Source organism: Dulcicalothrix desertica PCC 7102 (genome assembly GCF_003991905.1).
GTDB lineage: Bacteria > Cyanobacteriota > Cyanobacteriia > Cyanobacteriales > Nostocaceae > Dulcicalothrix > Dulcicalothrix desertica.
On sequence record NZ_RSCL01000003.1, the window covers coordinates 706 to 58,376 of the forward strand.

At 38.2% G+C, this 57,671-nt stretch carries 58 protein-coding genes (1 of these 58 running past the window's edge); 30 read left to right on the top strand and 28 right to left on the bottom strand.

Features of this window, described 5'->3' with window-relative positions; genetic code table 11:
* The 3 genes from DSM106972_RS06625 to DSM106972_RS06635 all read right to left on the bottom strand — a co-directional run.
* A partial coding sequence (locus DSM106972_RS06625; protein WP_201800693.1) for a hypothetical protein occupies positions 1-972 on the bottom strand: 972 nt, incomplete at its 3' end.
* Positions 973-1,002: 30 nt separating this feature from the next.
* A complete protein-coding gene (locus DSM106972_RS06630) occupies positions 1,003-1,518 on the bottom strand; it encodes a phage tail protein (RefSeq protein ID WP_127079979.1) in 516 nt (171 codons plus the stop codon).
* Positions 1,518-1,808 carry a hypothetical protein gene (locus DSM106972_RS06635; RefSeq protein ID WP_233787718.1) on the bottom strand — a complete coding sequence of 97 codons (291 nt, stop codon included), beginning with the start codon at positions 1,806-1,808 and terminating at the stop codon, positions 1,518-1,520. The genes DSM106972_RS06630 and DSM106972_RS06635 overlap by 1 nt, the downstream gene beginning before the upstream one ends.
* 383 nt (positions 1,809-2,191) lie before the next feature.
* Between DSM106972_RS06635 and DSM106972_RS06640 the strand changes: the two genes are divergently transcribed.
* Positions 2,192-3,238 carry an SGNH/GDSL hydrolase family protein gene (locus DSM106972_RS06640; protein WP_127079980.1) on the top strand — a complete coding sequence of 349 codons (1,047 nt, stop codon included), beginning with the start codon at positions 2,192-2,194 and terminating at the stop codon, positions 3,236-3,238.
* Between the two features lie 94 nt (positions 3,239-3,332).
* Here DSM106972_RS06640 and DSM106972_RS06645 read toward each other — a convergent pair whose 3' ends face one another.
* The 6 genes from DSM106972_RS06645 to DSM106972_RS06670 all read right to left on the bottom strand — a co-directional run bounded on the left by DSM106972_RS06645 (position 3,333) and on the right by DSM106972_RS06670 (position 10,207).
* On the bottom strand, positions 3,333-4,838 hold the full coding sequence (locus DSM106972_RS06645; RefSeq protein WP_170213558.1) for a hypothetical protein: 1,506 nt from the start codon (positions 4,836-4,838) through the stop codon (positions 3,333-3,335).
* Positions 4,839-4,874: 36 nt separating this feature from the next.
* Positions 4,875-5,495: an IS607 family transposase gene (locus DSM106972_RS06650; RefSeq protein ID WP_127079981.1), complete on the bottom strand. Its 621-nt coding sequence runs from the start codon at positions 5,493-5,495 to the stop codon at positions 4,875-4,877.
* Between the two features lie 103 nt (positions 5,496-5,598).
* A complete protein-coding gene (locus DSM106972_RS06655) occupies positions 5,599-6,228 on the bottom strand; it encodes an FHA domain-containing protein (protein WP_127079982.1) in 630 nt (209 codons plus the stop codon).
* Entirely contained in the window at positions 6,200-8,296 is a 2,097-nt protein-coding gene (locus DSM106972_RS06660; protein ID WP_233787719.1) for a substrate-binding domain-containing protein, read from the bottom strand. Before DSM106972_RS06660 ends, DSM106972_RS06655 begins: the two co-directional genes overlap by 29 nt.
* Before the next feature lie 79 nt (positions 8,297-8,375).
* Positions 8,376-9,050 (bottom strand): response regulator, encoded by a 675-nt coding sequence (locus tag DSM106972_RS06665; protein ID WP_127079984.1) that lies wholly within the window; start codon positions 9,048-9,050, stop codon positions 8,376-8,378.
* 29 nt (positions 9,051-9,079) lie between these two features.
* Positions 9,080-10,207 (bottom strand): sensor histidine kinase, encoded by a 1,128-nt coding sequence (locus DSM106972_RS06670; RefSeq protein ID WP_127079985.1) that lies wholly within the window; start codon positions 10,205-10,207, stop codon positions 9,080-9,082.
* A 418-nt stretch (positions 10,208-10,625) separates the two neighbouring features.
* Here DSM106972_RS06670 and DSM106972_RS06675 point away from each other — a divergent pair, with 418 nt between their 5' ends.
* From DSM106972_RS06675 to DSM106972_RS06745, 17 genes are all read left to right on the top strand, one after another.
* Positions 10,626-11,498: a Pvc16 family protein gene (locus tag DSM106972_RS06675; protein ID WP_127079986.1), complete on the top strand. Its 873-nt coding sequence runs from the start codon at positions 10,626-10,628 to the stop codon at positions 11,496-11,498.
* Between the two features lie 96 nt (positions 11,499-11,594).
* Positions 11,595-13,259 carry a phage tail sheath family protein gene (locus DSM106972_RS06680; protein ID WP_127079987.1) on the top strand — a complete coding sequence of 555 codons (1,665 nt, stop codon included), beginning with the start codon at positions 11,595-11,597 and terminating at the stop codon, positions 13,257-13,259.
* A gap of 72 nt (positions 13,260-13,331) precedes the next feature.
* Positions 13,332-13,787, top strand: a complete 456-nt coding sequence (locus DSM106972_RS06685) for a phage tail protein (protein ID WP_127079988.1) — start codon at positions 13,332-13,334, stop codon at positions 13,785-13,787.
* Between the two features lie 37 nt (positions 13,788-13,824).
* Positions 13,825-14,316, top strand: coding sequence for a phage tail protein (locus DSM106972_RS06690; protein ID WP_127079989.1), 492 nt, complete (start codon positions 13,825-13,827; stop codon positions 14,314-14,316).
* Positions 14,317-14,336: 20 nt separating this feature from the next.
* Positions 14,337-14,675 carry a hypothetical protein gene (locus DSM106972_RS06695; protein ID WP_127079990.1) on the top strand — a complete coding sequence of 113 codons (339 nt, stop codon included), beginning with the start codon at positions 14,337-14,339 and terminating at the stop codon, positions 14,673-14,675.
* Between the two features lie 23 nt (positions 14,676-14,698).
* Positions 14,699-15,073 (top strand): phage tail assembly protein, encoded by a 375-nt coding sequence (locus DSM106972_RS06700; protein ID WP_127079991.1) that lies wholly within the window; start codon positions 14,699-14,701, stop codon positions 15,071-15,073.
* A complete protein-coding gene (locus DSM106972_RS52130; RefSeq protein ID WP_170213559.1) occupies positions 15,073-15,225 on the top strand; it encodes a DUF6760 family protein in 153 nt (50 codons plus the stop codon). Before DSM106972_RS06700 ends, DSM106972_RS52130 begins: the two co-directional genes overlap by 1 nt.
* 18 nt (positions 15,226-15,243) lie before the next feature.
* Positions 15,244-16,926, top strand: a complete 1,683-nt coding sequence (locus DSM106972_RS06705; protein ID WP_127079992.1) for an FHA domain-containing protein — start codon at positions 15,244-15,246, stop codon at positions 16,924-16,926.
* Positions 16,927-16,998: 72 nt separating this feature from the next.
* On the top strand, positions 16,999-19,251 hold the full coding sequence (locus DSM106972_RS06710) for a WD40 repeat domain-containing protein (RefSeq protein WP_127079993.1): 2,253 nt from the start codon (positions 16,999-17,001) through the stop codon (positions 19,249-19,251).
* Between the two features lie 21 nt (positions 19,252-19,272).
* Positions 19,273-21,591, top strand: a complete 2,319-nt coding sequence (locus DSM106972_RS06715) for a COG1470 family protein (protein WP_127079994.1) — start codon at positions 19,273-19,275, stop codon at positions 21,589-21,591.
* A 336-nt stretch (positions 21,592-21,927) separates the two neighbouring features.
* On the top strand, positions 21,928-22,182 hold the full coding sequence (locus DSM106972_RS06720) for a hypothetical protein (RefSeq protein ID WP_127079995.1): 255 nt from the start codon (positions 21,928-21,930) through the stop codon (positions 22,180-22,182).
* Positions 22,183-22,446: 264 nt separating this feature from the next.
* Positions 22,447-23,136: a deoxyribonuclease V gene (gene nfi, locus DSM106972_RS06725; RefSeq protein WP_127079996.1), complete on the top strand. Its 690-nt coding sequence runs from the start codon at positions 22,447-22,449 to the stop codon at positions 23,134-23,136.
* Between the two features lie 50 nt (positions 23,137-23,186).
* Complete coding sequence (locus tag DSM106972_RS06730; RefSeq protein WP_127079997.1) at positions 23,187-23,756, top strand: FHA domain-containing protein; 570 nt, start codon at positions 23,187-23,189, stop codon at positions 23,754-23,756.
* 79 nt (positions 23,757-23,835) lie between these two features.
* A complete protein-coding gene (locus DSM106972_RS06735; RefSeq protein WP_127079998.1) occupies positions 23,836-25,794 on the top strand; it encodes an FHA domain-containing protein in 1,959 nt (652 codons plus the stop codon).
* A gap of 80 nt (positions 25,795-25,874) precedes the next feature.
* Complete coding sequence (locus tag DSM106972_RS06740; RefSeq protein ID WP_127079999.1) at positions 25,875-26,492, top strand: DUF4058 family protein; 618 nt, start codon at positions 25,875-25,877, stop codon at positions 26,490-26,492.
* 317 nt (positions 26,493-26,809) lie between these two features.
* Positions 26,810-26,968: a hypothetical protein gene (locus tag DSM106972_RS51230; RefSeq protein WP_158632774.1), complete on the top strand. Its 159-nt coding sequence runs from the start codon at positions 26,810-26,812 to the stop codon at positions 26,966-26,968.
* Positions 26,969-27,261: 293 nt separating this feature from the next.
* Positions 27,262-29,862 (top strand): sensor histidine kinase, encoded by a 2,601-nt coding sequence (locus tag DSM106972_RS06745; protein ID WP_233787720.1) that lies wholly within the window; start codon positions 27,262-27,264, stop codon positions 29,860-29,862.
* 162 nt (positions 29,863-30,024) lie between these two features.
* Here DSM106972_RS06745 and DSM106972_RS06750 read toward each other — a convergent pair whose 3' ends face one another.
* Positions 30,025-30,915, bottom strand: coding sequence for a LysR family transcriptional regulator (locus DSM106972_RS06750; RefSeq protein ID WP_127080000.1), 891 nt, complete (start codon positions 30,913-30,915; stop codon positions 30,025-30,027).
* A 90-nt stretch (positions 30,916-31,005) separates the two neighbouring features.
* Between DSM106972_RS06750 and DSM106972_RS06755 the strand changes: the two genes are divergently transcribed.
* From DSM106972_RS06755 to DSM106972_RS06775, 5 genes are all read left to right on the top strand, one after another.
* On the top strand, positions 31,006-31,746 hold the full coding sequence (locus DSM106972_RS06755; RefSeq protein WP_127080001.1) for an SDR family oxidoreductase: 741 nt from the start codon (positions 31,006-31,008) through the stop codon (positions 31,744-31,746).
* Positions 31,747-31,843: 97 nt separating this feature from the next.
* The gene (locus DSM106972_RS06760; RefSeq protein WP_127080002.1) at positions 31,844-32,470 is read left to right on the top strand and encodes an FMN-dependent NADH-azoreductase; all 627 of its coding nucleotides are present in this window, start codon (positions 31,844-31,846) and stop codon (positions 32,468-32,470) included.
* Complete coding sequence (locus DSM106972_RS06765; protein WP_127080003.1) at positions 32,470-34,035, top strand: iron uptake porin; 1,566 nt, start codon at positions 32,470-32,472, stop codon at positions 34,033-34,035. The genes DSM106972_RS06760 and DSM106972_RS06765 overlap by 1 nt, the downstream gene beginning before the upstream one ends.
* Before the next feature lie 90 nt (positions 34,036-34,125).
* Complete coding sequence (locus DSM106972_RS06770; RefSeq protein WP_127080004.1) at positions 34,126-35,304, top strand: MFS transporter; 1,179 nt, start codon at positions 34,126-34,128, stop codon at positions 35,302-35,304.
* A 237-nt stretch (positions 35,305-35,541) separates the two neighbouring features.
* On the top strand, positions 35,542-36,888 hold the full coding sequence (locus DSM106972_RS06775) for an NAD(P)/FAD-dependent oxidoreductase (protein ID WP_127080005.1): 1,347 nt from the start codon (positions 35,542-35,544) through the stop codon (positions 36,886-36,888).
* Here the strand turns inward: DSM106972_RS06775 and DSM106972_RS06780 are convergent.
* The gene (locus tag DSM106972_RS06780; protein ID WP_127080006.1) at positions 36,885-38,177 is read right to left on the bottom strand and encodes a glycosyltransferase; all 1,293 of its coding nucleotides are present in this window, start codon (positions 38,175-38,177) and stop codon (positions 36,885-36,887) included. The two genes, DSM106972_RS06775 and DSM106972_RS06780, sit on opposite strands and share 4 nt — an antisense overlap.
* A 67-nt stretch (positions 38,178-38,244) precedes the next feature.
* On the opposite strand from DSM106972_RS06780, the gene DSM106972_RS06785 reads away from it, so the two are divergent.
* The gene (locus tag DSM106972_RS06785; RefSeq protein WP_233787721.1) at positions 38,245-38,940 is read left to right on the top strand and encodes a TetR/AcrR family transcriptional regulator; all 696 of its coding nucleotides are present in this window, start codon (positions 38,245-38,247) and stop codon (positions 38,938-38,940) included.
* 408 nt (positions 38,941-39,348) lie between these two features.
* Here DSM106972_RS06785 and DSM106972_RS06790 read toward each other — a convergent pair whose 3' ends face one another.
* Together DSM106972_RS06790 and DSM106972_RS52490 are read right to left on the bottom strand one after the other, a co-directional pair.
* The gene (locus DSM106972_RS06790; protein WP_127080007.1) at positions 39,349-39,906 is read right to left on the bottom strand and encodes a hypothetical protein; all 558 of its coding nucleotides are present in this window, start codon (positions 39,904-39,906) and stop codon (positions 39,349-39,351) included.
* Positions 39,907-39,918: 12 nt separating this feature from the next.
* Positions 39,919-41,013, bottom strand: coding sequence for a coiled-coil domain-containing protein (locus DSM106972_RS52490; RefSeq protein ID WP_201800694.1), 1,095 nt, complete (start codon positions 41,011-41,013; stop codon positions 39,919-39,921).
* Between the two features lie 444 nt (positions 41,014-41,457).
* On the opposite strand from DSM106972_RS52490, the gene DSM106972_RS53180 reads away from it, so the two are divergent.
* Positions 41,458-41,682, top strand: coding sequence for a hypothetical protein (locus tag DSM106972_RS53180; RefSeq protein ID WP_222596634.1), 225 nt, complete (start codon positions 41,458-41,460; stop codon positions 41,680-41,682).
* Positions 41,683-41,848: 166 nt separating this feature from the next.
* Here DSM106972_RS53180 and DSM106972_RS06810 read toward each other — a convergent pair whose 3' ends face one another.
* The gene (locus DSM106972_RS06810; RefSeq protein ID WP_127080008.1) at positions 41,849-42,142 is read right to left on the bottom strand and encodes a type II toxin-antitoxin system RelE/ParE family toxin; all 294 of its coding nucleotides are present in this window, start codon (positions 42,140-42,142) and stop codon (positions 41,849-41,851) included.
* Positions 42,135-42,380, bottom strand: a complete 246-nt coding sequence (locus DSM106972_RS06815) for a ribbon-helix-helix domain-containing protein (RefSeq protein ID WP_127080009.1) — start codon at positions 42,378-42,380, stop codon at positions 42,135-42,137. Before DSM106972_RS06815 ends, DSM106972_RS06810 begins: the two co-directional genes overlap by 8 nt.
* Before the next feature lie 296 nt (positions 42,381-42,676).
* Here DSM106972_RS06815 and DSM106972_RS06820 point away from each other — a divergent pair, with 296 nt between their 5' ends.
* Positions 42,677-43,081: a hypothetical protein gene (locus DSM106972_RS06820; protein ID WP_127080010.1), complete on the top strand. Its 405-nt coding sequence runs from the start codon at positions 42,677-42,679 to the stop codon at positions 43,079-43,081.
* Positions 43,082-43,263: 182 nt separating this feature from the next.
* Here DSM106972_RS06820 and DSM106972_RS06825 read toward each other — a convergent pair whose 3' ends face one another.
* The gene (locus tag DSM106972_RS06825; RefSeq protein ID WP_127080011.1) at positions 43,264-44,064 is read right to left on the bottom strand and encodes a hypothetical protein; all 801 of its coding nucleotides are present in this window, start codon (positions 44,062-44,064) and stop codon (positions 43,264-43,266) included.
* Positions 44,065-44,285: 221 nt separating this feature from the next.
* Entirely contained in the window at positions 44,286-44,714 is a 429-nt protein-coding gene (locus DSM106972_RS06830; protein WP_127080012.1) for a sterol desaturase family protein, read from the bottom strand.
* A 282-nt stretch (positions 44,715-44,996) separates the two neighbouring features.
* On the opposite strand from DSM106972_RS06830, the gene DSM106972_RS06835 reads away from it, so the two are divergent.
* Positions 44,997-45,329 carry an AbrB/MazE/SpoVT family DNA-binding domain-containing protein gene (locus tag DSM106972_RS06835; RefSeq protein ID WP_127080013.1) on the top strand — a complete coding sequence of 111 codons (333 nt, stop codon included), beginning with the start codon at positions 44,997-44,999 and terminating at the stop codon, positions 45,327-45,329.
* Positions 45,326-45,775, top strand: a complete 450-nt coding sequence (locus DSM106972_RS06840; RefSeq protein WP_127080014.1) for a type II toxin-antitoxin system YhaV family toxin — start codon at positions 45,326-45,328, stop codon at positions 45,773-45,775. The genes DSM106972_RS06835 and DSM106972_RS06840 overlap by 4 nt, the downstream gene beginning before the upstream one ends.
* Before the next feature lie 122 nt (positions 45,776-45,897).
* Here the strand turns inward: DSM106972_RS06840 and ileS are convergent, their stop codons facing one another.
* Entirely contained in the window at positions 45,898-48,765 is a 2,868-nt protein-coding gene (ileS, locus tag DSM106972_RS06845; protein ID WP_127080015.1) for an isoleucine--tRNA ligase, read from the bottom strand.
* A 408-nt stretch (positions 48,766-49,173) separates the two neighbouring features.
* On the opposite strand from ileS, the gene DSM106972_RS06850 reads away from it, so the two are divergent.
* Positions 49,174-49,620, top strand: a complete 447-nt coding sequence (locus tag DSM106972_RS06850) for a nuclease A inhibitor family protein (protein ID WP_127080016.1) — start codon at positions 49,174-49,176, stop codon at positions 49,618-49,620.
* A 698-nt stretch (positions 49,621-50,318) separates the two neighbouring features.
* Here the strand turns inward: DSM106972_RS06850 and DSM106972_RS06855 are convergent.
* The 7 genes from DSM106972_RS06855 to DSM106972_RS06885 all read right to left on the bottom strand — a co-directional run bounded on the left by DSM106972_RS06855 (position 50,319) and on the right by DSM106972_RS06885 (position 53,955).
* A complete protein-coding gene (locus tag DSM106972_RS06855) occupies positions 50,319-50,516 on the bottom strand; it encodes a DUF4926 domain-containing protein (protein ID WP_127080017.1) in 198 nt (65 codons plus the stop codon).
* Entirely contained in the window at positions 50,500-50,859 is a 360-nt protein-coding gene (locus DSM106972_RS06860; protein WP_127080018.1) for a DUF6883 domain-containing protein, read from the bottom strand. The genes DSM106972_RS06855 and DSM106972_RS06860 overlap by 17 nt, the downstream gene beginning before the upstream one ends.
* A 149-nt stretch (positions 50,860-51,008) precedes the next feature.
* Positions 51,009-51,209 (bottom strand): DUF2283 domain-containing protein, encoded by a 201-nt coding sequence (locus tag DSM106972_RS06865; protein WP_127080019.1) that lies wholly within the window; start codon positions 51,207-51,209, stop codon positions 51,009-51,011.
* A 103-nt stretch (positions 51,210-51,312) separates the two neighbouring features.
* Positions 51,313-51,744: a hypothetical protein gene (locus tag DSM106972_RS06870; RefSeq protein WP_127080020.1), complete on the bottom strand. Its 432-nt coding sequence runs from the start codon at positions 51,742-51,744 to the stop codon at positions 51,313-51,315.
* Between the two features lie 447 nt (positions 51,745-52,191).
* Positions 52,192-52,962 (bottom strand): dynamin family protein, encoded by a 771-nt coding sequence (locus tag DSM106972_RS06875; protein WP_127080021.1) that lies wholly within the window; start codon positions 52,960-52,962, stop codon positions 52,192-52,194.
* Positions 52,963-53,157: 195 nt separating this feature from the next.
* Positions 53,158-53,589 carry an HNH endonuclease gene (locus DSM106972_RS06880; protein WP_127080022.1) on the bottom strand — a complete coding sequence of 144 codons (432 nt, stop codon included), beginning with the start codon at positions 53,587-53,589 and terminating at the stop codon, positions 53,158-53,160.
* 3 nt (positions 53,590-53,592) lie between these two features.
* Positions 53,593-53,955: a hypothetical protein gene (locus DSM106972_RS06885; RefSeq protein WP_127080023.1), complete on the bottom strand. Its 363-nt coding sequence runs from the start codon at positions 53,953-53,955 to the stop codon at positions 53,593-53,595.
* Positions 53,956-54,282: 327 nt separating this feature from the next.
* Here DSM106972_RS06885 and DSM106972_RS06895 point away from each other — a divergent pair, with 327 nt between their 5' ends.
* Complete coding sequence (locus DSM106972_RS06895) at positions 54,283-54,624, top strand: PIN domain-containing protein (protein WP_201800695.1); 342 nt, start codon at positions 54,283-54,285, stop codon at positions 54,622-54,624.
* A gap of 2 nt (positions 54,625-54,626) precedes the next feature.
* On the opposite strand, the gene DSM106972_RS06900 is transcribed toward DSM106972_RS06895, so the two are convergent.
* The 3 genes from DSM106972_RS06900 to DSM106972_RS06910 all read right to left on the bottom strand — a co-directional run.
* Entirely contained in the window at positions 54,627-56,072 is a 1,446-nt protein-coding gene (locus tag DSM106972_RS06900) for an EH signature domain-containing protein (RefSeq protein WP_127080025.1), read from the bottom strand.
* Positions 56,073-56,100: 28 nt separating this feature from the next.
* The gene (locus DSM106972_RS06905; protein WP_127080026.1) at positions 56,101-56,757 is read right to left on the bottom strand and encodes an OmpA/MotB family protein; all 657 of its coding nucleotides are present in this window, start codon (positions 56,755-56,757) and stop codon (positions 56,101-56,103) included.
* 283 nt (positions 56,758-57,040) lie between these two features.
* Positions 57,041-57,671: the 3' portion of a hypothetical protein gene (locus tag DSM106972_RS06910; RefSeq protein WP_233787722.1), read on the bottom strand. The gene runs 563 nt beyond the window's last position; only the last 631 of its 1,194 coding nucleotides appear in the window; the start codon falls outside the window, past its right edge; its stop codon occupies positions 57,041-57,043.

Below are 57,671 nucleotides of genomic sequence, written 5' to 3' on the forward strand. Positions count from 1 at the left end.
GTTTGAAGCTTGCTGTAATGGTACTGTTTGTGAAGTTTGAAGTGGTACTGGTTGCTCAGAAGTTGGTAGGGTTGTTTCTACATTTGGTATAGTCGGGTTATTATTCTGATTTGATGCTTGTTGTAATGGTTTAACTTCTGAAGTTTGTGGTAATACAGGTTGACCTAAAATAGGCGCCGTTGTTTCTATATTTTGTATAGTCGGGTTATTATTCTGATTTGATGCTTGTTGTAATGCGTCAGCTTCAGAAGTTTTAGGTGATACTGTTTGTTCAAAAACAGGTGCCGTTGTTTCTAAATTCGTCGTTGTTAGGTTAGGTGTTTGGTTTAAAGCTTGTTGTAATGGTACAACTTCTGGAGCTTGATGTGGTACTGGTTGCTCAGATGTTTGTACGGTTGTTTCTAAATTTGCTGTTGTTGGGTTAATTGTTTGGTGGGATGCTTGCTGTAATGGTACAATTTCTGAAGCCTTCGTACTTGTCTTGGAAGATTTGTTTGTTTTTTTCTGTTGAGGTTTGGAATTTGATGTCGGTTTAGATTTTGGTTTTTTCTGAGATTTTTTGTTTGCTTTTTCACCTGTAGGTGTATTTAAATTACCTAAGTTATTTGAATTTAATGTCTCTGTTTGTGGATTGTTATTAACAATGCTTTGATTGTGAGTTGATAATACATCATCACTAGAAGTACTTGTGTTTTGCTCTTGATAATTCTCTAGTTCTGGAAAGTCAATACTTCCATCACTATCATTCCAAGAATTGAAATTTACTAAAGAATCAATGTTGAAAAATTTATTGTTTTGACGACGCGGTAAAAATTTGGATGTGGTTAGCGGTGTATGACTAGCAAGAGAATAAGCGGAATTGCTGAGGCGATAATTAGATTCTTGCCTCAATGTTAATTTATCGGGTTGAACTAAAGATTTTCCTAATCCAAGTCCATTTACTTTACTCCCTAATTGTTGAATGTTTTCCATATATAACTTTAATCCTATTTAATCCTTGATTTATTTGGAAGCAAAGAACCCTGACTTCGCTCTTGTTGACTGATTGCCACCACCTTTTTCTTTGCCGAATTGTAGACCTTCATAAGCTAAAGTTAATTCCTCTATTGCGGCAGCCGAACCATCTGCTTGCAGTGCAGGCGCCTTCCAAGCAATAGGAATAGCACCTATAAGTGTCCAACTCATCATTGTTTCACCAGCTTGGTTAAATACTAAAATATTCACGTTGCGTCGAGATGTTATTAGATTTTCGTCAAAAACTTCACTTATCCAGTTCCAAAAACCTGGATGGTCGGTAACACCTCGCTTTAATGTCACATCATTAAATTCTACGTGTCCTAAATACACCCTCTGTTGGTCATTAACACCTCCTTCTGGGATGACCTTTTTGTGAATTTGGGCGCCTAGTCCTGAACATTCTGTAAAAGATGCAGCGATAGTACTTTCTATCTCAATATAAAACCGATTAGTTGTAACATAATTCAATTCATGAGTAACGTTGCTGTTATTACCTGCCATTAGAACCACCTTTTTTGACCGTAGTTACTTACTCTCTCTCGTTGATTACGAATATCTTCTAGTAATAGTTCATACACTCGCTGGGTGAGTTTAGCAAGTTTAAGCGAGTCTTTGAGACATTGTTCTGCCTCGGAAGAAACTTTACTAGGATTAGATACCGCTGGAATATCGGCATATCCCGCTGTACCACCAACGTCCCCAAGGGGTGTATAAAAAATTTCTCTTTTCTCTAAGTCCATAATTGCTAACTGTGTACATTTAGCACCATCGCTGTTGTAATCAAAGTCCAACGTATGCTATTAAATCTAGGCTAAAGGCACAGCTTCAGAATCAAAAGTAGCCAAAGGTCTAACTTATATATATGTTGGATGGCACGCTTTATCATTACAATTACAAAAGGCGCCGATGCTATGAGATTGTGTGTTGGGTATCGAGGTGCCTTCACCCAACCTACAGTTCTTAGGTAAAAGTTTAAACATAAACAATTGAGTTCATAAATTCTTTACAATATTCTTGTAGATGCAACACTTTTCTAAAAATTTTAGCTAAACACACGATATTATAGTGGTCATAGTTTAAGATTATTCGTGTATTTAAGTAATATTACATACATATGTTCTAATTAGTGAACATATACAGCAACAGTAGATAAATAACCAATTGATACATCGATATGAAAAAAGTATTACTAGCTGCTGGATGCATTATCTTCTCTGTAATGTCGTCATCGAAGGCAATGGCTGCGGATTTTAATTTTAGTCAGTTTTTTGTTTTTGGTGATAGTCTCTCTGATACGGGTAATACATTTACTGCGACAAAAGGTACAATACCTGTACCTACAAGTTCTTTAGGACAGCCTGCTTATTTTCAGGGACGTTTTTCTAATGGTCCAATATGGGTTGATTATTTTGGTCAACAAATTGGTAAAACACCTACACCTGCCCTTCCTCTCCAATTAAATCCTAGCCTTGGGAGCCAAGGTGGTGTAAATTTTGCTTTGGGTGGCGCCCAATCAGGTATAAGTGCTACGTTCCCTGGTTTTCAAGGTGATATACCAGGTGTAGTAGGGCAAGTTGGTTTATTTAGTTCACAACCAAATGTACCTGTTGATTCAAATGCTATATACTCTATTTTTGGTGGTTCAAATGATTACATTGCAGGTAATACAAATGTTAGTCAAGTAGTTACAAATTTAGCAAGCTCGATTGATTTACTTGCTCAAAAAAATGCTAAGAATTTCTTAGTGTTTAACTTACCAGATTTAGGCGACACTCCTTTTGCAAGGGTTCGAGGTGCGACTGGAGTATTAAACGGTTTAGCACAAGAGCATAACAAGGAACTAGCATCAGCTTTGGATAATCTTCGCACTGCGAGACCCGATTTAAATATCTATTCTGTTGATATTAATACACTGTTTAAAACAGTGCGCGCAAATCCTAGCTCATTTGGTTTTGAAAATGTTGTAGATGCTTGTGTAACTGGGAATTTTTTATCAGTAACAAATGTCTGTAGTAACCCGAATGATTTTGTGTTCTTTGATGATGTGCATCCTTCGGAGCGCGCCCACAGTTTAATTGCTAGCGCTGCACTAGCATCAATTAAGAGTGGTAATAAATCAGTACCTGAACCTTCGGTGGTTGTTGGTGTGCTAACGCTTGCCTCTTTAGGCGCTGTACGAGTGCTAAAACGCAAGAATAAAAAGTTGGTACTTCTTAAATAATTCTATCCTAACCGCTTCTAAAAATCTAGGAAAATCTAGTTTCCTCTATCCAAGTCCACGGTATAACTTACTTTGAATAAGAATGGAAACGCTACTAAGTAGACTTGGATGCTGCCCGACGTTCAGTTTTTACACGTACTTGCTCGACAATATCCTTAACCACCATTCTCCAGTTAGGGACGCTGAAATAATCGTGCCGTGACTTGATTATGGCAGCGTTCAAAGTGATTTTATTCAATTTCGACCAACCGCTCCATACGTGTTTTCTTGGATTCACTTCAAGATAAGCGGACACGGATGCGGGTAATCTCTCAGACAGATTCATTCCTCTTCTTGCTATGACTAAAGCAGCTGCAACATCGCTACTTAGACCATACATTTTGGAATATTTTACTAATCCAATAATTGACGTGTAGGCAGAATTCTTTTTATATAAACTAATTCCTCTGTTTGAAAGTATTGATTCAAGGAATTGATACAATTTACTGTAAGCAAAATTTGATAACATTCGTGCATATTTTCTACCTTTCTCCCGTAATAATTCTTTTTTCTTGCTAAAATCTAATTCCTCACAAATAACTGGACAAGCATATTTAGTTGCCAGTGTTGCTAGTTCAAGACTTGCGTTAACTAACTGTTGGGAATTAAAATTTTTACCGAGACCGGATTGTAATGGAATAGTACCAAATTCTTTTAAATTGCCACAGTTATCTACATAAGCCCAACCTATAGACCCAGGATTTATGTCTATACCAATAGCGCCGTATTGAATTGCTCTACTAACCTTGGGCACAGGTTTTGGCGTGAATTGTACTGCTACAATCCAACGATTATTTTTTCTATAAAAGTGCCAAGTTTTAGCTCCGCATAAAGGCAACCTATTAATATTTCTATCAAAGTTTCCTATCTCAGTTTCAACGTATTTACCATAAGACGCTTCTAAACAATATGGGACACGGAATGAAAGTTTTAAACCATCATATTGACAAGTTTGATTACCAAAGCTTTCATCACTTGAACCAACTATAAAAACTTCACTGCTTGCAACCTTTACTCTAAGACGTGCCGTTTTTAGGTGAGCTATTTTCTGATCAAGTTGGTAGACATAACGTTTTTTGTTATGAATTTGGAATTTGAGACTGTGCCAATTAGAACAACCTGTGTTTAAATCGCAGCATAAAGGAAACTTGCATCCAGTTTTGGATTGGAGCCAGTTTTTCTTCGCATAAAATTTCTGACTGTCTAACAGTCTTTTTTCAGCATTTTTAATCCATGTCAATGCTGATTTTAACTTTCCTTCTAGCTGTTTTATATGGTTTTTGCGGCATTCTGAAGCTGAACAAACTTTGCTTAATGCGAGTGTTATTACTCCATTAACTTGTCTTTTACTTAGATTAAACTCTTTTTGTAGTTGCGTATTTAATTGACTTTTTATTTTTTCAAAGTTGTTCGATGACAAGATAATATCAACAGCCTTGATAGTTGCTTGTCTGAAAAGTAATGAGAAATCCGTCAAGAACATTTCAAACTTAGTAAAACCAAGATTGTTCATTTCTTTTGACGGTGTTGGCAATCCTTTCACATAAGTGATGGTAGACATTTAACGACCCAGAATCACGCCCGATAAATATCTACATTAATCTAGACTATTCTGGCTGTCAAGAGCTTTGACAATATTTTTCAAGATTTCTTGATTTTTTCGAGAACGACTACCGTAAAGACGTGCGGAGAAAACTGTTATAATTTCCAAAACGTCTTTGGCTAAGTCTTCCTCAAACGAAGCATCTTCTTTCTTATTGAGGATAATAACTTCCACCCCGAAATGCTCGCAAAGTCCAAAAATCAATTCGGAACCAAATCTTAACAACCTATCTTTGTTAGTAATAATCAACCGATCAACTTCTTCAATTAGAATTAAATCGATTAACTTCTTCAGTCCCTTTTTCTTATAATTAAGTCCACTACCTAAGTCTTGAATAAGGATATAGTTGTAATTTTGATGTTCACAGTATGCAGACAGAACCAATGCTTGTCTCTCTAAATCAGCTTTTTGGTCATGACTAGACACTCTTGCATAAGCTACTGTCTTTTTATCTGTATTGTTGTTTGCACCCAAAAGGTCAGAAAGTTTGTACCTGCGATGCCCACCTTCTGTCCTTACAGGTATTAATATCTCTTTTTCTTCCCAAAGTCTCAACGTATCAACACTTACACCTTTTATTTGGGCTGCTTCTCCTATCGATACATATCTTTCCATGTCTTCAGCTATAATCTCGTAATTTACTTACTAATTATCGGAATACCTAGGTATTTCAGCAACAGTTGTCAACCCCTGCCCTTGCCAAGGATAGGGGTATAAATTATCCAACAGATACAGTAAAAGTAACTAAGTTATCTTGACCGAGTTGTAAAGTATCACCGTTGAGTATGCGGTAAGATACACCAGCATTAAGAAGATTTCCGTTTAAATAAATTCCATTTGTACTTGTATCAACAAGCATATAAGCGTTTTGCGACCAGTCCCAAAATATACGAGCATGGCGCCGAGAAACAATACCTTCTTGAGGAATGCCTGTTAAGTCAATTTCTGGTGGAGTTGGCATACTTTGAGTACGGCGTCCGAGCGAACCGACTTCACCCGATAGGTAAAATTCTCTGCCGGTGGAGTGGATAAGTTTGAAAACTGGCAGTCTGGAAGAAGGTACGGAGGGGGCAGGTGGAGGTGGTGAAGTATATCCACGCTCCTGATATTGTGTTGAATAATTTGGATTTGAATTTGGATTTGGATTTGAATAATTAGGAGAAGGAGGAGGTTGATAGTTCGGTTGTTCTTGTATTGGTGGTGTCGGTTGAGCAGGTGGTGGGTTACTCCCTTGAGGAGGAATTACATTACCTAAAGGAGTTGAACACCAAGGACATACCTTGGCATTATTTGGCAAGGCACGATTAAAATACTCGCAGCTAGGGTTTGGACACCGATTCGCAGGCATAATTTATATCATTAGGCATAGGTTGTAAGGGAACAAGACCTACCTTATTTAGTAAACACTGACCTTGGCGGGTTTTCAGCATATTAGCAAAAATTAACCCCGTTGGCTGAACATCACTCTTTTTAGGATACACTACATACACTGCATACCCCAAAGGATATTTTACTATACCATCTGATTCAAATGTTTCGACATCAAAGTAATTGGCTTTATCACATAAGTCATCTGTTGGGTTAATTGCACGCCTTGTAACGCGACGAAATAGTGGTTGAATCATTTGGTCATTTTTATCGACTATTGCTAGAGGATAACCCGAACACTGATCCCAGGTTTTGCTAAGAATACCGAAACTGATGATACCAGTAGTTTTTTTGTTTTCAATTGCTGTACGTATCCTGATTTGCGTAGTACCTGTGTTCTCACGAAATTGAGCAAACTTCTGCTCAAATAAACTTATATATTGCTCATTGTTTGCTAGAACTAGCTTTTTGAATTGCTGTACTGCCTCTGGTTCGGTTGGAACAAAAGGTTCAATCTTAAGACTAGAAAGATTTGGGTTAACTTGGCGCCAGTCTGTATATTCGCCTGTATATATCTTACGCAGTTGTTCAAGAGAAATTTTTCCACCCAAAGCGGCAGGGAGATTAGAGTTGTTTTTACTAAACGCGACAAATACTAGCAAACCATCATAAGCAACTTTCTTGTTGTTTAAATTTATCATTTTCTCTTCTAATGAAGTCATAGCAAAGTCTTTTGATTGCTTTTCTACTTCACCTAACACTATTTTTAAAGGTTGACTAGCTGTAGCAATATTCTCGGATACAACTCCTTGATACTCAAATGTCGTGAAAGCATTTTGTATGGGCTTGGTTAATATATCGTTTAATCTGCTCTCGTTCTCAGGCGCCTGTGTCAAAATAAAAGTCCAAGTGCCATTTTGTTCTCCAGTGTATGTAAATTTACCAGGAGGTACGTTATTTACGTTGGAGAAATTCGGCACAAGTGCTTGCCAATCTGCAAATTTATCGTCATCCATTTTTTTTAGGTGCCAAAAATAATACCAGGCGCCACCAATCAATAAAAAGGCTAGTATCAAGAGCCAAAACCAAGGGTTTAAAAAAAACTTCGGGAAGCGTTTGTGTTCTTCAAGGTCAGACGATGGTAGTATACCGCTTTGATCAGGTTTAGGAAGTTTTAGCAGTTCAGTACGCGCGATTTCTGCACTTTTATAACTCGTGTCAAGAGAAAGCAAACGATACAGGTACTTCTTTAAATGAATATCAGTATCAGGCCATGCTTGATCCTCTTTAGGGTCAACAGATTGTGTTTTGCCGACCCACAACTGAAATGCTACTAACCCTAAAGCTTCTAAATCTTGTGCCATTGTTGTAACTGCGGGTTGAGCAATGCTAGGAGGAACAAACAGGTTTTCCCAGATGGCTATATCACAAAGGTATGTCACAAATCTCTGTTTATTTTCTACTTTTATTAATACGCTATCTAAATTAATGTTGCCATGCTCCAAACCTCGCTGGATTTGATTCGAGGGAAAACGTAGTTTTTGTGAGTGCATAAATACTAAAGTTTGTAGCACCTCATCTAAAAACTCGCGGACTTGCTCTGGCTCCATTGCACCATATTGCTTTAAGTACTGACGTAAAGTTTGGGATGGTTGTATATCTTTAGTAATTAAATAGCAGCGTTCTCCCTGTTCGGGTGCAATAGCTTCCCAAGTTTGAATCAAGCGAAAATTTTGAACTCGACCATCTGCTAATTCTACTCCTCCTATGCGTTTAAAAGTTTCTTTACGTTTGAAAGTTTCATCTAGGTTAAAACTACGACTCGGTAGTAAGTATTCTTTAATTAGTACTGGCTGTTGGTCTCTTATCTGTACACCCGAATATAAACGTCCAAACCCCCGCACACCCAAGTACTTTGTTACCCGATAACTACCTCTGTATCCTTTAATTTCTACTTCATCTGGTAAATTTGTTGGAAAACCACACTCAAAACAGAACTTAGCTCCCTTGACTTCCTTAATGGTTTCTAATGGTTTATCGCAATTCAAGGGTGAATTGTAAGAACACGGATACTCTTTGTAAAATGATTCTATAGAAAGCATATACAAGTGAAAAATAAATAAAATACTAAGCTTGGACTAATCCTAATCTGATTGCAGTTACAATTGCCTGAGTTCTGCTACTAACTTTCAATTTCTCGAAAATACTTGTAAGATGAGCTTTGACTGTAGCGACGGTTACATACAGATTTTTGGCAATTTCGTCATTCGAGGCGCCTTGAGTTAACAATTGTAAGACTTCTTGTTCTCTTTCAGTTAAGTGCAATTGATGAGATGCCTTAGAGACAGCACTAGCATTTTGCTGAAAACAACGAAAAAATCCACTTGCTGCTTCTGGTGGCAAATATATTTCTGACCGAAGTACTGTGTTTATTGCATCACAAAGCTGATTTGCCACACGGTTTTTAAAAACATAACCAGAGGCGCCTTTTTGCATAGCTTGAAAAACCCAATCATCTTCTTGGTGAGCAGATAATACCAAGATTTTACCAGCGTAAGAAATATCTTTCAATCGTTCTATTGCGGTAATTCCATCGCTATTTACCAATTCTAAATCGAGCAAAATTATATCTGGATTTTTCTGAATTGCTAATTTTACAACTTGCTCGACACAATTAGCTTCACCAACAATGTTTACAGCAAATGAAGCACTAGTACTATAAAAAGTTAGAAGAGTTCGCAGTCCTTCACGAAAGCGTTCTTCGTCGTCTACAAGCACAATAGATATTAGTTTATTGTTCATAATCTTTTCCATTTTAGTCTGCTCGTCCCTTAATTCTTTTTAGTAGGTAAAATTATAGAAAACTGTGTACCTCCTCCTGATACACTGTGTGCCCAAATATTTCCATAATGGTCTAATACTATTTTCTTGGCTATAGTTAAACCTAACCCTGTACCTCCTGGGCGCCGTGAGTAAAAAGGGGTGAACATTTTTTGCATGTCTTCTTGTGATACTCCTGGTCCTTCGTCTAAAATCTTGATTAATATTTCTTCATGAAATACTTGCCAGCTAAAAGTAATAACGCCATTTTCATAGCTAAAGTGAATTGCATTGCCAAGCAAGTTATCAAACACTTGCTTCATCTGCAATCTATCTAACGGTAATGTAGCAGATGTTTGAGGTACATGAACTTTTAATTTTTTGTCATTAATTAATGGCTGAAAAGATTTTATACTTTCGTCTACTAGGCTTCTTAAGTCTTGAGAAGTTATCTTTAGTATAGTTCCTTGACCGCAGGAGATGATGTCCGTTAAATTTGCGTCTAAATCTTCTACGCTCTCACAAATTACTTTTGCTTGTTCAATATACGAGCTATCTTGCAGTCCTATAAGTAAATTTTGTGCATAAAGTTTTATCAATGCTATATAGTTCCGCAGTTGATGACCAACTTTATGAAGGACATGCTCTAGTAACTGAATTTGATATTTATGCTGTAATTTTTCTGAGTAAACATCAATATATTTACCTAGAATTTTTGCAGCATTCCTTACATAATTTTGAAGTTGTAAAGAAAGAGGTTTATGAGTAACTATTTGGATGTATTCTGGTTTTTGATTTTTATAGCCGATAGGACAAACATAAGTAAATGACTCAGTAGGATGTGCGAGTTTAAACTCCGAAACATCCCACACGTGAGGAAAATCTGTTAACCAAGTTTCTGACCTGATATATGCTATATCTTTTTGAGAAAAACTAGGTTGATTATCTGCGTAACAAATTACCTCTTCATGTGATTTTGATACTGAATCGTAGTAGACAATACGGGCAAAGCAAATTGTTCCCTGAGAAACTAGTTGCTCTGCTTGCAGTTCTACAAAGCTTCTGACACTTTCTACATTTGGCGCTTTCTTTAAATGAAAGTCATTTTTTGGTGTCTCGAGAGAGAAGCTGATGGTCATAGCTTTACTCACCTTCACAACTAAATTTTCCCTTTACTCTTATTTAGTGGGGGTTTAAATAGGGTTATGCAATATGAAGCTGTTTTGTTAAGTTTTCTTAATATATCTTTATATTGCGTACAAATCGGGCTTCCTTATGAAAAATTAATTTTTTATTTGTAAAGTTTATTGTATGTAGCTCGGTCTGTTGAAGGTTTAGGAATTATAAAAATGCTTCAGTTTCCTAAAGATATATCAATGTAGTAATAAATTTGGGGTAACGGGCAAGGATTAGAATTCCACAAAGCTGTTGTATAAAGCTGTTGTATAAAGCGAAATCAAATCTCGACAAAAGTCTAATTACCACAAAGGTTTGCTTCTTATAACCTAGATGTATACGAAAAACATTCTTTTGTGCGTGTAGAAATCATGCGAACACATGCTTATTTTTATTCTTCAAACCCTAGCTTCTATTCTTGCTGGAGGTACATCAGTTAATAATACGGAACAAATTGAGTTTAGTCATCCGAGTAAGCGTAAAGAAGAAGGTGGTGGCGCCATTCTCAATTTGTATATATATGATGTTCGTGAGAGTAAGCAGATCCAACATTCGGGAAGGCAAGTTGAGCGCAAGCTAACACAAGCTTTGCAACCTGCTACTGTAAACTGGTCTCCATCCTGGTTTGATGTCTCTATGGTGCTAACGGCTTGGGATAGGACAGCTTTAGGTGAACATTACCTGCTGTCGCAAGCTTTGGCGTTACTACTGCGTCACCGGGCACTGAAGGAAGAGTTTTTGGTACCGGAGTTGCGCGGTTTTGGAAGTTTGAATATGACGGTTTGCGTGGAGCCGCAAATTGAGGCTGGGTCTTTATGGAGTGCGCTAACTATACCTTTACGTCCAGCTTTGTATTTGATGGTGACAGTGCCAGTAGAGCCGCAAGTGTCTCCAGTCTCTCTAGTTTGGGAACGAATTTTTCGACTTAAGAATAGTTTTGATACTGAAAATCTAGGTGAAAATGGAAATGGAAATGGAAATGGAAATATTGAAACTATCACCAAGCGGGTAGTAGTCGCAGGAGTTGTCAGAAGTGCTGTTACCAATCTGCCAATGCAGCAAATAGAAGTTAAGGTGATAGGAACACAAAAGTCGTCTACTACCAATAAAGAAGGGTTATTTTATTTTGAAGAACTTCGTAATGGTAACTACGTGTTAGAAATTACGAGTTCAAGATATTTACCCTGTCAAGTGAATGCATTGGTAGATGGTGTGGGCTGTACCTTCAAGGAAATCTCGTTAACTCCTGTATAGTGCTGAGTGCTGAGTGCTGAGTGTTGAGTGCTGAGTGCTGAGTATGGTTGTGGGTGGGTGATATTTTTTACATTGATTAGATTGGAGATATTTTTAATGCCAAGACTTGATTATTTTGCTCCTGGTGTCTATATCGAAGAAATAGACCGAGGTAGTCGTCCTATAGAAGGTGTTAGTACGGCAATAGCTGGATTTGTTGGCTTTACTGAAGATGTGCGCGGTGGGGCTGAGTTGTTTAAGCCGATGCTTGTTACTAACTGGACGCAGTATTTAAACTACTTTAGTCGTCCTAATTCGGATGGTTATACAGATTTTAATGCTTACTTGCCTTTTGCTGTCTACGGCTATTTTATGAATGGTGGTGGCCGCTGTTGGATTACGAGTATTGGTACGCAGTTACCTAACGCTCCTAAAACACCTGACCCACAACCAGCTTCATTGCGGATTACTGGTCGAGGCAACCGTCCGGCGCTACGTTTTAATATGCGTCCTGAGCAATTAGCAGGCGGCACGATTACTATCTTGATTAGTGATAGTGGACCTCGTGCGTTACCAGAAGGAACAGAAGGGTCGGCACCACCAAATACAGGTGAATACTTTAAGGTGCAAATTCGTCGAGGAGATGAAACGCTTGAAGAGTATGACAACTTGACGATGAACCGTGATGGGAATGCTCAATTTGCTACTTATGCGGTTGCGGCATTGCGAAATTCGATGTTCATAACTATCGAGGATATATCTCAAACTGGACAACCTTTAGCGCGTCGTCCTGGGAACGGTCAATACGAACTTGCAGCACCATTACTTGCCGCAGAACCTGCTAGATTTTCTAGCGATGTTGAGGGTGTACGCGACGACCGTACAGGGGTACGTGGTTTATTTGAAATCGATGAAATTACGATGGTTGCTTGTCCTGATTTGATGCGTGCGTATCAGTCAGAGTTGATGAACTTAGACCAAGTTCACGGCATAATGGAATTAATGCTTAGTATGTGCGAAGGCGCCAACAATGGTGATATTCCCAACCCACCTAACCGCATGGTAGTTCTTGATTCTCCTCCTGACTGTCCCAAACCACAGCAGGTTGTAGAATGGTTGAACCGATTTAATCGTCGTTCAATGTTCGGCGCCCTTTATTATCCTTGGATTAAAGTCGCTAATCCCCGCGACCGTGGTAATCCAATTAGTGTTCCTCCTTGCGGTCATGTTATGGGAGTTTGGGGTCGTACTGATGAAACTCGCGGAGTTTACAAGGCGCCTGCCAACGAAGTACCTAGAGGTGTAATCGGTTTAGACTACGATACTAACTTCCGTGAGCAAGAACTTTTAAACCCATTGGGTATAAATTGTATTCGTAGATTTCCAAATCGAGGTATTCGGATTTGGGGCGCCCGTACACTAGTTGAACCTGATAAAACTGAATGGCGTTATATCAGCGTTCGTAGATTGATTAGCTACATCGAAAAATCTTTGGAACTAGGTACTCAATGGGTAGTATTCGAGCCAAACGACGAAGATTTGTGGGCGCGCGTGCGACGAACAGTCAGTAATTTCTTGGAAAGAATCTGGCGTGAAGGAGCATTATTTGGTGCCTCGCCCGAACAAGCATTTTACGTCAAATGCGATGAAGAATTAAATCCACCAGAAACCAGAATTTTAGGTCGTTTATACATTGAAGTCGGTTTATGTCCGGTTAGACCAGCAGAATTTGTGATCATCCGTGTCAGCCAGTGGAACGGAATTGAAGACGACGAACAATAGAGACGCTGCTCCCTTTCGTCTTTACCAATGATTCATTTGAACAAATAACAATTACAAAGGAGTTAAAACACCATGCCAGGAGAATTTCTTACAGCTTGTAAATTTTACTTTTCAGCAGGCGACATCACAGATAAATTCATCAAAGAAATCAGTGGCTTGGGTATAGAAAATACCCCCGCACAAGAAGTTCACGGCTCATCAAAGCAAGGAAAACTCTCGCGGCAAGCAACGCCTACTGTTGTAAAATTTACAAATATAACAATAAAAGTTATCGCTACTGATGATATAGACCTGTATAAGTGGTATCAAGACTGTAACGAAGACATGGGAGACCCGCGAAAATGGTCAGATAATCGTAAGGAAGGTTCAGTAGTTGCTTACGACCAAAAAGGTGAGGAAAAAGCACGTTGGGACATCAAATTTTGTTATCCCTGTAAATACACAGGTCCTACCTTAACAGCATCTGGTGGCGATATGGCAAATGAGACCATCGAATTGGTTCACGAAGGAATTAAACGTGTGAAGTAAGAGGGGGTAAAGGGGAAAGGAACGGGGGGAAGAGACAGTGGTACAAGCAGGTGGACAAAATTCCGAAATTCTTACGGCACATCGTTTCTATTTAGGACTAGCGCTAGACGGGCAAAAAGAGTCTGAAGCTTACTTTTTGGAGTGTCAAGGTTTTACAAGAACACAGGATGTAATTGAAATTTGTGAAGTTACTTCTCAAAGTTTGGGAAACGGACAATCTAAAGGTTTGCCAGTTAGAACCAAAATTCCAGGCAATGTTAAGAGTGGCAATATTACCCTTCGTAGAGGTATGACCAACTCGGTAGATTTTTGGAACTGGTTTGATAAGGTTCAAGCAGGTCAATGGGCAAAGCAACGAAAACTAGTTTCTTTGTCGATTTACAATCAAGCAAGTGTCGAAGTTGCTAGGTTTGAGTTAGCTGGAGCTTGGCCGACTCGTTACAAAATTGCCGATGTTAATGCGCGCAGCACTGAAATAGAAATTGAGGAAGTCGAAGTTGCTTTTGAGGAATTTAAACGGGTGAAATAATTGGAGGTCGAAGACAGACTATGTTTGCTACAGAGTTTGAGTTTACATTGCCGAAGGGATATATAGACACCTCGGGCAACCTCCATCGTAAAGGTGTAATGAGGTTATCAACAGCGATAGACGAGATTTCACCTTTACGTGACCCGCGCGTAATTGCGAATCCTGCTTATGCCACCATTATTATTTTGGCGCGCGTGATTACTTGTTTAGGCGCCTTATCTGAAGTAACCCCTGCAATAGTAGAAAACTTTTTTAGTCAGGATTTAAATTACCTCCAAGATTTCTACCGTCAAATCAATGGGTTGGAAGATAAATCCTCACAAGAAACAGTAAATTCTTCTGAACCAGCTGTTTGTTAAGTGTAAAAAGAAGACCTTAAATTATGCGCCGTAAGCAACTTTGTACTGAATTTAATTTTACGCTTCCTAGAGGATTAATTGACTCGCAAGACCGAGTACATCGTCATGGTGTAATGCGTTTAGCTACTGCCAAGGATGAAATTTGGGTGCAGCAAGAACGTGTAGTTCAGGATAATCCAGCTTACGGCGCTTTAGTTATGCTTTCGCGCGTTATTTCACGCTTAGGTAGTCTTAACTCTGTGACTTCTGAACAGTTAGAAGGGTTAGTACTACGTGACATTTCATACCTGAGAGAATTCTATAATCGAATTAATCAGCAAGGAAATACGCATATTCCAACGCATTGCCCACATTGTGATACGCAATTTAATGTGAGGTTAGAGTTCGCGGGGGAGTAATGAGCTACCCCTCAGATACTTTGTATGAGGAGGTAGCTTTTATTGCTTATCATTTCCATTGGTCGCAAGACGATATTTTAAACCTAGAACATATTGCTCGCCAGCGATGGGTAGCCCAAATAAATAAAATTAACCAGAAAATCCACTATTAAATTAACTACAACCTGAATATGAAAGTAAAAGTTACTACATCTCCAACACAAACCGAATTCGAGGAAGTTGACCTTACTTTAACAACTAGACGAGGAAGCGAATGTTTAATAGGTCGTTCTCCTGATTCTGATTTAGTTCTCGATAGCGATGATGTTAGTCGATTACATGGAAAGTTCTTTTCTCAAGGAGGAAATTACTATTTCTGCGACGTTGGTAGTAGAAATGGCTCTATAGTCAATGGTAAATTGGCTGAAAAAGACCGTTCATACGTACTAAGAAATGGGGATATTATCCGCATTGGTGATTTTATGCTGATGTTGGAAGATGAAATGCCTGATTCCCAGCAAGCGGAAACTGTTGTTAGAATTATTAATCCTTCGGTATTTTCTAATTGGCGCTCTCAAAATGAAGGTGTTGCACAGGAACCACAACCTGCGATTAATCAATTAAGTAATGAATCAGTTAGTTCGCACCCCGCTGAAACTCCTCATGAACAAAAAGAACAACAAGAAGTTGTCAATACCTCAAGAGAGGTAGAACAAAAAGAACAACCAGCAGAACAAGTTGAACAATCTGAACCAACTTTTATTCAGCCAGAAAATATTACTATACCTCAGAGCGCTATTGAATCTCCACACGAAAGCAACGAAGCATTTGAACATCATGATGAGCCTACTGTAGTTCCATTTAGTGATATCAACCAACATAACGCTGCAACTGATGTTGAACATCAAACCGAGAATGTTGCTAGCACAGAACATGAGTTGGAGCAAGAGGACTTAAATCACGATTACACGGTTGTTCAAGCACACGATGTTGTTAGTCAAGATAATGCTGCAACTGATGTTGAACATCAAACCGAGAATGTTGCTAGCACAGAACATGAGTTGGAGCAAGAGGACTTAAATCACGATTACACGGTTGTTCAAGCACACGATGTTGTTAGTCAAGATAATGCTGCAACTGATGTTGAACATCAAACCGAGAATGTTGCTAGCACGGAACATGAGGAAGTTGCAACACATACACATGACGAGCATGAAACAGAAGAAGCTCATCATGAGGAAGCGCGCGAAACTATCGAAGCTGTAAGTAATGATAATGAGAAGGTGGAAGTAGATACACCATCTCAACAACATGTAGAGGAACAATTAGAGGAAGAATTAATGCCTGAAAGTGTTTCTGTCTCAACACAACCGCTCAAGGGCGAAGAAATAGCTACTAGTCACGACGAAGAAGTTTTATTAGACACCGAAGAACCAGAATTAGAGGAAGCTGAATCAGAAAAATCATTTATACAGCTTGCTAAAGTTCTTGAAGAAAAGCAAATAGTGCTTGTAGCTCACGATAGCAAAAAATCTGAACTAACAGAGCTTGTTGCTGAACACGAGGAATTTTTATCGTACTGCTTAACAAGAACATGGCAAACTTTCAGCGATGATTTGTATAAACAAACTGGTTTAAGCGTTACGCAAGAAATTCCTCCAGCAAATTCGGGAGGGTATCAAGCTATCAACTCGTTAGTTAACTCTGGAGAAATTTTAGCTGTTATTTTCATTAGAGATTTGATGGCGCCTCAAAAGAATCAGGCAAGTGAAGAAGCTTTGTTAAGAATATGTAATATTAACAATGTTTTACTTGCTACCAATTTACCTACAGCGCGGGCAATATTACATTATCTCAAGAACTTGAAGGATTAAAACTACAGCCTGAAAAGTTAATAATTTCGTAGGGTGGGCACTGCCCACGTTACCCTCTTATATATTTATCATATGGAAAGTAATAATGTTATAGGCGCCAGTCTTTCAACAACAAGTTTAAGGTTTTACCCGAATAAAGGTGAGGTTTCTTTTGAAGTTACGGTTAATAATGATAGTGACCGTTTTGCCAATTTTCAATTAGAACTTATCGCTGCTGGTGAAATTCGGAAACTTGATTATCGCTGGTATCGACTTGAACCAGAAGTTGCTGCTGCTAAACCTCCTGGTAGCAGTACTAAGTTCCAAGTTTTTATTTTTAATACACCTATACCTGCATTTGTTGGTACAGTTAATCTGACTGTCAAAATATTTTCTCCTCAGTTAGCACGAGAGCGTAGACTTCCACTACGTTTGGAAATTGAGCAAGATGATAAACCTATTCTTCTTAGTGTTGAATTACCAATACGCGCGTTTCAAGTGTATCCTGGTAACTCGATAGATATACCTGTGCGGGTTAGAAATCAGGGACAAGTAGCTAGTAATGTGCTACTGCGTTTTACGGGTATTGATTCATCTTGGGTGACTAATAGTGCAGAACGTCGGTTTACAATAAATCCTGGTAGTCAGACAGAACTTACTTTTCAATGCCAACCACCATCTGTGGTTCAAGCTCCTAGTCAAAATTATGTCTTTACTGTTGAAGCTACAAGTAATAATAGTTATCCAGCAGATGCAAAAGGTAATATAGAAGTGTTACCTGTGGGCTTTATTAAGTTTAGCACCCCACAGTATAAACAAAGAATTCCGCAGCGGGACCCGTGGTTGCCTGACTGGAAGTCAAAAACTGCTTCATACGATTTGCTATTTAAAAATAACAGTAATCTTCGTCAAGAAATTAATGTACAAATGAGGGGTAGAGATTCAGGAAAATGTACATTTAAAAAGTTTCCTGAAGTTGCAAATCTAGATTTAGCAGAAACAGCAAAAGTTGTTTTAGAAGTTACAACAAAACGTCCTTGGGTTGGAGTTGGGAAAACTTTATTTTTAGAAGCAAGAGCAGAACTATCTGACCAAAGGCTTGGTAGTACAGACCCTGCAACTCAAAGTTTAGAGTTAAAGGTTTTACCAATTATACCACTGTGGCTTCAGTTAGCGATTCTTGCCTTGATAGCTGCTTTACTAGCTTTACTGTTTAGAGAAGAAGCTATTGCACATACAGGTTCTGTAAATTCTGTTCGTGTTAGCGGTATTGGCTCGTCTGTTGTTAGTGCTTCAGATGATTGTACACTACGATTATGGAGAATAGGTAATAATACATTGCCGCCAGAAGAAACAGTAAAATTTTCAGGAAAACCTTTAGCTTGTAGTAAACTTCAAAAACGCCAAGGATTATTAGCTATTGCTAACGATATTATTAGAGTTGTGCGGTTTGTGCCAGTCGAAAATGACCGCGTTGCTATTGGTCTAGATAATGGAGTTATCGAGTTAAGAAAAGTACCTACTGGTCAACAAAATATTACACTCCAAGATTCTAAACAACCAGGTGATAGAGTATTTGATTTAGCGTTTACTACAGACTCACTGAATTTATTAAGCGGTTCTGGCAAAGGTAAGTTAAGAAGATGGTCAAGAACAAGCGTTGACACAGAATTTCAGCAAGAGCCAGTTGAAACATTTGACTTAGAAAAACAACAAAAGTTAACACAGTTTCAAATCCGCGCGATAGCTTTGAGTCCCGACGATAAAATAATTGTTGCTTCTGGTAACTTTAATCGTTTTTTAGTACTGCCTGTAGGTTCAAATCAATCTAATAATCAGTTTAAAGGTATATCTTTGCAAAAATTAGAAAAGTTGTCAGATGGAAGAGGGGGATCGAATGACTTTGTTTTTGGGTTAGCTTTTATTCCTAGCTCGAAAGAAAAAATTCTAGCAACCTCAGATTCATCGGGGTTTATTACAACTTGGAATTTAAGCCAATGCAAAACTGTAGGCAATACTCAACAACAAATCAATAATTTGGAATGTACACCACTAGACCGTTGGCAAGGTGAGTCATCAAACCCTATACGTACTTTAGCATTCAATGAAGATGGTAGTTTGCTAGTTAGTGGTGGAGATGACGGACGAGTTATTATATGGCACTTAACTCGTGAACATAAACTCGACAAAACAAAATCACCAACAGGTAAAGGTATAATAATTTTTCCAAGTAACAAATATATCCCAAGTGACAAAAAAATTAATAGCGTTGACTTTAAAAGCAGCCAAAATGTTGTTATCAGTGGCAGTGAAGATTTTCAAGTGAGACTCCACCATATTAAATAGTAATGAAATAGTACAATTGTTATGTCTAATCCACTATCTGTTATTATTAACCCACCTGGAATTCAATATGGAATGCCAGGGGACATTGTATCATTTTATGCTGTTGTAATTAATGAAGGAGACCAAAGCGCTGTTATTGATTTATTTTTTACTTTTGATGAGACGTTTCAAAAAATCAGTGGTTGGTCTAATTCTCCAAGGGCAAGTTTAGCTGTTGCTCCGAAAGAAAGTAGTGATGAAGTAACGTTTGATTTTGAAATTCCTGCAGATGCGCTTGCGGGAACTTATGATTATACTTTTGTCGTAGATTCTCCTGAGCATTATCCCCAAGATACTCCAATAAACTTTCCAGGACAACTCAAAGTTCTACTTAAAGAACAAACTGTAATCCGCGCGTTTGACCCAAGTTTTTCGATTATACCTGCCACAAATCCAAATAAACCTATAACTTACAGGCTTGACCAACCTTTAAAAGTGGTGGTAAAAGTCGAAAATCGCTCAAACCGTGTAGACAGATTTCGCTTGACTTGTCCTGATTTAGATGATAACTGGTTTAAAATATCTTATCCTGCTAGTGGAGTGGAAGGAGTGGGGTTGTTTGATGTTAGTGCGCTGGAACTCAACCCGAATACAGAAGGTGAAATTACTTTAGAACTTCGTCCTCCTATTGATACTCTCGCTGGCAGCTATTCTCCAACAATTCGCTTGCTTTCAGAAAATAATCCAGATTTGATACTACTGGATTTGATATATATAAACATACCAAGCAATTATCAAGTTGGTGTGGAGCTTCATACTATTTTAGGAACAGTTAGCCGCAAACCTGGTAAGTATCAATTAGTACTAAATAATCAAGGTAATTTAATACGAGAGTTATTTTTTAATGCGAAAAGTAGGGATGAAGATGAAATTTGCACTTATAAATTTCAGCCTAAAGAATTAAGATTATTACCAAACATGACTGAAGAAACAATTCTTACAGTTAAACCTAGACATTGGTGGCGCCGACCTTTATTTGGTCAATCGTTAGTAATAAATTTTCAAGTTGATGTTATGGATATGCAAAGCTATCCTTTAGCTAACGCATCTCCCCAAGCTACTTTATCATGGAAAGCGCGTTCTTGGTGGCAATTTTTACTATTAATTTTACTTGGACTCGGGTTATTTGCAGGCACCTCATATATTATCTGGAGAATTTTAAACCCTGACCCTTTAAAAATAGAAAGTTTTAGTGCTGATAGTCCTATAATAACTGAAGGTGATGAAGTTACCTTAAGCTGGAGAATTAATAACTATAAACAAATGCAAAAACTGGCAGTGGTAACAAAACAACCACCAAATAATGACATTGGGCTTAATTTTGATAAAAATAGTATTAACCAGCTAATTCGACCAAGTAAAGAGAATCAAAATCCTCCCTGTAGCATAGTTCAGGAAGAATTAAGATGTAATCGTGTTCCAACCGGAATTAAAAATCCAGGTAAATACGTTTTTGAACTGCAAGCCTCTCATTTACAAGGTTCATCACTTTTTAAGCGCACAAGTCAAACCGATGTCAAAACCGCTGAAGCTGTTGAAGTTACGCAAAGACCAATCGCAGAAGTAATAGAATTTAAAGCAAATAAACGACAATATCGAAAAGGTGACAAAGTAAATCTAAAGTGGAAAATTACGCATCCTGAGTTAGTCTTTAAAGCTATAATTAATCTTAAAACTGCTGATAATTTACTAGCAATGCCGCCTTTAAATATACGATTTAAAGAGCCAAATGGTAGTGCCATTAAAAACCCTCAAGTCAAAGTTCCTTGTACACAAAATTTTCCAGATACACAATTCTTTAAATGCGAGATTGATATTTTAGTCAACAAAGTTGGAATTTTTAGTCCCGAAATAGTAGTTGAAACTTTTAATGAATTCAATAGAAAAAGTATTAAACAAGCTGAAAGTAAAATTGAAATATTGCCAAAACCATTTCAACTTATCTTTTTTAGAATTAACAACCGTGACCAACCACCAAATCTAGAACTAAAGGAAGGAGAAAAGGTTACGCTCAGTTGGAGAGTAGAGGGAGAAAATATTCAAGTTAAATTAGACCCTTATGGCAATGTCAAACCAAGTGATACAATACAACTTCCTGTTATTACTAACTTCCCATCACGAGTTGCTCTTCAAGTAACCGATAAATCTGGTAAGCAGCAACCTCAAGAAAAAGCATTTATTATCACCGTCAAACCTAAACCTACTCCGACTCCGACTCCGGCGCCTTTTCCATTTAACACCATCAACCCTAACATACCCATTCCATCACCAACAAGAAACCCTTTTATAACAAGACCCTAGTGCAGGGCTGGCAAAAATAACTTACCAGCTTACAAGGTAGAGTAGCGCTGTGGTCAGTACTGATGAACATCAATTTTATTTATAAATATCAAACCATCATTTTTGAAGAATTAAATTCTATTACCAAAAGCCGCAATCTCATAATACTAAAATACTAAAAAAATCATATTAACTAAAGCGGAAGATTCTTACAGACAATTTGCTAAGGGTTTATTTAGTGCGCTGTTATCACCATATCGTTGTAATTAATGAGTTATATCATGTCCGGGAGCATAACCATAATAAAATCTTCGTAGAGACGCGATGTTCCTCGCGTCTCTACATGATGCGGTAATTATGGGTAATCAACCGGACATGATATTACCTAAAACTTATGATACTCTTTGGTTAAGACTTTTAACGAAAGCAAAAGTGTTGTTGGAAGCTATAAATGAGTTAGAAGCGCTCCCTGCAAGTAATGTTTTACGCTTTAAAGCTTTAAATTCATTAATGGGTTTGTATACTAATTTACAAGCTGATCAAGATTTAGATGCTCAAGACCAGGAATTAATCGCGCGGTTATCACGAATATATCGTCAGGAAATGAATTAATCATTTTTGATCCCCTACTACAGAGCGCACAGTTATTAAGGGGGATTTAGGGGGATTTCTTTTTGGTATATAGTTACTAACGAGCAATTGGAAGAATTGTTAAATTTATAGTAAATTTATATTGAATTGATCAGCTCTAGCAACATGACCTAGTAACATGCTGATACAGTAGAGATGTAAGATGTTGCGTCTTTACAGATGATTTTAACTTTTTTAATTTATATTTAATTCTTGTTTAATTTATTTAATATTTATTTAACAGTTATGAAGATTAATCAACGTCATGAGTGGTCACTGTCAACAGAACAAGCAATAGCTATTCAGGAACAGTTGAGTGGTGAGGTTATAACCGATGATGAACTTAAGCCAAATATCGAGTACGTTGCAGGAGTCGATATGGGGTTTGAGGAAAATGGCGCCGTTAGTCGTGCAGCTGTTGCGGTGTTAAGTTATCCTGACTTGCAGGTAGTTGAAACGAGTATAGCTTACCGTCCAACTGCGTTTCCTTATATTCCAGGTTTTCTTTCGTTTCGAGAAGTACCTGCGGTGCTAGATGCGTTAGAAAAGCTACAAATTACACCTGATATAATTCTTTGTGACGGTCAAGGTATTGCTCATCCACGAAGATTTGGTATTGCTTGTCATTTGGGAGTTATAGTAGATATCCCGACAATTGGTGTAGCAAAATCGTTGCTTGTTGGCAAACATCAACCTTTGGCTGATGTAAAGGGTAGCTGGCAACCTTTGATATACAAAAAACAAACGGTTGGTGCAGTGGTACGCACACGAACGGGTGTAAAGCCTGTTTATGTTTCACCTGGTCATCGTATCAGTTTGCCTACGGCTATTGATTATGCGTTGTGCTGTACTACTAAATATCGTCTTCCAGAAACAACGCGCATTGCCGACCGAATAGCTTCGGCGAGAGGCGAGGTTTCAATTGTGGAATCGTAAAATCAAAAGTTAAAGTAAAAATTTAAGAGGAGTATCTAGGGCAATTAACAATGAGCGCACTAACTTTACAGTGGTACGATGCAGGTCGAGAAAAAACTCAGACAATTTACGAACAGCAGCAGCAAACTAAGAACCCTGGAACTGTTCGCATTGGTCGCGACCCACTTCGTTGCGATATTGTTCTTTCTGACCCTACGGTATCTGGTTTGCATGTTGAAATCTTTTTTAATTTAGGGCAGTTTTTGGTTCGGAATTTACGCTCCTCGAATCCTCCAAATGTGGATGGGAAGAAATTAACTCACGGTGAACAACCTCTTAAACAGGGTAGTGTTATTTTTCTTGGGCAAGCTCAACTGAAGGTAATAGCTGTATTTTCTTCTGAAGCTAGTAGTGTTCCACCAACTGTTTTGTCTGGCCCTCCTGTTAATATACCAGTACAGGCGCCTCGTACTCCTCTTGGTAATCAGCAACAGCATGTACACCAGCACCAAGCGGCTTATGGGTTAGAGTGTCCTAAATGCCATAAAGTTTCTTCAACCGATTTTCTACATATTGGATGTCGGTGGTGCGGGACTTCGCTTGCTGCTGCTGCGAGTGTTCTCGTCGAGCCAAAGAATTAATAGTATTCGGGCGCGAACTTGTATATAGGATATATTCTAATATCATCAAATTAAATTATAAACTATTAAATATTAAGCAATGACCAGTAACCAACAAATACAACTAAGTTGGGATGACCCGGTAAGTGGGGAACGGCGTGAACCTTCTTTAAGTCCGCCAATTGCTTTTGGTCGAGAATTTGCACGAATGCCTACTGAGTATAATGGGCAACGTGTAGCGCGGATGATACTTAATAGTGATGAGATCTCTAGATTCCATGCGTTACTCGAATGGCAGCAAAACGAGCTTGTCATTACCGACCAAGTTAGTGTTAATGGCATATTTGTAAACGGTCAGCGTCAAACACGAAGTGTGATCTTAAGCGGTGATACGTTACAAATGGGCCCTTACATCATAACTATTACGCTTGTAACTGGCGCCACTCCTCCACAGGCGCCGAGTCATTCAGCAATTCAATTTAATCCTGCTACAAATTTACCTGACCCAAGTTGGCGCCATAGTCCCCAAGCGACACCATTAGGCAGCAGTTTTCCTCCTCCTTTATTTCAGCAGCAAAAAATAGCTGTGCAAGAACTGCACGCGACTGGTTTGCCTGTAGAAGAATTTGATTTTCTTTCGGTTGGTGGTGGTTTAGGCAGTTTTATTTGGGCTGACTTGCTGAGAATTTGTGGTGTTAAAACTGAGAAAATAATTGCTTTAGGTTTAGAGAAAGAACCTTACGCACGTTATAAACGTCTTTGCCTTAATTCGCAGATTCCTTTATATGAACGTTTGCGCTCAAATTCTGACTCTTGCCCTGATAATATTTGGGGATATCCTAGCTATGCATTGCGTGAAGCTTGGCGAGATGCAACAAAAGGCAAACTAAATCAAGCGATTAAACATTTATGGCAAGTATTTGCCGAACCTACTTTTGCTGAAACTTATACACCCCGTGCGGGAAATGTTTTTGATTCAATTGACCGCGAAGCCAAGCGCATAGGTTGGGATAAGATATACCGCTACGGAAGAGTTAGAGGTATCCGTAAAACTGATGATGGTAGATATTGTATCGCTTATTCGCGGGCGCCGGGTTCGCATGCGTATATGGTAACGCGACACCTGCATCTAGCAACAGGATATCCAGCTATTCAATTTTTACCAGACCTGCAAGCATATCGGGAAAAATATCAAGATTTTAAATCGGTTGTAAATGCTTACGAAGACCATGACCATGTGTACGAACAACTCGAACGTCTTGGTGGTAAAGTCTTAATTCGTGGACGAGGTATTGTAGCTTCGCGTGTTGTCCAACGACTTTATGAAGCCCGCAAGAAAAATAATAATATAACAGTATTGCATTTGATGCGTTCGCCTAAACCACAGGGTAATAAATTTCAAAAAGCCCAACGTTTAGTTAAAAACCATTATGAGTTTCAACCTTTTAACTGGCCCAAAGCTTGTTGGGGTGGAGAACTTCGCGTCATGCTCGAAAAAGCTAGTCCAGAGGAACGTAAAACCCTACTTGCAGATTGGGGTGGTACAACAACAGCCGACCGTTCGGACTGGCAACGTATTACCGAAATAGGGTTACGGGAAGGTTGGTATAATATACAGTTTGGCAAAGTCAAAAAAGTAGAGCGCGACCCAAAAGGACGGACAATTACATATATAGAAGAGCAGAATTTTGGGCAAATTACTCTCGATGCCGATTTTATTGTAGATGCAACAGGACTTGATGCCAAAGTTGAAGCAAGTCCTTTACTTGATGATTTGGTAAAGCATTACAATTTACCGCTGAATAATTTAGGAAGATTATCGGTAGCGAACAATTTTGAGCTAGTAGAAATGCGGAATGACAAAGCGAAAATGTATGCTGCTGGCGCCATTACTCTTGGTGGCCCCTATGCTGCTGTAGATAGTTTTCTAGGTTTGCAGTACGCTTGTTTGGTGTCAGTTGATTCATTAGGGGCTACACGGGCGCCTGGAGTACACCGTTTAAATTTAGTCACATCTTTTGGGCAATGGCTGAAGTGGGTATTTAATCAATCACCCTAAATATACCTTCCCATTCCATTCCCAGGCTAGTAACGCAAGTCCATTTTAATGGACTCTAAATCAAAAAGTTTTATTTAATTATGGTACTACAAGACCATTTTCATCCTCCCCTGTCACTAGGGCGCCATTGGCACTCGTTCCATAATGCTTGGGCAACATACATTGCATCTGATTTAAATTCTAAATTACCCGAAGATTATTTTGCAGAAATTAATGTACAGTTTAAGATAAAACCTATAATACAAACCGTTGAAATAAATATCTTTAACACAGAAGCAGGCGTCGTTTTAGCAGGAGCAATTGAATTAGTTAGTCCAGCAAATAAAGATAGAGCATCACATCGTAAGGCATTTGTGTCTAAATGCGAAACATTATTACGACAGGGAATTGGTTTGGTAATTGTTGATGTCGTCACCGAACGCAAAGCAAATCTTCATGATGAACTATTAAATAGAATTACTGAAGGAACATCGAATTTAGGCGCCCCTGAACGATTACAACTATACGCTACTTCTTATCGAGTAATTGAACGTAGCGGGCAACCAAGTATTGATATTTGGCAAGAAAAAATTAATGTAGGTGATACTTTACCAACTGTACCATTTTGGTTGCGAGGAAATAATTGCTTACCTCTAGAATTAGACAATATTTACAAGCGTACTTGTCAAGAACAACGAATTTATGCTGGTAGCGCTTAATTGGCAACGGATGTAACGGATAAGTTATTTTTTATTGTTACATCTGTTTATAATTTGTTGAGAATGGTTACAGTTGTTGAATTTTTCAGTAATTCTACTCTAAGAAGTATTCAAAGCCATTTGTAGAAACTTTAAAAAATCAATTTGCATGTAAAAATTATTCCAATAAAGTTTTTATTGCTCCAGATATTCCTTTAGATAAGCTTGCAAATTTCCTTTCTCAATTTGGATTTGATAAACAAGAGAAGGTTCTTGCTTTATTTAATACAACAGTTTTGGGTCAAACTAAAAATGTCTTATTTTTCACTACGAAGCGAATGATTTGGAAGGAATTTTTACAAGATGTCGGTTCCTTGGCATATCAAGATTTACATAACCCCAACAATTCGAGGAAACTTCCTAACTTTTTTGACAAAGATGAAGATAAAGATTTTGGAGAATTATTATCAAACTTAGCCGAAATGCACAATGCATAAGCAGTGTCAATAATTGTGCTACAATTTGTAGCACATAGGAGACAGATGTGCAATCATTAAAGTAATTATTTTTACAACAGAAACACAGAGGAGACAGAGAAGAGGTTCATAGTATTTGTGTATATGCCCAGGCGCCTCATAGTCTATGATTATTAATAGTTATAGTATAAACAAAGTGTATGTATAACGAACCACAAAGGTCGCTCTTAAAGTTGGCGGAATCTGGCATCATTAAATAACGCCATGTCATTCCCGTTACGTTTGTAGCTTTTTACTCGCCTGTTGATTTAAAGATGACTGAAACTTCCCCTAAACCGATTGTGACAACCGCCCCTTTTCCTGCAAATGAGGTGGAACGCTTAGAGGCGCTGCGACGGTACAATATTCTCGATACGCCACCGGAAGTTGCTTTTGACCGCATCACTTCCTTGGCTGCGCGTTTATTTAATATGCCGATTACGCTGGTTTCCCTAGTTGATGAATCGAGAGGTTGGTTTAAATCTGCCTACGGGTTTGATATGCGCGAGGTGCAGCGAGATACAACTATTTGCAGTTTTGCGCTGTTAAGTAATGAAGTTTTAGTCATTCCTGATACTAGGCAAGATAGTCGCCTAGTTTGTAATCCCTTTGTACAAAATGAACCGGGTCTGCGGTTCTATGCAGGCGCCCCGTTGCTGACGCAAGATGGTTTTAACTTAGGCACTCTTTGTTTGTTAGATACGAAACCGCGTGATGGCTTGAGTGATGAGCAAAAAAGTGTGCTGACTGACCTTGCCGCAATGGTGATGGATGAGCTAGAACTGCGGTTGGCTGCCCATAAGGTTGCTCAAATGGATGCAGCGTTGCTGGAAGTGACTCAAGGCGTTTCTACTGCGACGGGTGAAGCTTTTTTCTCTGCTTTAGTACAGCATATGCTCAAAGTGCTGGGGGTTGATTATGTCTATATTGGTTTAGTTGACCTCGATAACCAGGAAATAATTCGGACGATTGCTGCCTGTGCCAAGGGGCAGATTATTGAAAACTTTGAATATTTGTTGCGTGAGACCCCTTGCGAGCAAGTACTCCAGAAACGAAAATTGTGTTGCTATCCCCATCGAGTTCAAGCTTTGTTTCCCAAGGCGCCTCTTTTAGAACCTTTGGGTGTAGAAAGCTATGTAGCGGTTCCATTTTTTGACACCATCGGTTTACCTCTGGGCTTACTAGGGGTGATGGATGGCAACGCTTTGACAAATGTTCAACTGGCAGAATCTTTATTGACAATTTTTGCTCTACGTATTGCGACTGAACTAGAGCGACAGCAAACAGAAGCAGCACGGCAACAAGCCCAGTATGAATTGGAACGCTTGGTTGAAAAGCGAACAACTGAATTATCCCAAGCCAACGAATTACTCAAAGTGCTGCTTGATAATGTGCAGGCAGGAATCGTAGCCTGTGATGCTGAGGGAATTTTGACTTTATTTAATCAAGCAGCACGAGAATTTCATGGTTTGCCAGAGCAAGCATTGCCACCCGAAAAATGGGCGGAACATTACGACCTGTATTTGCCTGATGGCAAAACGCGGATGTCTAAAAACGAGATTCCTTTATTTCAAGTGTTACAGGAGCAGACGGTCAAGAATGTTGAAATGGTGATTGCGCCTAAACATGGAAAGGTAAAGACGCTGCTTGCTAGTGGGCAGGCAATTGTCGATAACGAAGGTAAAAAACAAGGGGCAGTTGTGGTGATGCACGACATCACCGAACGCAAAATTGCCGAAGCCGAGCTACTAATTTCTGATGTTGCTTTGCAGCAAATGCCCGATGCTATTTTGTTGACCGATTTGGAGTGTAATATTCAACGTTGGCTGGGTAATGCCGAGCAAATCTTTGGGTATACAGCCGCAGAGGTGATTGGCAAACCCGTTAGTTTCCTCCATCATCCGGATATTAAATCGACTCAGACGGCTGAAATAATTCGCGACCTTCAAGAAACTGGCGCCTTTTGCAGTGAAATTGCCTGTCTGCGAAAAGATGGCTCGCCAGTGCCAATCGAAACAACAGCCAAAACTGTGTACGACAAAGCTGGAAATGCTATCTTTATTATTAGCATTAACAGAGATATTACCGAGCGTAAACAGGCAGAAGCCGAACGTACACAATTGATGCGTCAGCAAGTTCAAGAACAAAGCGCACGTCTAAAAGCAGAAGAAGCAAATCGAATCAAAGATGAATTTTTAGCGGTGTTGTCTCATGAGTTACGAACACCACTCAATCCGATTTTGGGTTGGACTAAATTGCTTCGTGCTGGAAAATTGGATAGCGCAAAAACAGATTATGCCTTAGAAACAATTGAGCGCAATGCTAAACTCCAAACCCAATTAATTGGAGACCTTTTAGATGTGTCGCGCATTTTGCAAGGCAAGCTCAGTCTTAGTATGGCTACTGTCAATTTGGCGCCTACAATATCTGCGGCGATTGAAACTGTGCAGTTGGCAGCGCAAGCTAAATCAATTCAAATTAAGACGGTGTTTGACCCAAATGTTGGGCAAGTTTTGGGTGATTCTGCTCGGTTACAGCAAGTGTTTTGGAATTTACTTAGCAATGCTGTAAAATTCACAGAAAATGGCGGACGGGTAGAAATTAGACTGGGGTGTGTTGACTCGCAGGCTGAAATTAAAGTTAGCGATACAGGTAAAGGCATTAGTCCTGACTTTTTGCCCCACGTATTTGAGTCTTTTCGGCAGGCAGATGCAACAATAACTAGAAAGTTTGGTGGGCTAGGGTTAGGGCTAGCAATTGTTCGTCACTTGGTCGAACTGCATGGAGGAACTATTTATGCAGAAAGTCCTGGTGAGGATTTAGGCGCCACGTTTACGGTAAGATTGCCATTAATAGCCGTTGTCAAAACCTGTTGAACCTGAAGAGTTAGTCAAGCCTATCGTAACACTGACTGTTACAATTGATGCACAGAACGAACGGGTCAGGTAAACAAAATTAATAAAAGCCAAATCTATTTTGCTGGCGCCATTATTTTTGGTAATTTATAAAACAGTCTTAAATACAAAAATAAAAAATTATTATGCAAGACTCCTAATAATTTCTAAAAAAGCTAACAGTACTGGTATAATATTTTCTGGTTTCCAAGCAATACCTAACCCTGTAATCGGTGCTTCAGGATTCAGAGTACGGTAAACAACACCTGTACGCTGAAAGTTTTTCACATGGGATGGTAATAAAGAAATACCCATTCCTGCAGCAACGAATCCCAACATGACTTGCATTTCTCTAGCTGCACAAACAACATTTGGATACAAACCAGCTTTTTGATAAATATCAAAAATCTGTTCGTGTAATCCGCAACCCCTGTCACGGGAAGCTAAAATTAGCGGTTCATTAGCAAGTGCGGCAATAGAAATTTCTGAGTGTGCAGCTAAAGGATGATTCTCTGGTAAAGCCAAAACTAAAGGTTCTTGAAGCAAAATTTCCAGTTCTAAATTTGCATCAGTGATGGGTGGTGTCACGAAACCAACATCCAGATTATTTTCTGAGAGCGCAATTAATTGTTCGCTGGTGGTCATATGCTGCATGATTATCTCCACTTCAGGGAAACGCTCGCGAAAGACTTTAATCGAAATAGGTATAATGTCATACACGGATGAGCCTTGAAATCCAACCGTTAATTGACCAATTTCTCCACGATTAGCTCTCTTGATTATTCGTATTCCTTGGTCGAATCGTAAAAGAATTTGTTCAGCTTCTGTGAGGAAAATTTGACCAGGTGCAGTTAATTTTATTTGACGTGGGTTACGTTCAAATAGTATAATCCCAAGTTCTTTTTCTAAATTTTGAATTTGACGACTTAAGGATGGTTGGGTAATATTTAACCTTTCTGCTGCACGACCAAAATTTAACTCTTCCGCTACAGCTAAAAAATATCTAAGGTGACGCAATTCTATATTTTGATTCATGCTTTTAAACTATCGATTCATAGCCCAGAAGGCATTAGACTTAAATACCAGCTTTAGCATAGATTATTAGAGAAGAATAAAAAAATACCCATGAAACTTGAAAATGCTGTGGTCCTGGTTACAGGAGCAAATGGTGGTATTGGTGGTCATTGGATTCAAGGATTACGGGATAATGGAGTATCAAAAATTTATGCTTGTGTGCGAAATACGCAAAAATTAGACAGCATATTAACCACAGACCCACAAAAAATTGTTGCTGTAGAGCTTGATATTACCGATGAGACTTCCATCGCCAAAGCCGCAGCACAATGTCCTGATGTTACTTTATTAATTAACAATGCTGGTGTCGGATTTAACCAAGGTTTCATTGCCTCAAAAGACCTATCAGCAGCTAGAACCGAAATAGAGATTAATTATTTTGGAACATTGGCAATGTGCCGCGCTTTTGCTCCAGTTCTCAAAATGAATGGCGGTGGTGCAATTGTCAATATGCTAACCATTTTAGCAAAGGTCAACCTGCCTGCAAACGGTTCCTACTGTGCAGCGAAAGCTGCTACATTTTCCATGACTCAAGGGGTGAGAGCTGAATTAGCAAATCAAGGAACCCTTGTTATTGGTGTAATGCCAGCTACAGTAGATACGGGAATGAGTAAAGATTATCCTCCACCAAAAGTTTCTCCCGTAGAAGTGGTCAGGGAAGCACTACAAGCAGTTGCGAACGGAGTAGAGGACGTTTATCCTGGTGAACAGGCAAAGCATTTAGCTGCACAGTTATTGAGTGACCCCAAAGCAGTTGAAAAAGCTTTAGCGCAAATGTTACCAATGAGTTAATTTACTAGTATTTTTGTTTAGCTTGCTAACTATAGTATTAATTTAATACTAGTACACACGCGAGAATACATTTTTTAAGAAAGCGGAGAAACTAGATATGACAAAGATTCTGCATGTTGATACTAGTCCTAGAGGACAACGTTCTCACTCACGGACTTTAACTAATAATTTTGTAGCCGATTGGAAAAATAGTTATCTTAACTCCACTATTATTTACCGAGATATCGGACATCAAATTGTTCCCCCAGTCAGCGAAACTTGGATTGCAGCAGCATTTTCTCCTCCAGATACCCACACACCAGAGTTGAATACCGCACTGCAACTTTCCAATGAATTAATTGATGAACTGATTGATTGTGACCGCTATATTTTTAGCGTACCAATGTACAATTTTGGCATTCCCGCAAATTTTAAAGCATATATTGGCCAGGTTTGTAGGGTTGGACGCACTTTTGCCGTTAATTTACAAGGTGGTTATGAAGGATTATTAGTAGGGAAGAAAATGCTAGTCATTACTGCGCGGGGTGGAAGCTTTCCTGTGGGAACTCCTGCTGCTAGTTTTGATTTCCAAGAACCTTATATTCGGACTATTTTTGGTTTAATGGGTGTTACCGATATTACCTTTGTTCATGCAGAAAACCTGGCAATGAAAGGTGATGCGCGGGAACAATCTTTACAGTTAGTAAAAACTAAATTAGCAGCATTAATTACAGAGTGGAGTTAATGCTAAAAGTCAAATTTTCATTTGTTTCAGCAATATTTTTTCTGGCGACTACAGGGATAAATTTTTTGGGCGCCACAACTCCCTCATTTGCAGATACAACCAACGAAGTTATTCGTGTTACTTCCGCCAGTCAATTAAAAGATGTCGAACCGACCGATTGGGCTTTTCAAGCATTACAATCTTTGGTCGAACGTTATGGTGTAATCGCAGGATACCCCGACGCAAGTTTTAGCGGGAAAAATGCCATTACTCGCTATGAATTTGCTGCAGGTTTAAATGCTGCTTTGAACGAAATCAATCAATTAATCAGTGCTGGCAAAGGAAATTTAGTTTTGTCTGATGATCTAATCATATTACAAAGATTACAAAGCGAGTTTGCAGAAGAATTAGCCACTTTACAGGCAAGGATTAATGTATCAGAAACTCGTAATGCAGAATTGTCAGCAAACCAATTTTCTACCACTACCAAATTAACAGGACAAGTGGTGATGGCAGTTAACGCTGGTGAATTTGCTGGAGAAAAAATTATTGCTCCTAGAGGTGCCGTAATTAGTGAAAATGACCCAAATCCAACCTTTATTTACCGCAGCAGTTTGGATTTAAATACCAGCTTTAAAGGTACAGATTTATTAAAGATTCGCTTAGTAACTGGAAGTGATGGTGCAAATGATAACGCGACAGGTTTTCTCGAAGCGAATTTTGGTAGTGTTTTAGATTATTCAATTCAAGGACGAAATAATCAAATCAGTCTAGCTCGTTTATATTACAGTTTTGCCCCTAGTCCGAATTTAAAAGTTTCGATTGGACCAGCACTAGTAGCACCCGATTTTGTTGATAAAAACCGCTACGCTAATGTTAGTTTTAAAGACTTTTCTACCCAAGCTTTCGCTAACAATTTCATTTTATTACCTAGAGCAGGTGGTGCGGGTGCTGTAATCGACTGGCATCCGAAAGGTAGTTCAGTAAAATTACGAGCAGTATATATAGCTGGAGATGCAACAAACATACTACCAGATAACCAGCGCTTAATTGGAGGAGGAGGTTCAGAAGATATCCGTTTGTTCCCTAACGCTGGAGGTGGTGCAGATGGAGGTTTATTTGGAGACCCATATCAAGGTTTTGCAGAATTAGAATATTCCCCCAGTAAAGCTTTTAATGTCCGTTTGCAATACAGTGGTGGAAAAGTTTTTGGTAGCAGCTTTCAAGGAGTTGGTGTCAATTTTGACTATTCTTTGAATTCACAAATTGGTATATTTGGTCGCTACGGTTATGCAAGTTATACAAATACTAGTTTAGGTAATATTTATCCTAATTATTGGATGGCAGGATTTAGTTTACAACATTTGTTTATCAAAGGGGGTATTTTTGGAGTTGCAGTTGGTCAACCTTTTATTGAAAGCGCTGTAGGAAATAGTACGCAAACAAACTACGAATTTTTTTATAACTTCCCTGTGAGTGAGAATATTCGGGTTACACCATTACTGCAAGTTGTCACAAATCCCAGCAATCAAGATGATAATGGGAGAATTATTAGTGGCACTTTGCGAACGGTATTTTCCTTTTAATTTTCATTTCTGATATATTTTATATTCTATAATTTTTGACAAATTTGAAATATTGAGTTATCAAACAATTAAATTTTCACGTTAAACACAATGAGCAAAACAAATTTAAACTCAACTTTTACCAAAGCTACTCTTTTATTAGTTAGCACCCTTACAGTTATGTCGGGTGCAACGATTGCCCCATCCTTACCTGCAATGCGGGAATATTTTTCAAATGTACAGAATGCAGATTATTTAGTTAAATTAGCACTAACTTTACCAGCTTTATTTATTGCATTGGGGGCGCCATTAGTTGGTATTATTATTGATAGAGTCGGGCGTAAACCGTTATTAATTATTGCCTTAATTATCTACGGAATTGCAGGATGTTCCGGTTTAATTCTCAATGATTTGACTTTAATTCTAGTCGGACGAGCATTATTAGGTATTAGTGTTGCTGGAATCATGACGAGTGCCACAACCCTAATAGCTGACTACTATATTGGTGCAGCACGAGCGCAGTTTTTAGGATTACAAGCCGCATTTATGGGGTTAGGAGGTGTATTATTTCTCTCAATCGGTGGTTTTATTGCAGAACAAAATTGGCGTTATCCCTTCGGTATTTACTTATTCTCTCTACTACTTGTGCCATGTGCTTCGAGCTTTTTACTGGAACCAGAACGTAACCAACCCGTAAACAAAAATCAGGAAATAGTTACACAGACTCAGAAATTGCCGTTTAACTTAGTAATTATCACTTATGGAATTGGTATATTAACCCAAATTGTATTTTATTTAATCCCCGTACAATTACCCTTTTATCTCAAACAGTTATTTGGTGCAGGTGCATCTCAAAGTGGAATTGCGATTGCATTAGCGACTCTATTCTCGGCGATGGCTTCGCTGTTATATAGACAAATCAAAGCCAAATTTAGTTTTACTGCTATTTATGGCATCGCGTTTCTAAATATAGGTATAGGTTATTACTTTATTAGTATAGGAAAAGCATATCCAATTATTTTATTGGGATTAGTGATTGCAGGTTCCGGTTTGGGCTTATTAATGCCGAATATGAATCTTTGCCTCATCTCCGTTACACCCGATACAATGCGGGGAAAAATTATTAGTGGGGTGACAACATCACTATTTTTAGGACAGTTTCTTTCACCTTTGTTAAGTCAACCACTGAGTGCAAAAGTTGGTTTAGCTAACACCTACGCATCTGCAGGAGGATTTATGTTCGTTTTAGCAGTAATGGCATTAATCACCTTGTATAAATTTAAATCGTAGATTAATGTGTTTTTCAATGTTTTATTAATTATAAAATATAGATTGTTTTTATATAAAACTTACAATATTGGTGCGTGACGCTACAAGTTTGTAATATAAGTATAAATTAATCGTAGCCTGATCGCACCCTACGATTAATTTGATTATTGTTCACAATTAACTACAACAAGTCTTATAACTTTGTTAAATATTATGTAAAGAATATTTACAAATATATTGACAAAAGGAAATATACTTATGGTAGCTTCAGTTGAAAAGAATCAGCGACACCAGGTTGTAGTCATTGGTGGTGGCTTTGGTGGAATGTATACTGCAAAGGGGCTTGCTTCTGCAAATGTAGATGTTACTGTTATTGATAAACGTAATTTTCATTTGTTTCAACCACTTTTATATCAAGTTGCTACAGGTACGCTATCACCTAGTGATATTTCCGCGCCGTTACGCTCTATACTTAGCAAAAGCAAGAATACAAAAGTTTTGCTGGGAGAAGTTAAGGACGTTGATACTAAAACACAAGAAGTGATATTGAATGATCGAGTAGTACGATACGATACTTTAGTTGTTGCTACAGGCGCCAATCATTCGTATTTTGGTAATGATCAGTGGAAAGAAGTTGCTCCTGGTTTAAAGACTATTGAGGATGCGCTCGAAATACGTAGTCGGATATTTAATGCATTTGAGGCAGCAGAAAAAGAAACTGATCCCCAAAAACGCCGTGCTTTGTTAACCTTTGTGATTGTGGGTGGTGGTCCAACGGGGGTAGAATTATCTGGCGCCATTGCAGAGTTGGCAAACAAAACTCTTCAAGAAGATTTTCGTAATATTGATACCTCAGAAACAAAAATTTTACTATTGCAAGGCGCCGATCGTGTTCTCCCAGGTATGGCACCTTCTTTATCGCAAGCAGCAAAAGCATCTTTAGAAAAGTTGGGTGCGAGTGTACAGACACAAACGCGCGTAATAAATATTGAAAATAGTGTAGTTACTTACAAGCAAGGGGATGAGTTACACGAAATTGCCTCCAAGACTATATTGTGGGCAGCAGGTATTCAAGCTTCAACAATGGGAAGAATTCTAGGATTACGTACAGGTGCGGAGTGCGACCGCGCTGGACGAGTTATCGTCGAACCAGACTTGAGTATTAAAGGGCACAAAAATATTTTCGTCATCGGAGACTTAGCCAATTTTTCTCACCAAAACGAGCAACCGCTTCCAGGTGTGGCGCCAGTAGCTACACAAGAAGGTGAATACGTTGCGAAATTAATTCAAAAACGTCTCTCTGGTAAAACTATACCAGCATTTAAATATAATGATTATGGCAGCCTAGCAATGATTGGACAAAATGCTGCTGTTGTAGATTTAGGTGCAATCAAGTTAAAAGGTTTCTTTGCATGGATATTCTGGCTATTAATCCACATTTATTTCTTAATTGAGTTCGACAGTAAATTCTTAGTAATGTTCCAGTGGGCATGGAACTATATCACCCGCAAACGTGGTTCAAGATTAATTACTGGTCAAGAATCTTTAACATTGGCTAAAGTCATAACAAAGCAGCCTACTATAGAAAAAACGGTAAAGGTTTAGTATAACAAAGCAACACCACCCTTTTCGATTTCCTCTACAACAGCAACGGCGCAAAGTATCCCATCTTCAGCTTGAATTTTAGCTCCCAGATTAGCTGCTCGCTCACGCATTGTGGAATCTGCCAAAGTTTTTTGAATAGCTTGTGCAAGTCTTTCAGCGGTTAGTTGCTTACGCGGAATTGGTTCTGTCCCAACGCCTAATTTCGCGACGCGCTGCCCCCAAAAAAACTGATCACCAAAGAAAGGAATGATAATAGAAGGAACGCCTGCTCTCATACCAGCGGCTGTCGTACCGGCGCCACCGTGATGCACTACAGCTGCGACACGAGGGAAAAGCCATGAATGCGGTACTGAGTCTATAAGATACACCGTATCTGGTAAATTATCTGAGTGTAAACCACCCCAGCCAGACAGCATAATGGCACGTTGTTGAGTTTTGGCTAGAGCTTCCAAAATAAGATTGGCAGTCGCTTCTGGATTTCGATTGCCCATACTCCCAAACCCAATATATATAGGAGGTGAACCAGCTTGCAGAAAATCAACGAGAGCGGATGGTGGGTTCCAATCAGGCGCCTGCTGAACATTTACATCTAAAAACCAGTAGCCAGTAACATAAGTATTATTCCAATCAGATGGTTTAGGAATAACTGATGGGCTAAAACCATAGAGAGTTGGATATTTTTTAAGGCAGTCAGTATTGTATGGCCCCCAAAATGAAGCAGCGGCTAAACCAAGTACTTTTTGCCGTACAAGTTTATCAGCGTTCCGAAACCCCTGCCACAAAGCTTGTCTGACCAATTGATGTGACAAACGATTGAAAAAGCCCCCTGTTTTATCTACAAAGTCAGGAAACAAAACACCAGGAAATGCTTTTGTTGGCGTAAAGGGAAAAACATAAGCTTGAAGTAGTGGAATTCCCAACTTTTGGGCAAGAGCAACAGCAATATTTAGTCCCCCGACTCCTACAATCAATAAATCCATACCCTGACAAGCAGCCTTGCCTTGATTTGCCCAATCAATTGCAACACTTTGAACTAGTTCTGCTGTGCGCGACTGAATGGCAAGGAAATTTCCTTTCTCTAATAGCTCGCGCATTTCTTTGGTTTCGACAATTTCTTGGACATTACCAGAGACTGCCCAGAATTCTAACCCGTGTACACTAACCAAATCTCCAAAGTTTTCTTGAGTTACCAGTCGCACCAAATGACCAGCTTGTTTTAAACCTTTTCCCAAAGCAACATAAGGTTGAACATCTCCTCGACTTCCCAAAGCAATAATAGCGATACGCATAAGTTAAGTCTCTATAGCTAATAAATGACGATTATGTCAATTTGATGCTAACGTCATTTTGACAAATGTGTCAATTTTAGTTTATATTAGGATTAGTAAGCAAATTGGCGCCATAATTTGGTTTTGTATACCTATGAAGGAATCTCGTCGAGCATCAATTGGTTTAGACAAAAGGGAGCGTACACGAGCAAAACTAATTGAATCAGCTTACCGAGTTTTTGCTCGTAAAGCAGCGGATGCCGTTACTATTGATGACATCATTGCAGAAGCAGCAGTTGCAAGAGGCACATTCTATAACTATTTCCAAACACGAGAAGACGTGCTTAAAGCTGTAGCTGGCAACCTGAGTGACGAAATAAATCAAAAAATATGGGTACAGTACGCTGAGATTAGTGACCCTGCTGAACGTTTAGCAATTGCCATTCGCCAATTTCTACATCAAGCAATTCGAGATTCGACTTGGGGATGGGTGATTGTGAGAATTGGATTAGTAGCAGCCCCATTAAGTGAGACAATGGAAAGAGGAATGATGACAGACTTAGAGGCTGGTATAAGACTCAACCGTTTCCAAGTTGATAGTTTACAAGCAGCTTCAGATTTAGTTTTGGGAACCGGACTAATGGCAATCCACAGCATTCTCGAAGGACGTGCAGAACCAGATTACCCGGAACAGATTGCTAAAATTATTCTCAAAACATTAGGGGTCAATGATGCTGATGCTCATGCAATTGCTTTCAAATTTCTAGAACCACTGCATTCGTGAGAAAATTTATTAAATCTTCAGTATATAGCGGTTCTTAATAAAGTGAGGTACAGATTAAATTAATAAAGCTCTTGTGGGGTGGGCATCCTTGCCCGCCCTTGTGTACTTCATTAGAACGGGAACCGCTATATTAACGTTAGTATAATTAATTGTTGTATACATAGCAATCCTAAATCACTTGTTAAATATTTTCTCTTCTTTCCTTCCTTCCTTTGCGTCCTTTGCGTCCTTTGCGGTTCGTTACATAAGCATCATTTTTTAGAAATCAATTAGGAATGCTATAGCAGTACTAAATCATTTGTGTTCACATTAACGTAAACGAAGTTTTGCCGCAGGCTAGTTATCCCGAAGGGTAGTGTACCGCAGGTAAATTCACGCATTGTAGAGACATTATTTCAACCCTTGTCTCTACAACGCAGGATTTTTATTTGTGACTCTAATGAGAAAACGCAAAGCTTCATTTACTGCTTGAGAGTTGGGAAATATTTCTGCAACATCTGCTTCTAAATGAATTGTCAGCCCTTTAATATTAATCGGTTCACATTCAGGTTTTTGTATGTTATTTATTTCTAAAACTTGATGTAGCTGAAGTTTACCCTCACCTATAAGCTTTTGGGAAGATGTTTCATTTAGTTTATTAGCAAGAGATTCCCAACTAGTGGCTTTTAGTTTAAAGTTGTCTTTTGCTTCGCGTAATGTTTTAAACTGTTGCTTGAGAATCTCAACTGTATAAATATGACTTTTAGATGCTTGGGTTTGTTGTTCAAGGTCTTCTCTTACCATCTCAACTACTTCATCTATAAGTTGCTCGTGATTTGCGGATATTTGAGCAGCGGCGCCTAAAATACGCGAGGTTGCTTTTTTCTGTATCTCAGTCTCTTGTTTCAGTCTATCGGCAATATTACGAATTTGCTCTCCTAACTTCGGTTTGCCTTGAGTTTTTGTCGATGCGGATTTTTTGCTCATAAAAGTGCTTGTTTACTCCGAAAGTATCTCTTTAATAGCAAACCAGATACGTTGAAATTTTTGTACTAACCCGACAGGATTGTTTGTTGTGTCCTCTTCCACTGAATCAACCAAAGATTGAATTTTATCCATACGCTCTGCAACAACATAAAGATTATTTATTGCTTCATCCTTAGAAACTAAAGAGTCGCGTAGCAAAACAACCATCTCGGCAATTTCCCGTTTTAGCTTTTCGTTCTCAGCTTTACGACGAGTTTCCCATCCTTTAATGCTAGCTTTTGAACGTCGCTCGAATTTTAGTTGTGTTTGTGCCTCATTATATAAAGTCAAATAATTGTCTCGCTCAGAACTTACTTCTTCATATTTGGCGAGTAATTCACTTGCTCTAGCTTTTTCTTCATTATAACTCGCTAAAGCTTCTTGATAATTTTTTTGCTCATTGAGATATTTTTGGTAATTTTTTGCCGCGCTTTCTTCTAAATCATTAACCTTAACTTGGTAAGTTTGCAAATCTAACTGAACTTGAATAAGCTCATATGCGGCTTTTTGATTTTCTGCGGCACGTTTTTGCAATTCATCACGTTGAGCAATTAACTCAGTTGTTTTCGCTTTTGCTTCATGATAATCATGTAAAGTTTTCTGAGAATTTTTCTGCTCATCAAGATATTTTTGGTAATTTAATGCCGCGCGTTGTTTTAGCTCATTCATTTCAACTTGATAAGTTTCGACATCTTGCTTAACATGAACAAGTTGAGATTCATTTGTGACCGCGCGTTGTTGCCATTCATCACGCTGGGCAACTAACTGAGTTGCTCTAGCTTTTTCTTCATTGTAAAGAACTAAAGTTTGTTGATAATTTTTTTGTTCATTAAGATATACCTGATAGGTTTGTGCAGCGCGCTCTTTCAACTCATCAATTTCTTGCTGAACTTGAGTCAGTTGAGAGGCAGCTTCCTCATTATCTTTTGCGCGTTGTTGCCATTGATCACGTTGGGCACGAGCAGTCATTAATAACTGTTTAAGCTCATGAGTAGAAACTGGTTCTATCAGATGTTTTTTGGTAGGGGTCTCTTTACGACGGTCTTTGTCTGCGTCTCGCATTGCCATAATTAATGTTATAAATATTACTTATTTTTATATTTTAATACGGTCTTAAATAAATGCGTATTTATACTGCGATATGATTAATATTTGATTTTTATTATGCACGTAGAGTAGTTATTGCCCATCACAAAACCGACATGGTGAACAATGCCCAGCCTACAAAAACTTATTTTTTCAAAAACAATCAGATGAATGAATTATCTACAAAAAATACATGTGGATGTTGCAGTATCAATGACTACACTTGATTTATAAATGTTCCGGAATAAGTAGAAATTTGCTCCAATAATATTTATATATATATTTCATTTAATTTCACTATGTAATATAACTAGTGCTATGGACACAGATGGCTTGTCCGAATATAGAATACGTGAGGCACCTCTCTTTGATAAGGATTTTCCCAGCAATAGCATAACCTTTTGTATACTCAGATTATCAAAAGCTATGGAGCAAAAGTACACCAAAAAGCAGGGTCAATACTTAGCTTTTATTTACTACTATACAAAGATAAATGGTTGCCCACCAGCCGAAGCTAACATGCAGCGATATTTTAAGACCACACTAGACCAACTAGGATATGCCAATATAACTGATTGGAGTCCAATTCTACCAAGTGAGAACCCTGGTGAGGTTATAAGCGTACTTATACGGACTATTAGTGTTCGATAAAGTACTGTTTATTAATGATGGAAATGGCGCCAGTCTTTATGGTATGGCGCCACATACTGGAATATACAAATTTAGTGTGCTGGTTATATTTGTGCTTTTTAAATCCCACCTAACCCTCTTTTATACGATGGTTGGGGGTTCTTCTGACTCTAAGCGCATTACTATCTCATAAATCAAGAGCAGTATCAGTATCTTGACTTCTAAGAATTGCCATAATTTCAACCACATCATTTTCAATGCGGTAGTAGATGCTATGCACCCCATACACACTGCGGCGGTAGCCAGTACGGATAAAATTTACTTCAGGGTATAAATAAGGCTGTGCAGCTATCTGTTCAAAGCGGTCAAAAAGTTGATTATAATATTTGTCAGCGGCTGCTTCACCCCATGTCTCAAAGCCATAAAAATAAATTTGCCGTAAGTCTTCCTTTGCCGCTTGCGTCAATTTATAATTAGCCATTACTGTTAAGTTCTTTCTTAAATTCTGAAAGAATGGACTGGCGGTCAGGAGCGACAAAGCCGCTTTGCTCTGCATGAATTAGCCTTTTTTGGATTTCTTCAACTTCCTCTTGTTTGGCACGAGCCTTGCGTATCAGGTCATTTATCACATCGCTTTTGCTAGCGTACTCCTGACTCTCCACCTGTGCTTTTAACCAAGCATCATTCGGGGGTGTAAGTGAAATGCTTTGACGGGTCATAATCTTTCTTTTGAACATCTGGTGCAATTATACACCAGATTTACACCAGATTTTTAGAAACGAAAATTTTTGAAGCTAGAGGCGCGAAATTGATAATCACTGCTATGTAACAGCTACGAAAATATACTGGCGCCTCGGTATGCAACTATCATCGATTATCATAGTAGCGGGTTAATTGCTGGACAACATACCTATCGCCACTTGTGGGCGAATAATTTCACCGTATTTTCCGTAAAGACTAAAGTACACGTTGTAGAAACTGGTAACAAATCAAACCATTCTCTACTGTAAAATATATGCAATTCAATTCTAAGCGTGCTGCACAATTAGTTTTATCTGTGGCAGGTATCTGCTCACTTTCTCTTCCTTTTACACAAACCGCTCAAGCGCAACAAATTCGTAATTTATGTAGAAGCAATGAAAGTTCATTTATTATAGCCCAAACAAAGAATTTTTTAGTAAGTATTTGTGGCAGTGGAGATTCAGCACTTACTTATGTAGGTTTAGACAGAAAGACTGGTAAAGCTATACGTTTACCTTTAACTGTAGATGGTTCTAAAAATAGAGGAAGATATTTTGAAGCTGTCAATGGTGAATATAAATATGGTGTTTCTGTCTCTGGTGGAAAAAACGGAACCTTAACCGTGAGAAGAAATAATAGTGTAATTCTGCGTCAAGCATTAGTTCAAGAACTTTACTAAAATTAAATGTGATTCTATAAAAGGCGCCTACTACCTTGTAAAATATCATAAATCTGATTCAAAGAAATTGATTACGGAGTTGGTGCTGGTTTGATATGTTTGCCAGCATAAAAAACAAAAACTTTTTTCTCTTGTTTATAGGGGATATAAAATACTCTATCCCCAGAAGTTACTTCATACTGCTATGCTTTGGTATAGGTTGCAAGACATTTATATTTTTCATCATCAGTTTTCATAGAAAATAGTGACATCTCTATAAACATAAATATTATACTTGTCCATATAATTTTTTGTCTTGTTTGCCTACGACTTTTCTTTGAGACATCTAAATATAAATCAATTGATACATCTTTTATTATACTAATATTTAAATCAGACATCATTTGCTTGCGGAATTCCAAGAATAATTTTAATAACTTATCTAAGGGCATTTTCGATTTAAATATTGTTAATCTTTTTGGTACCCTTAGAGCATAAGCACCTATTTGATTGATATCATTATCTAGAAAAGCAACTGCCCAGCCTTGCTCAAATATATTACTAATACCACAATAAGTATAAGGGGATGTTTTATTTAGTGATTGAAGAATTTCAGCACCACACTGATATTCTGGATGCCACAAAACCCTAATAACCGCTTCTCTTTCTTGAAAATCTGCGATTTGAACAAAACCTAATGATTTTAGAGAGCGTGTATATTGATTTAAACTTACATGATTTACTTCATATATATTATCTAAGCTTACAAGTTTTATATTTAAATTTTTGGGTGTAGCTTGCAATATCTGAAGTTTTATAAATATTTCTAATTCGAGAATAAATAGTAATAAATAAGGTATTATTGTTAATGCTAATATATTGCTCAACAATGGAAGTAAGCCTAGAGAGCTTAAGTATTGCAGTATTATTTTGTGAACAAATAGATACCAGAAGACAAGAAATGCTGCACCAAAAATAAATGCCATTTTTCCTAAATTTGACATAGTTTTTATAAAAAAATCTTTACACTATGTAGCTTACCCAGGAAATAGCTTTTTCATAACAGCACCACAGCACATAATTTTTTTCAATCAAGCTTCACCGAACCTACGTAATTTACTTGCATCAAAAACATTTAGTAATTTTTTATTTATAACTTTTTAGACAGTTTTATTAAGGCGCCTAAACTTATTTCAATTTAGAATAAATGTATGCATAATTGCTCTTACTCTATGCTCTCTAGACCTTGTTTCTGGTAAGTCTGAAAAAGCCAGAAGATAAACGCCATTGCAAAAATAAAATCACCCAACCCTGCGAATAAGCAGATTGATGGCAAATAACCAGTTGAACAAAATACGACAAAAAGAATTGTAAGTGCAAGCTTGCAAGATGCTGCTACAGCAATGAATAGACGCTCAGGTTTAGGTTTGAGTGCAAGCCAAGCATAACCAACTCCGAAGAGAAAAATCCAGGAAGCAATTACCCATAGGCCAAAAGGCGATGCATCTTGGGGGAGTTTAACTGTGTCACCAACCCTATAGTAAACCGGAGGAGCAAAGCTGATAGCTCCAAACAAATTAAAAATTGCTGCTGCCATCAAACAATATCGGAACCATGTTGATATTGATTGCTCAGGTAGAGGAAATTTTGGCATAATTATAGATTTTAATAAACTACTCAACTGCGTTATCAAAAACTTTGTCCAGCTTCAGCAGTAAAATTACCACCATCATCGACTGGCGCCAGCTATTGTCTACAAACCCTACACTCATAAACCGCAGCCCAATACAGCATAACCCATACACATAGAGCCTTTCAGGTTTACACAGGTCTACACTGGCGCCTACACTGGCAAAAAACTAGATGTTGTGCAATCCGTGTTGGCGCCGTCTCAAAATGTTATAACAAATATTATAACGTAATAGTAATATTGGGTATGACAAGTAAAAATTACCGAGTAACTCATGCAAAAGTTGGCAATCAACATGGATTCCGCTTACCGAGCGCTTTTTTCAAAGACTTTCCGCATTTAGCAAAGGCATCTGGTTATTTAGAGGTTGTATCAAAAAACACTTTATTAATTCGTTTGGATACAGAAGATGTAGAATCAGACGAAGAAGAAAGTTTGATGATGAGCCTATTTCTCGATTTCTTGATGAAAGATATAATTGAAAATCCATCAAAGCTAGTTCCCTACACTCAAGAAATGAGTGACTACATGGATGATTTATTAGCTGATGTAACAATTGATGAAGATGAAGATGAATGAGTTCGACTAATTTTAACGGCTGGAAAATATTCTTTCATCCATTGTTTAATGAGCAATGGCAAGCTTTGTCAATTCGTGTACTTGAATTAAAAGGCAAGTTATCAAAAGAAGAATTTATTACACATCCGGATGTCAAGCGGTTAAAAGCATTGGACATCGGTATAAAGAATAAAATACCTCAAGACCCCTTAGCTTCACATTTTGCTTTACAAAAGCCATTACAAAAATATAGCCGTCTCAAGAAAATGGGATTGGCATCACGTTACCGTTTATTTTTTAGAGTATTTGATGAACAAAAAACTATAATAATCCTCTGGTTGGGATTTCCTCGTAAAGAAGGGGATAAAAATGATTGTTATGAAGTTTTTGCTAAAAAAGTGAAGAATGGCAATTTCCCTGAAAATTTAGATAAATTACTAGCCGAATGCAAAGTAGAACGTGATTAGCCTGCGTAGGCAGGCTTTGTTCGTATAGCCTCACCCTTATAGGGTGTAGGCGCTCAATATGAAAGGGCGGGCAAGGATGCCCACCCCACAAGATGTTTTATGTAATTTTTGGGAGTGTTTTGTTAAAAGTCTCCAGCTAATGCGCTAACGCAGCGTTCACATAATAATGGGTCTTCTTTTGACTCTCCAACGTGGGTTGAATAGTTCCAGCAACGGTCACATTTTTCCCCTTCTGCATCAACTACTCCAATACCCCAATTTTCAGATATTGAGTTATATTTCAACCCTTCAAGTTGTTGTGCTGAATCTAATACTGTTGCTTGCGAGGTGATAAACAAATATCTTAATTCATCGATACCATTTGTATCTATTTCCAGTGCTTTTACTGCTGAACGTAGTTGTTCATCTGCTACGTACAGTAACACTTTAGCTTCTAATGAAGAACCGATTTGTTTATCAACGCGCGCTTGTTCCAGCACTTTATTTACATCATTGCGGATATCACGCATTTTTTCCCAGAATGTTGCTAGTTCGGGATTTTCCCATTTACTATCTAATTTCACCCAACCAGCTTCAAATACTGATTTGTATGGTGTTTTGTAAGGAAGAAATTGCCAGATATCTTCGGCAAGGTGACATAATACAGGTGCTATGGCGCGCGTCAGGTTATCTAATGCATAGTACAACACTGTTTGACAGCTACGGCGCCTAAAGCCATCGGGTGTACTGATATATAGTCTATCTTTGGCGATGTCTATATAAAAGCTAGATAAATCAACAACGCAGAAGTTTTGCACTGTTTGGAAGAAACGGAAGAACTGGAAGGTATCAAATGCATCGGTTACTTCTTTGAATACTTCCGTCATCCGGTGCAGCATGTAACGGTCAACTGCGGGTAGTTTATCTAGGGAAACTAAATGTTTCTCTGGGTCAAAGTCATGTAAGTTACCTAATAATACCCGTGCAGTGTTACGGATTTTTCCGCGTATATCTCCCAATTGCTTGATGATATTTTTACCGATACGCTGGTCAGAAGTGTAATCAACCGATGATGCCCATAATCTTAAAACATCGGCGCCATAGGGTGGTTCTTCTTTCTGATTTTTACCACCTTCGATTACAACGTTCGGGTCAAGCACGTTACCAAGCGATTTACTCATCTTGAAACCTTTTTCATCAAGAGTAAACCCGTGGGTCAACACTATTTTATATGGCGCCTGGTCATGTACGGCAACGCTAGTTAACAAACTCGACTGGAACCATCCCCGGTGTTGGTCGGAACCTTCTAAATACATCTCTACAGGATAATGTAACTCACCCCGCTGTTCGGCAACTGCTGCCCACGATGAACCAGAGTCAAACCATACGTCCATCGTATCGGTTCCTTTACGGTACTGGCGCCCGTTGTTGCGGTATTTTTCTGGTAATAATTCTTCTACCGACATTTCCCACCAAACATCTGAACCTTTTTCTGCGATGATTTTTTGAACGTAGTTGATGGTTTCTTCGTTCAATAAAGGTTCGTTTGTTTCTTCATCGTAGAATACAGGTATAGGCACACCCCAATTGCGCTGACGTGATATACACCAGTCCGAACGGTCGGCTACCATTGGTGTGATTCTATTTTCACCTTGTGCAGGTATCCAGCGTACTTCAGAGATAGCTTTGAGTGCTTCGTCACGGAACCCTTCTACCGATGCAAACCATTGTTCAGTCGCGCGGAATATAGTGGGTTTTTTGGTTCTCCAGTCGTAAGGGTATTTATGTTGATATGGTTCTTCTTTTAATAAAGAACCTGCTTGTGTTAAAGCATCGATAACAGCTTGGTTGCCATCACCAAGTACATTCAAACCAGCAAATTGTCCAGCTTCAGCAGTAAAGTTACCACCATCATCAACAGGCGCCAAGATAGGTAAACCATAACGTTGCCCTACTATATAGTCCTCTTGACCATGACCAGGCGCCGTATGTACTAATCCTGTACCAGATTCTGTAGTGATATAATCTCCCCCTATGATTACCGGACTCTCACGGTCATATAAAGGATGCTTGTAAGTAGAATGTTCTAATTCTTTGCCTTTAACAGTGGTTTTTACTGTTAATTGTGTGCTGAGAGTCGTAGATAAACGTTCTACTAAATCATTTGCAACGATTATATATTTAAAATTGATACCTTCGAGTGGCGCCTCAACAACTGCATAATCCAAATCTGGGTTTACAGCAACAGCCAAATTTGCAGGTATTGTCCAAGGTGTGGTCGTCCAGATAGCAACACCTAAATCAGGCAAATACTCACCTAGCTTATCTTTTACCGCATCCGATAAACTTGTCATTGGGAACGCAGCATACAAAGAGCGCGAAGTATGACCTTCTGGATATTCCAATTCAGCCTCAGCCAAAGCAGTCCTTGAACTGGGACTCCAGTTTACAGGCTTTAGTCCTCTATATATATACCCTTTCAAAACCATCTGCCCAAATACACTGATTTGTGCAGCTTCGTATTCAGGCGCCATCGTTAAATACGGGTGTTCCCAATCACCCCAAACACCGTAGCGTTTAAAACCTTTACGCTGCTCATCAACAGCTTGTAATGCAAACTCTTTCGCCTTTTGGCGTAACTTTATAGGTGTTAATTCCTGACGTTCTGCTTGTTTCATATTTTGCAGAACCTTAAGCTCGATAGGCAACCCGTGGCAGTCCCAACCCGGTACATAACGAACTTTACGACCTTGTAAAAGCTGATAGCGATTTATGATATCTTTGAGAATTTTATTTAGAGCATGACCTACATGCAGCGAACCGTTTGCGTAGGGTGGTCCATCGTGCAGTATAAATAATTCGCCTGGGTTCTCTTCTGAGAGGCGCCCGTATATGTCGTTTTCTTCCCAAAACTTCTGTATTTCAGGCTCTCGCTTTACCGCATTCGCGCGCATGTCAAATTTCGTTTGCGGAAGATTTACTGTGTCTTTGTAACTTTTTGCTTCTGTCACTGTACTAATTGTTTGGATTTATATAGGGTCAGATTTTCACTATTATCGTTGGAAATGTGGGGTGTGGGAGATATTGTAATCGGAATAATGTCCATATGTTTGTACCGCTAGATTTTCAGCTATTGTAGCATAAGTGTAGCATATTGGCAACGGATGGAACGGATGTAACGGATAGGTTATTTGTTTTGGATTACGGCGCCTGATATAGTAGAACTTCTTGTGGAGCAGGCATCCCTGCCTGCCCCGTATAATTCATTTAAATAAAACCCCTATAGATTTTTTTCAATTGTATTTCAACCCACATCAGGTTGAAAACGCGATGCTAATAGCAAAAGTCCTCCATAAGAGGACTAAGGTAAAAAACAAAATTTTTGCATTTATGCCACTTAAAAGTTACTTATATATACTATGCAGCCTAAAACAGAACAATTATTAGCAACTGTAGAAACCGTCATCAAAAATTTGACATCAGGTGGAAGCGGTATTGGAAGCGAAGGAGATCACCCTTTCCGTCCTCTAGTTTGGTCAATATCCGAGCAAGGAGAGTTTAGCTTTGTTAAACTATTAGAAGCTTCAGGATTGTTAACGGAGATAAACCAGCAAGAGCTAATAGTAATTTGGAGAAATCGATTTATTCGTCCAGGTCGCTATTCTGAAGCTAGTATTAATAGAATGATTTCTCAAGCTCTACCACAGTATCAATCTCTAATTGAAATATTACAAACACAATTGGAAGAGTTGCGGTTCTTTAAAATCCAAACCTATAACGAAAAAAGCGGGAAAGCTGGTAGTGATGGATTTAGGGGTTATGATTTGCTTGGATTAATAGTTGGGCAAACAACTACAGGTGACTAGGTAGCATTTACTCAAAAAGTTGAACTTCCTGACAGCAGCGGGTTTGGAGAACGTTTACCCAGATATAATTATCCTCTTAACGAAGAATTATCAAGTTTATCGGGACAAATCAAACCTATTTTAGAAGACCCAGCATCACTTATTGTTTTTAAAGCTTCTCTTAGGCAGGATTGGGCAATAGAAGAAGTTTTAAGGTCTATTCAGTTTTTAGAGATTTACAGCTTTCAGGGATATTTTGATGTAGAGCAAGGGGCAGGCTATCCTTATCAATATGCAAATTTTGAAGAGTTTATAGCTACTTTTTTAAAAGATACACGAGTTTATGTATTAGGTAATGATGCTCTGTACAGGCTTTATATTATTGGCAAGTGTTTGACCGGAGATTGGTTAGGAGCGTTAACACTAGCTGTTTGGACATAAATGTAATGAGATAGGTATTAGGTGAAGCACCAGATAATAATTTTTAAACGCATATCAAAATTGGAACCCGAATTTAACAATGAAATAATAACCTATTTGAAACGAATGAGAGTTATGGGGAACTTGCGTCTTTTAATTCTCAAATGTACGAATGCTACACTGTAAATATAATTGAAGTTTGGCGCCAACACTTTTATTGTCAGTTGAGGCGCCTCTGCTGAAAGTGTAAACTTAAGACCAGATTGCTATAGTTACGCCAATACCCGTGCGTGTGCAATTTACCTACTGCTCAGAGAACGTACTTGCTCTGCAAATAACGAAACTACTACTATAGTTTCTCCACTTAAAGTAACAAACTCAACCTCATAGCCTTTGCCACCTTGATGCACTAAAACGACTGTACCTATATCACCAGTTTCCAAACCGTAATCGGGTATATCAGTTGTAAGAATTACTCTATCAAGTTCTGTAATCATTGTCATTAACCTTGAGCGGATAAGCAGTAACAAACTTGGGAATATCTTCGCCTGTTCCAATAAACCATACAGAACGCAGAAAAGGATTCCTACCATCTGGGGAAATAATAGTTCCCTCTACAACATATCTGGTTCCGAACGGCGAATCTTCTACCTTTGTAACATTATTGTCTGCAACATGGGTGACTAATGCTGCTGCGAGTGTTTCCCATTCTTCTAAGGAAAAACCAAATGCGGTAAAAAATTTTTCCTTACCGCTTCCGTCGGGATGGGTAGGTGACAACAAATACGCTGTGATTTTTCTCTCAGGTACGACTGCTTGATAATAATTTGGCAGCTTCAAGTAAATCTCCTAAATATACTCTTTATAAATAAAACTCTGTATATCTATAACTGCTTTAGCATTATTTAAAATACTGAGGTCAGCCAGAGGCTTAACAACTATTAACCTTATAAATTCTAATTTAGTTATTCAAACACTGCTCAAATAAACTAATGTGTAGGAATATAATATTTTACAAAACGTGGATTATCCATTTTTGGGAAAGCATCTAATATTTTTAAGCCAACAATATTCCCATTTATGTCATAATCAAATACAACACCTTGTTTTTCTTCGTCACTTTCCTCTATTGGCGCCTCACTAAACACGATTCTCAAAACATTGACTTCTGGCTCGTAGGTAATTTTCATTCTTGCCTCCAGCATTTTTAAAGTTTACTAAAGTTATAAACATAATCAAATAACAGGGAAAAACTTTTTCCCCGTCCTCCATACAAGCGCTCAATTGTGAGTTTTAGTTGAGGTCTTGCTTGCTAAATCCACCAAATCCCCGTTTAGGCATTTTGCTAATAGGTAGTTCGGTAAAACGTGAATATTTAACCATACCAGTAGGGGGATGATCTGCCGATACTGCAATTAGACCAACTCTTACATCTTCAAAATAAATAAAACCGCCAATACGTCCTCCTGCTTGGAACGGCCCATGAAAAAATTTATGCTCTGGAATGTAGATTGTGAGGTCGTGATTAATCTTTACTTTCTTGCCAAACATTTCCTCACTAGTCTGCCGAACAACACTATCTAAGTGTTTATTATACGCACGTTTGCCAATTTCGATGAATTCTGGATGGTCTGCAAAATTATCCATGTAAAACAACCAGATTTTAGAAAAGTCTGTTTCCGATGTCAGTTTTTGCTTGAGTTCCTGCAATAGGTCAAGTTTCATAGTTTAGATGATTATACTGATAAGATAGAAGTGATCTGATAACACGGTTCTGAAGTAATACAAATCTAACACAGCAGGCGCCAGTCTAGGTCAAGCAGAAGAGTAGAATTTTATATAAAGATTCAACAATGATTTTTAAAATCAAATTAGTTTTTCAAGCATAAACTAGTTACAATTAATACCAAGGATAGAATACTTTATAAACTGAAAAGTATAAGGCTAAAACTTTTTTGAAGATATTGCAAAATATTCTAAGTATGAAAATACACCAAAAAGATTAAGGGTAGGGGAGATACGATTCACTTGAGTTTAAAAAATTTACAATAATAAGTTTTATAAACGGCGCCTTCACTCAAGCAACAGGATTGCTATAAGCTTAATAATAAATATTTTTACGCTTATAATAACTCTAATCCTTAAATTTTGCATGGTACGATATTGTATAAGTTAAGTGTTTGTATCCGCAACCTTCCGGTCGGTTAATTCTGCATCTCTTTGTACAGGAGCATCAATTCCTGGTAGATCAACTAATACGTTACCATCCTCTAACAATGTGTGATGACAATAATATGTAATGCGCTGAAGAACTGCGCTGTTACTACCTCGACGAGCGTATTTATGTGCTTCTTGTGGAGCAAGACCTAGGTCTTCCATTGCAAAAGTTTGATGTTGATGCTCATGAATATATTTGCGATTTTCTTTGAATCCATTTAGTAACTCTTGTAATCCATTTGCTTCTTCTGCCTTTTCAGTGCTTTTTGAACCTCCTTCCTCTTGTATAATTTGCTGACATTGTTGAGATAAATCTTCAATTTCTTTATCTTTATTAATATCATATTTTTTCTTAATCTTAAGTGTTTTTGATTGGCATCTATCATTAACCTCTTCTTGAATTTCTTTTACACTTAGAAAAGTGAAATCGCATCGTTCTTCCTCTTGCGATTTGGCAAACTCAATGTAACATTCTAGACCAGTTGCATGACCAGTAGCGCTGTAGAGTAAATCGTTTCCTAACAAAGCATTTATCAGCATTGACTTGCCAGCGCTGTATGTTCCTGCGAAGATAATTTCAAATCTAGGATCAACTACCTTATCACGAGATGTTTTGATTTTACGTATATCATGCTTTCCTTTAAGAAAAGGCTCTTTGTCTACTAAGCGCAGTAGAGAGTTTATGTGTATTTCTATACTTTTAGATTCAGATGTAATTTGCTTCATTGGTTTACAAGCCTACTGCTTTAGGGTAGATAACAGGATAATTAAGCGTATGGACTAGTATTCTTTAGTACCAAAGCAATCAAATCCCTTAAGCTTAGGGTTCCCTGAAATAAGGCTGTTTAATACAGAGAAGGCAAAAATTTACTATATACGAACAATTTAATCAATATACATATACTGCGAAGTTACCAAGCGTTAATCTTCTGGAGGGTGCCATCCAGCAAGCACCCAATAACTACGAACTTCGAGCGCATCTGGGTCATTGCTCAAATGTAGGGCTATAACTGTTGCGCGACCAGTAGGTGTTTTACCCACAATACGCAAACCATCTTGAGTCCAGTAAAAATGTTCAGACCAGACTTGGGTACGAGGATTAAACAACTCTACTGTTTCACCTGTGTCGGGATCAGTTGCTGTGGTTTTATCACTTTTGTAGCCATTACAAAGTGGGCAAGCTAGCCACAAATTTATTTCCTCACTGCTGCCACCCTTAGAAACAGGTTTTATATGGTCAATTTCCAAACGAGCCATAACCAAATGCTGAGGGCTTAAGCAGTAACCACAGCGGTTTTTGGCAGTGCTGCGAACACGACGTTCTACTTCGACTGGAATATAAGGGCGAGCCATTAGTTAATATAAGGATGATTTCAAGCCACGTTCTACTGCTACTTTTAAGGCTCTTGCTTTGCGAACTAAGCCACGTCGGTACAATTGCATTAGTTCTTCGAGTTGCTGAGTTTCTTGTTGATTAAGCTGTCCTTCTGTATTGCGCGCTAGTAAATCACTAAAAATTTCTTGCTGCTCTGTTTCCATCTGCATGTCACACAAAGCCAAAACTTGCTCGTCAGGTAGTGACTCTACAGGTTGTTCTGTTATGGCACGATCTATAAATTCAATTAATAAATCTTCTAACTGCTGATGATTGAGAGCAGCTATTTCTTTTGCTCTTTGCGCCAAGTAGGTCGGAAGTTGAAGGGTAACAATTTCAGCCATGTGTCAACAGCGTGCTTTTTATATTTTAATTATACGCATGAATATAGAAAAGCAGCAGTGGTATATACACGTTAAACCGAAATCATGGCACCATTACCGAAAGTTTAGGTTTGCTCAAATATCATGAAGGTGTCGCTTAGAGAATTTGGATTAAGCAAATAATACAGATGGCGCCTTTACCTAAGCTAAAATTAGTCTTCATCAAATAGTTAAGTATGTGTCCATTGAACTGGTAGCTAACACTCTTAGCTTTTAATTTTCCAAGTCTAATTCTATACCTAAAGCTTCTAGTGGAATCACACCCAAAAGTCCATCACGTCCCCTCGCTTGGGAGATAAAGCCAAAGCAATTCTTTCTGCTCCTGATAGCCAACTAGTAATACCTGCCACAGTTTTGGCTGAAGCTGTATGGATTGTTGAACGTGGGCGAACATCTATCTCGGAAGCTATAACAATAGTTGAGTCGATAAATTTAGATACTCGTGCGGTAGTATATCCATCAGATACAAATGTAATACAAAAAACTATCAACTTGGTTGCTATAGGTGAAATGCACGACAGACAGATTGTTGCGACTGCAATGGTTTTAGAGCAACAAGGTGAAAAAGTCGCATTATTAAGCTGTGACCAAAATATCACAGCATCAGGATTAGTAACAATTATTTGGTAACTTCAAATATTTTTACAATAGTCTTTTGCTTCCTGCTCTAGCTGAGAAATTATTTTACGCCACCCTTGTAGTTGAAAATCTCGCTCTCGCTGTTTGTCAGGTGAAGGTGTGACAAGTCCGGTAACTGGGTTATACTTACCAAACCTTTCAGGTAAGCCTTTGAAGTAAGATATACCTTCATTAGGCAAAATACTATTTTGTCTTAGCCATCTTTCACAATCCCATTGCCAACAAATAACATGGTCATGTGCCTCAGCAGGAATACTACGAATGCTTTTAAGTGAAATAGGTAAGGAACCAAAAAGTTTCCTTTCAACATCATCGCTTTTACGAATAAGCCTAGTTTCGCTACCACGCCCGTGAAAAAATTCTACGACTAGAAAACTCCCAAAATCAAAAATACAAACTTCTGTTGCATCACTGCTATCTTTTTGGAGAACGTGAACATCTTCACCTTGCCTAAATCGACCACCAATAGCTGTAAAATAATCTTCTGGTATGAGAATGCGAATATGCTCAAAACGGTCGCTATAGTTTGCCCAAAACTCTTTTCGCTTTTGCAATTGCTCCTTTGCTCTACCTTCCAGCTGGCGCCTTTCTAAAATCAAACTTACTAAATTTTGAAAATCATTATAGTTAATCGAACCAATCCACTCACGCAAAGCTTGTTTTGCTTGCTCTGTTATTAAATTCCATCCGGTGCAGTTACGGTAGTTTAGTTGCAACCAATCAACTAACTGTGGATATTGGCTTGCTGTCTCTTTGTTAATATGGATTAGTAGATAGTTAACTGCATCTACTTGTACCTCTATAGACATTTCATCCAAACAGCTTATAAGCCAATTAACCTGGTGCGCTGTTGGAGAACTAAGATTGCAAAACTGGCAAGAAACATATTTCAAAAAGTTAAGCGCTTCTATCCAAGTAGGTATCTGATTATATATTTCTCTTTTTAAACCGTTATAACTAAGATTTTGTTTACAAGCTATTTTTGTTATTTCTAAACCTGGCTCTTGACTACGAAGCGCAAGAATAATTTTTACTGATAACTGCTGATTAACCGAAGGCTCATTAACTAAAGTATCAAAAGAATCAGCTAAAGACTTAGGCAATACTTTTTGTTGCTGACCACTATAGTATAAAGCTAAACGCCACAGAAGCTGTTTTTGTAGCCAAGGGTTATTAACAGATGCTTTCCAAATATGACTTGATGTTATGTAGCTATTCTGAGGGTGTTGTTTATCCCAGTTTGCCTTGGCGTAGATGCAATAAATCCATTCTATATTGCTAACTTTAGCATAATTTACTTCTTGAACAGTTTGTAGTATTTTGTCTACATTTGGGATAAAAACTCTATGAGACGATAATTGGTTAGCAACCTGAATTAATCTTGTAGGAACGTTATCTTTAAGGTCGTATAAAGTTGGTTTGGGAAAGTTAAAATTCATAATGTATGTACTTAATAAGGATTATGTTTCATTTTTTTGAAGTCTTTTTGCGTAATTTATCACCAACTTCCTCACTGCGAAATTGAAAGCGAAACACAACTTTACGGTCAGATGGCTTATCGTAGCGGTCTTCTGCTTCAATTTCACCACGTCCAGCGGCTAAAATCTTTTGACTAAAACGTTCTTGCTTGGAAAATTTCATTTCATCAAATATAAATCTAGTTACAGAAGCAGAACGTCGCAAACTTAGCTCCATATTATCTTTGTAATCTCCTGCTGAACTGGTATGACCCTCGATAACAACACGGCTAACTTCTTTATCAAATTCTGGTTTTGACAAAATCACATCACTATAAGCGGGAATAAAGTCACGAAGGAAAGCTTTACCTTGTGGTTTTAACTCTGCGCTGCCTTTATCAAATAATATTGATTCTCTAATACTGATATCACCATTATCTGGATTAACTTTTACGTCAATGTTTTTACTTTGCATCGCTTCTACAACATTACCAATCACAACTCGTTTTGGTTCATCTCTCTCTGCAAGCTGGAGTAATGCTGTAATAAATAGCAAGGCAAAAAACATTAACAAACCAGACATCAAGTCACCGATAGAAAGATAAACACTACCATCCTCTTCTTCGCTAATATCTGTTTCTAACCCACCATTAGTAAAATCAGTCATCTTAATTGCCCCTGTTAATAATGTTATGATTGTCGTTAGCAGCAACCAAGACCTCGGCAGTTTTTAGTAATTCGGAGCAAACATCAGCCATTGCAGAATCAGCTTTACTGAAGAAATTTTCTCTTGAAACTGCAAAGTGATTTTTCCAATCTTGTAGAGTTTCTCGAAACGTGTAAGACAATCTGCTATATGAATCATTTACACTTTGTACTTGAGTGCCTATATCTTTACTAGCTCTTCTCTAATACCTCGAAATGTATTTGCGGCTTCGTTTGCGCTTGCTTCAAAAGCTGTACGTTGTAACTCCATTCCCTATTCCCTCAATACTTTTTTCAACCGCACGATTAATTTCTTTTCCTGTTTGTTCTAAAACACCTTTTGTTTCGCTCTGAAAAGTACTTAAAGTGTTTTTTAAATTTTCAGCAAAATTTTGTAACTTACCTAAAGTCTCTTTTTGAAAAGTCTGAATTGTTTCTATCGAACTTGCTAAACTTTGAGTAATACTACCTAATTCTTGACGTAGTTCTTGCACTGCTTGAGAAGCTTCTTTGGTTAAATTAGCGCTATTGCCTAATTCCTTGACTAGCGGTTCGATTAAATCTACTCGTAAGTCCTGAATAAGTTGTTCTAAAACCCTTTGCCCTTGGTTTTGCTGTAATTCTCTAATTTGCTTTTGTTCTTTGTAAATAGCTTCTAATGCTGGTAAAACCTTTCTGCCTACTGCTTCACCAATAGTTGTAGAGCTTAGTTGTTGTAGTCCTTGTAGTTGTTCTGCAATACTTTTAGCTACAGCATCACCTATTGCTTCAGCACTAATATTTTCCAATTTACTTGCTATATGGCTTAATTGCAGTGCGACTTCTTTACTGTCATTGTTTGCTGCTATTGGAATTGTGACTATGCTTAACTGTTTA

What these genes read in the sequence shown, in the direction of transcription:
- DSM106972_RS06630 (WP_127079979.1), bottom strand. Translation starts at nt 1,518, where the DNA reads ATGGCAGGTAATAACAGCAACGTTACTCATGAATTGAATTATGTTACA.
- DSM106972_RS06640 (WP_127079980.1), top strand. Translation starts at nt 2,192, where the DNA reads ATGAAAAAAGTATTACTAGCTGCTGGATGCATTATCTTCTCTGTAATG.
- DSM106972_RS06645 (WP_170213558.1), bottom strand. Translation starts at nt 4,838, where the DNA reads ATGTCTACCATCACTTATGTGAAAGGATTGCCAACACCGTCAAAAGAA.
- DSM106972_RS06650 (WP_127079981.1), bottom strand. Translation starts at nt 5,495, where the DNA reads ATGGAAAGATATGTATCGATAGGAGAAGCAGCCCAAATAAAAGGTGTA.
- DSM106972_RS06655 (WP_127079982.1), bottom strand. Translation starts at nt 6,228, where the DNA reads ATGCCTGCGAATCGGTGTCCAAACCCTAGCTGCGAGTATTTTAATCGT.
- DSM106972_RS06665 (WP_127079984.1), bottom strand. Translation starts at nt 9,050, where the DNA reads ATGAACAATAAACTAATATCTATTGTGCTTGTAGACGACGAAGAACGC.
- DSM106972_RS06670 (WP_127079985.1), bottom strand. Translation starts at nt 10,207, where the DNA reads ATGACCATCAGCTTCTCTCTCGAGACACCAAAAAATGACTTTCATTTA.
- DSM106972_RS06675 (WP_127079986.1), top strand. Translation starts at nt 10,626, where the DNA reads ATGCTTATTTTTATTCTTCAAACCCTAGCTTCTATTCTTGCTGGAGGT.
- DSM106972_RS06680 (WP_127079987.1), top strand. Translation starts at nt 11,595, where the DNA reads ATGCCAAGACTTGATTATTTTGCTCCTGGTGTCTATATCGAAGAAATA.
- DSM106972_RS06685 (WP_127079988.1), top strand. Translation starts at nt 13,332, where the DNA reads ATGCCAGGAGAATTTCTTACAGCTTGTAAATTTTACTTTTCAGCAGGC.
- DSM106972_RS06695 (WP_127079990.1), top strand. Translation starts at nt 14,337, where the DNA reads ATGTTTGCTACAGAGTTTGAGTTTACATTGCCGAAGGGATATATAGAC.
- DSM106972_RS06700 (WP_127079991.1), top strand. Translation starts at nt 14,699, where the DNA reads ATGCGCCGTAAGCAACTTTGTACTGAATTTAATTTTACGCTTCCTAGA.
- DSM106972_RS52130 (WP_170213559.1), top strand. Translation starts at nt 15,073, where the DNA reads ATGAGCTACCCCTCAGATACTTTGTATGAGGAGGTAGCTTTTATTGCT.
- DSM106972_RS06705 (WP_127079992.1), top strand. Translation starts at nt 15,244, where the DNA reads ATGAAAGTAAAAGTTACTACATCTCCAACACAAACCGAATTCGAGGAA.
- DSM106972_RS06710 (WP_127079993.1), top strand. Translation starts at nt 16,999, where the DNA reads ATGGAAAGTAATAATGTTATAGGCGCCAGTCTTTCAACAACAAGTTTA.
- DSM106972_RS06715 (WP_127079994.1), top strand. Translation starts at nt 19,273, where the DNA reads ATGTCTAATCCACTATCTGTTATTATTAACCCACCTGGAATTCAATAT.
- DSM106972_RS06720 (WP_127079995.1), top strand. Translation starts at nt 21,928, where the DNA reads ATGGGTAATCAACCGGACATGATATTACCTAAAACTTATGATACTCTT.
- nfi (WP_127079996.1), top strand. Translation starts at nt 22,447, where the DNA reads ATGAAGATTAATCAACGTCATGAGTGGTCACTGTCAACAGAACAAGCA.
- DSM106972_RS06730 (WP_127079997.1), top strand. Translation starts at nt 23,187, where the DNA reads ATGAGCGCACTAACTTTACAGTGGTACGATGCAGGTCGAGAAAAAACT.
- DSM106972_RS06735 (WP_127079998.1), top strand. Translation starts at nt 23,836, where the DNA reads ATGACCAGTAACCAACAAATACAACTAAGTTGGGATGACCCGGTAAGT.
- DSM106972_RS06740 (WP_127079999.1), top strand. Translation starts at nt 25,875, where the DNA reads ATGGTACTACAAGACCATTTTCATCCTCCCCTGTCACTAGGGCGCCAT.
- DSM106972_RS51230 (WP_158632774.1), top strand. Translation starts at nt 26,810, where the DNA reads ATGATTTGGAAGGAATTTTTACAAGATGTCGGTTCCTTGGCATATCAA.
- DSM106972_RS06745 (WP_233787720.1), top strand. Translation starts at nt 27,262, where the DNA reads ATGACTGAAACTTCCCCTAAACCGATTGTGACAACCGCCCCTTTTCCT.
- DSM106972_RS06750 (WP_127080000.1), bottom strand. Translation starts at nt 30,915, where the DNA reads ATGAATCAAAATATAGAATTGCGTCACCTTAGATATTTTTTAGCTGTA.
- DSM106972_RS06755 (WP_127080001.1), top strand. Translation starts at nt 31,006, where the DNA reads ATGAAACTTGAAAATGCTGTGGTCCTGGTTACAGGAGCAAATGGTGGT.
- DSM106972_RS06760 (WP_127080002.1), top strand. Translation starts at nt 31,844, where the DNA reads ATGACAAAGATTCTGCATGTTGATACTAGTCCTAGAGGACAACGTTCT.
- DSM106972_RS06765 (WP_127080003.1), top strand. Translation starts at nt 32,470, where the DNA reads ATGCTAAAAGTCAAATTTTCATTTGTTTCAGCAATATTTTTTCTGGCG.
- DSM106972_RS06770 (WP_127080004.1), top strand. Translation starts at nt 34,126, where the DNA reads ATGAGCAAAACAAATTTAAACTCAACTTTTACCAAAGCTACTCTTTTA.
- DSM106972_RS06775 (WP_127080005.1), top strand. Translation starts at nt 35,542, where the DNA reads ATGGTAGCTTCAGTTGAAAAGAATCAGCGACACCAGGTTGTAGTCATT.
- DSM106972_RS06780 (WP_127080006.1), bottom strand. Translation starts at nt 38,177, where the DNA reads ATGCGTATCGCTATTATTGCTTTGGGAAGTCGAGGAGATGTTCAACCT.
- DSM106972_RS06790 (WP_127080007.1), bottom strand. Translation starts at nt 39,906, where the DNA reads ATGAGCAAAAAATCCGCATCGACAAAAACTCAAGGCAAACCGAAGTTA.
- DSM106972_RS52490 (WP_201800694.1), bottom strand. Translation starts at nt 41,013, where the DNA reads ATGGCAATGCGAGACGCAGACAAAGACCGTCGTAAAGAGACCCCTACC.
- DSM106972_RS53180 (WP_222596634.1), top strand. Translation starts at nt 41,458, where the DNA reads ATGGAGCAAAAGTACACCAAAAAGCAGGGTCAATACTTAGCTTTTATT.
- DSM106972_RS06810 (WP_127080008.1), bottom strand. Translation starts at nt 42,142, where the DNA reads ATGGCTAATTATAAATTGACGCAAGCGGCAAAGGAAGACTTACGGCAA.
- DSM106972_RS06815 (WP_127080009.1), bottom strand. Translation starts at nt 42,380, where the DNA reads ATGACCCGTCAAAGCATTTCACTTACACCCCCGAATGATGCTTGGTTA.
- DSM106972_RS06820 (WP_127080010.1), top strand. Translation starts at nt 42,677, where the DNA reads ATGCAATTCAATTCTAAGCGTGCTGCACAATTAGTTTTATCTGTGGCA.
- DSM106972_RS06825 (WP_127080011.1), bottom strand. Translation starts at nt 44,064, where the DNA reads ATGTCAAATTTAGGAAAAATGGCATTTATTTTTGGTGCAGCATTTCTT.
- DSM106972_RS06830 (WP_127080012.1), bottom strand. Translation starts at nt 44,714, where the DNA reads ATGCCAAAATTTCCTCTACCTGAGCAATCAATATCAACATGGTTCCGA.
- DSM106972_RS06835 (WP_127080013.1), top strand. Translation starts at nt 44,997, where the DNA reads ATGACAAGTAAAAATTACCGAGTAACTCATGCAAAAGTTGGCAATCAA.
- DSM106972_RS06840 (WP_127080014.1), top strand. Translation starts at nt 45,326, where the DNA reads ATGAGTTCGACTAATTTTAACGGCTGGAAAATATTCTTTCATCCATTG.
- DSM106972_RS06850 (WP_127080016.1), top strand. Translation starts at nt 49,174, where the DNA reads ATGCAGCCTAAAACAGAACAATTATTAGCAACTGTAGAAACCGTCATC.
- DSM106972_RS06855 (WP_127080017.1), bottom strand. Translation starts at nt 50,516, where the DNA reads ATGATTACAGAACTTGATAGAGTAATTCTTACAACTGATATACCCGAT.
- DSM106972_RS06865 (WP_127080019.1), bottom strand. Translation starts at nt 51,209, where the DNA reads ATGAAAATTACCTACGAGCCAGAAGTCAATGTTTTGAGAATCGTGTTT.
- DSM106972_RS06870 (WP_127080020.1), bottom strand. Translation starts at nt 51,744, where the DNA reads ATGAAACTTGACCTATTGCAGGAACTCAAGCAAAAACTGACATCGGAA.
- DSM106972_RS06875 (WP_127080021.1), bottom strand. Translation starts at nt 52,962, where the DNA reads ATGAAGCAAATTACATCTGAATCTAAAAGTATAGAAATACACATAAAC.
- DSM106972_RS06880 (WP_127080022.1), bottom strand. Translation starts at nt 53,589, where the DNA reads ATGGCTCGCCCTTATATTCCAGTCGAAGTAGAACGTCGTGTTCGCAGC.
- DSM106972_RS06885 (WP_127080023.1), bottom strand. Translation starts at nt 53,955, where the DNA reads ATGGCTGAAATTGTTACCCTTCAACTTCCGACCTACTTGGCGCAAAGA.
- DSM106972_RS06900 (WP_127080025.1), bottom strand. Translation starts at nt 56,072, where the DNA reads ATGAATTTTAACTTTCCCAAACCAACTTTATACGACCTTAAAGATAAC.
- DSM106972_RS06905 (WP_127080026.1), bottom strand. Translation starts at nt 56,757, where the DNA reads ATGACTGATTTTACTAATGGTGGGTTAGAAACAGATATTAGCGAAGAA.